The 56,322-nt window shown below is 64.7% G+C and carries 57 protein-coding genes, 1 tRNA gene and 1 other RNA gene (2 of these 59 running past the window's edge); 38 read left to right on the top strand and 21 right to left on the bottom strand.

Going from position 1 to position 56,322, the window contains the following annotated elements:
• The 3 genes in view from IPM60_02640 to IPM60_02630 are tightly spaced (at most 49 nt apart) and all read left to right on the top strand, a layout consistent with a single transcriptional unit that may run on beyond the window.
• Positions 1-695 carry the final stretch of an amidophosphoribosyltransferase gene (locus IPM60_02640; protein ID MBK8906819.1) on the top strand. The gene continues 778 nt to the left of window position 1, outside the view, so only the last 695 of its 1,473 coding nucleotides appear in the window; the start codon falls outside the window, past its left edge; the stop codon is at positions 693-695.
• Complete coding sequence (locus tag IPM60_02635; protein MBK8906818.1) at positions 695-1,408, top strand: SDR family NAD(P)-dependent oxidoreductase; 714 nt, start codon at positions 695-697, stop codon at positions 1,406-1,408. Before IPM60_02640 ends, IPM60_02635 begins: the two co-directional genes overlap by 1 nt.
• A 49-nt stretch (positions 1,409-1,457) precedes the next feature.
• Entirely contained in the window at positions 1,458-2,555 is a 1,098-nt protein-coding gene (locus IPM60_02630; GenBank protein ID MBK8906817.1) for an ABC transporter ATP-binding protein, read from the top strand.
• 133 nt (positions 2,556-2,688) lie between these two features.
• Here IPM60_02630 and IPM60_02625 read toward each other — a convergent pair whose 3' ends face one another.
• From IPM60_02625 to groES, 6 genes are all read right to left on the bottom strand, one after another.
• On the bottom strand, positions 2,689-3,516 hold the full coding sequence (locus tag IPM60_02625) for an ABC transporter permease (protein MBK8906816.1): 828 nt from the start codon (positions 3,514-3,516) through the stop codon (positions 2,689-2,691).
• Between the two features lie 5 nt (positions 3,517-3,521).
• The gene (locus IPM60_02620; GenBank protein MBK8906815.1) at positions 3,522-4,793 is read right to left on the bottom strand and encodes an ABC transporter permease; all 1,272 of its coding nucleotides are present in this window, start codon (positions 4,791-4,793) and stop codon (positions 3,522-3,524) included.
• A 448-nt stretch (positions 4,794-5,241) separates the two neighbouring features.
• A complete protein-coding gene (locus IPM60_02615; protein MBK8906814.1) occupies positions 5,242-5,463 on the bottom strand; it encodes a hypothetical protein in 222 nt (73 codons plus the stop codon).
• Positions 5,464-5,512: 49 nt separating this feature from the next.
• Complete coding sequence (locus IPM60_02610) at positions 5,513-5,713, bottom strand: CsbD family protein (protein MBK8906813.1); 201 nt, start codon at positions 5,711-5,713, stop codon at positions 5,513-5,515.
• Positions 5,714-5,933: 220 nt separating this feature from the next.
• On the bottom strand, positions 5,934-7,559 hold the full coding sequence (groL, locus tag IPM60_02605; GenBank protein MBK8906812.1) for a chaperonin GroEL: 1,626 nt from the start codon (positions 7,557-7,559) through the stop codon (positions 5,934-5,936).
• A 15-nt stretch (positions 7,560-7,574) separates the two neighbouring features.
• Positions 7,575-7,889: a co-chaperone GroES gene (gene groES, locus IPM60_02600; GenBank protein ID MBK8906811.1), complete on the bottom strand. Its 315-nt coding sequence runs from the start codon at positions 7,887-7,889 to the stop codon at positions 7,575-7,577.
• Positions 7,890-8,196: 307 nt separating this feature from the next.
• Between groES and IPM60_02595 the strand changes: the two genes are divergently transcribed.
• The 7 genes from IPM60_02595 to IPM60_02565 all read left to right on the top strand — a co-directional run bounded on the left by IPM60_02595 (position 8,197) and on the right by IPM60_02565 (position 14,659).
• The gene (locus IPM60_02595; GenBank protein MBK8906810.1) at positions 8,197-9,234 is read left to right on the top strand and encodes a PstS family phosphate ABC transporter substrate-binding protein; all 1,038 of its coding nucleotides are present in this window, start codon (positions 8,197-8,199) and stop codon (positions 9,232-9,234) included.
• 89 nt (positions 9,235-9,323) lie between these two features.
• A complete protein-coding gene (gene pstC, locus IPM60_02590) occupies positions 9,324-10,709 on the top strand; it encodes a phosphate ABC transporter permease subunit PstC (protein ID MBK8906809.1) in 1,386 nt (461 codons plus the stop codon).
• Positions 10,702-12,042, top strand: a complete 1,341-nt coding sequence (gene pstA / locus IPM60_02585; GenBank protein ID MBK8906808.1) for a phosphate ABC transporter permease PstA — start codon at positions 10,702-10,704, stop codon at positions 12,040-12,042. Before pstC ends, pstA begins: the two co-directional genes overlap by 8 nt.
• 75 nt (positions 12,043-12,117) lie before the next feature.
• Positions 12,118-12,891, top strand: coding sequence for a phosphate ABC transporter ATP-binding protein (locus tag IPM60_02580; GenBank protein ID MBK8906807.1), 774 nt, complete (start codon positions 12,118-12,120; stop codon positions 12,889-12,891).
• 10 nt (positions 12,892-12,901) lie between these two features.
• Complete coding sequence (gene phoU, locus IPM60_02575) at positions 12,902-13,612, top strand: phosphate signaling complex protein PhoU (protein MBK8906806.1); 711 nt, start codon at positions 12,902-12,904, stop codon at positions 13,610-13,612.
• Between the two features lie 31 nt (positions 13,613-13,643).
• Positions 13,644-14,345, top strand: a complete 702-nt coding sequence (gene phoB, locus IPM60_02570) for a phosphate regulon transcriptional regulator PhoB (GenBank protein ID MBK8906805.1) — start codon at positions 13,644-13,646, stop codon at positions 14,343-14,345.
• Positions 14,346-14,488: 143 nt separating this feature from the next.
• The gene (locus tag IPM60_02565; protein ID MBK8906804.1) at positions 14,489-14,659 is read left to right on the top strand and encodes a hypothetical protein; all 171 of its coding nucleotides are present in this window, start codon (positions 14,489-14,491) and stop codon (positions 14,657-14,659) included.
• 533 nt (positions 14,660-15,192) lie between these two features.
• Here the strand turns inward: IPM60_02565 and IPM60_02560 are convergent.
• Both IPM60_02560 and IPM60_02555 read right to left on the bottom strand, forming a co-directional pair.
• A tRNA-Ala gene (locus tag IPM60_02560) sits at positions 15,193-15,268 on the bottom strand.
• 128 nt (positions 15,269-15,396) lie between these two features.
• Positions 15,397-15,789, bottom strand: coding sequence for a TIGR02300 family protein (locus IPM60_02555; GenBank protein ID MBK8906803.1), 393 nt, complete (start codon positions 15,787-15,789; stop codon positions 15,397-15,399).
• 180 nt (positions 15,790-15,969) lie between these two features.
• On the opposite strand from IPM60_02555, the gene aroA reads away from it, so the two are divergent.
• The 7 genes from aroA to typA all read left to right on the top strand — a co-directional run bounded on the left by aroA (position 15,970) and on the right by typA (position 23,763).
• Complete coding sequence (gene aroA / locus IPM60_02550) at positions 15,970-17,316, top strand: 3-phosphoshikimate 1-carboxyvinyltransferase (protein MBK8906802.1); 1,347 nt, start codon at positions 15,970-15,972, stop codon at positions 17,314-17,316.
• Entirely contained in the window at positions 17,313-18,059 is a 747-nt protein-coding gene (locus IPM60_02545; protein MBK8906801.1) for a (d)CMP kinase, read from the top strand. Before aroA ends, IPM60_02545 begins: the two co-directional genes overlap by 4 nt.
• A gap of 113 nt (positions 18,060-18,172) precedes the next feature.
• Complete coding sequence (gene rpsA / locus IPM60_02540; protein MBK8906800.1) at positions 18,173-19,999, top strand: 30S ribosomal protein S1; 1,827 nt, start codon at positions 18,173-18,175, stop codon at positions 19,997-19,999.
• Positions 20,000-20,062: 63 nt separating this feature from the next.
• The gene (gene sppA, locus IPM60_02535) at positions 20,063-20,968 is read left to right on the top strand and encodes a signal peptide peptidase SppA (protein ID MBK8906799.1); all 906 of its coding nucleotides are present in this window, start codon (positions 20,063-20,065) and stop codon (positions 20,966-20,968) included.
• A gap of 92 nt (positions 20,969-21,060) precedes the next feature.
• Entirely contained in the window at positions 21,061-21,345 is a 285-nt protein-coding gene (gene ihfB, locus IPM60_02530; GenBank protein MBK8906798.1) for an integration host factor subunit beta, read from the top strand.
• Between the two features lie 77 nt (positions 21,346-21,422).
• A complete protein-coding gene (locus tag IPM60_02525) occupies positions 21,423-21,782 on the top strand; it encodes a DUF1049 domain-containing protein (GenBank protein MBK8906797.1) in 360 nt (119 codons plus the stop codon).
• A gap of 157 nt (positions 21,783-21,939) precedes the next feature.
• Positions 21,940-23,763 carry a translational GTPase TypA gene (gene typA / locus IPM60_02520; protein ID MBK8906796.1) on the top strand — a complete coding sequence of 608 codons (1,824 nt, stop codon included), beginning with the start codon at positions 21,940-21,942 and terminating at the stop codon, positions 23,761-23,763.
• A 41-nt stretch (positions 23,764-23,804) separates the two neighbouring features.
• Here typA and IPM60_02515 read toward each other — a convergent pair whose 3' ends face one another.
• The gene (locus IPM60_02515) at positions 23,805-24,590 is read right to left on the bottom strand and encodes a response regulator (protein MBK8906795.1); all 786 of its coding nucleotides are present in this window, start codon (positions 24,588-24,590) and stop codon (positions 23,805-23,807) included.
• Positions 24,591-24,892: 302 nt separating this feature from the next.
• Between IPM60_02515 and IPM60_02510 the strand changes: the two genes are divergently transcribed.
• From IPM60_02510 to IPM60_02495, 4 genes are all read left to right on the top strand, one after another.
• The gene (locus IPM60_02510; GenBank protein MBK8906794.1) at positions 24,893-25,033 is read left to right on the top strand and encodes a hypothetical protein; all 141 of its coding nucleotides are present in this window, start codon (positions 24,893-24,895) and stop codon (positions 25,031-25,033) included.
• Positions 25,030-25,593, top strand: a complete 564-nt coding sequence (locus IPM60_02505) for a sigma-70 family RNA polymerase sigma factor (protein ID MBK8906793.1) — start codon at positions 25,030-25,032, stop codon at positions 25,591-25,593. Before IPM60_02510 ends, IPM60_02505 begins: the two co-directional genes overlap by 4 nt.
• Before the next feature lie 70 nt (positions 25,594-25,663).
• Positions 25,664-26,437 (top strand): cache domain-containing protein, encoded by a 774-nt coding sequence (locus tag IPM60_02500; protein ID MBK8906792.1) that lies wholly within the window; start codon positions 25,664-25,666, stop codon positions 26,435-26,437.
• Entirely contained in the window at positions 26,434-27,312 is an 879-nt protein-coding gene (locus tag IPM60_02495; GenBank protein MBK8906791.1) for a HAMP domain-containing protein, read from the top strand. The genes IPM60_02500 and IPM60_02495 overlap by 4 nt, the downstream gene beginning before the upstream one ends.
• 145 nt (positions 27,313-27,457) lie before the next feature.
• On the opposite strand, the gene IPM60_02490 is transcribed toward IPM60_02495, so the two are convergent.
• Positions 27,458-29,470 (bottom strand): PAS domain S-box protein, encoded by a 2,013-nt coding sequence (locus IPM60_02490; GenBank protein ID MBK8906790.1) that lies wholly within the window; start codon positions 29,468-29,470, stop codon positions 27,458-27,460.
• 56 nt (positions 29,471-29,526) lie between these two features.
• Between IPM60_02490 and IPM60_02485 the strand changes: the two genes are divergently transcribed.
• The 7 genes from IPM60_02485 (at position 29,527) to IPM60_02455 (ending at position 35,302) form a co-directional block, all read left to right on the top strand.
• The gene (locus IPM60_02485; protein MBK8906789.1) at positions 29,527-30,153 is read left to right on the top strand and encodes a hypothetical protein; all 627 of its coding nucleotides are present in this window, start codon (positions 29,527-29,529) and stop codon (positions 30,151-30,153) included.
• Between the two features lie 135 nt (positions 30,154-30,288).
• Positions 30,289-30,647, top strand: a transfer-messenger RNA (tmRNA) gene (ssrA, locus tag IPM60_02480).
• A gap of 120 nt (positions 30,648-30,767) precedes the next feature.
• Positions 30,768-31,292 (top strand): hypothetical protein, encoded by a 525-nt coding sequence (locus IPM60_02475; GenBank protein ID MBK8906788.1) that lies wholly within the window; start codon positions 30,768-30,770, stop codon positions 31,290-31,292.
• Between the two features lie 179 nt (positions 31,293-31,471).
• Positions 31,472-33,094: a fumarate hydratase gene (locus tag IPM60_02470; protein ID MBK8906787.1), complete on the top strand. Its 1,623-nt coding sequence runs from the start codon at positions 31,472-31,474 to the stop codon at positions 33,092-33,094.
• A 7-nt stretch (positions 33,095-33,101) separates the two neighbouring features.
• A complete protein-coding gene (locus IPM60_02465; protein ID MBK8906786.1) occupies positions 33,102-33,740 on the top strand; it encodes an alpha/beta fold hydrolase in 639 nt (212 codons plus the stop codon).
• Positions 33,741-33,743: 3 nt separating this feature from the next.
• Complete coding sequence (locus tag IPM60_02460; protein MBK8906785.1) at positions 33,744-34,376, top strand: LysE family translocator; 633 nt, start codon at positions 33,744-33,746, stop codon at positions 34,374-34,376.
• Positions 34,377-34,423: 47 nt separating this feature from the next.
• Positions 34,424-35,302, top strand: a complete 879-nt coding sequence (locus IPM60_02455; GenBank protein ID MBK8906784.1) for a metal-dependent phosphohydrolase — start codon at positions 34,424-34,426, stop codon at positions 35,300-35,302.
• 36 nt (positions 35,303-35,338) lie between these two features.
• Here IPM60_02455 and IPM60_02450 read toward each other — a convergent pair whose 3' ends face one another.
• Positions 35,339-35,827 carry a DUF2141 domain-containing protein gene (locus tag IPM60_02450; GenBank protein ID MBK8906783.1) on the bottom strand — a complete coding sequence of 163 codons (489 nt, stop codon included), beginning with the start codon at positions 35,825-35,827 and terminating at the stop codon, positions 35,339-35,341.
• A gap of 78 nt (positions 35,828-35,905) precedes the next feature.
• On the opposite strand from IPM60_02450, the gene IPM60_02445 reads away from it, so the two are divergent.
• Positions 35,906-36,256: a PilZ domain-containing protein gene (locus tag IPM60_02445; protein ID MBK8906782.1), complete on the top strand. Its 351-nt coding sequence runs from the start codon at positions 35,906-35,908 to the stop codon at positions 36,254-36,256.
• Here IPM60_02445 and IPM60_02440 read toward each other — a convergent pair.
• Complete coding sequence (locus IPM60_02440) at positions 36,245-36,433, bottom strand: PLDc N-terminal domain-containing protein (GenBank protein ID MBK8906781.1); 189 nt, start codon at positions 36,431-36,433, stop codon at positions 36,245-36,247. The two genes, IPM60_02445 and IPM60_02440, sit on opposite strands and share 12 nt — an antisense overlap.
• A gap of 473 nt (positions 36,434-36,906) precedes the next feature.
• Between IPM60_02440 and IPM60_02435 the strand changes: the two genes are divergently transcribed.
• Both IPM60_02435 and IPM60_02430 read left to right on the top strand, forming a co-directional pair.
• A complete protein-coding gene (locus IPM60_02435; GenBank protein MBK8906780.1) occupies positions 36,907-37,560 on the top strand; it encodes an OmpW family protein in 654 nt (217 codons plus the stop codon).
• A gap of 201 nt (positions 37,561-37,761) precedes the next feature.
• Positions 37,762-38,730 carry an esterase-like activity of phytase family protein gene (locus IPM60_02430; GenBank protein ID MBK8906779.1) on the top strand — a complete coding sequence of 323 codons (969 nt, stop codon included), beginning with the start codon at positions 37,762-37,764 and terminating at the stop codon, positions 38,728-38,730.
• A gap of 68 nt (positions 38,731-38,798) precedes the next feature.
• Here IPM60_02430 and glmS read toward each other — a convergent pair whose 3' ends face one another.
• Both glmS and glmU read right to left on the bottom strand, forming a co-directional pair.
• Positions 38,799-40,622: a glutamine--fructose-6-phosphate transaminase (isomerizing) gene (gene glmS, locus IPM60_02425; protein MBK8906778.1), complete on the bottom strand. Its 1,824-nt coding sequence runs from the start codon at positions 40,620-40,622 to the stop codon at positions 38,799-38,801.
• A gap of 26 nt (positions 40,623-40,648) precedes the next feature.
• Positions 40,649-42,007 (bottom strand): bifunctional UDP-N-acetylglucosamine diphosphorylase/glucosamine-1-phosphate N-acetyltransferase GlmU, encoded by a 1,359-nt coding sequence (gene glmU / locus IPM60_02420; GenBank protein MBK8906777.1) that lies wholly within the window; start codon positions 42,005-42,007, stop codon positions 40,649-40,651.
• A gap of 122 nt (positions 42,008-42,129) precedes the next feature.
• Between glmU and gph the strand changes: the two genes are divergently transcribed.
• On the top strand, positions 42,130-42,810 hold the full coding sequence (gene gph / locus IPM60_02415) for a phosphoglycolate phosphatase (protein ID MBK8906776.1): 681 nt from the start codon (positions 42,130-42,132) through the stop codon (positions 42,808-42,810).
• An 86-nt stretch (positions 42,811-42,896) separates the two neighbouring features.
• On the opposite strand, the gene IPM60_02410 is transcribed toward gph, so the two are convergent.
• Positions 42,897-44,207 carry a hypothetical protein gene (locus IPM60_02410; protein ID MBK8906775.1) on the bottom strand — a complete coding sequence of 437 codons (1,311 nt, stop codon included), beginning with the start codon at positions 44,205-44,207 and terminating at the stop codon, positions 42,897-42,899.
• A gap of 187 nt (positions 44,208-44,394) precedes the next feature.
• Here IPM60_02410 and IPM60_02405 point away from each other — a divergent pair, with 187 nt between their 5' ends.
• Both IPM60_02405 and mobB read left to right on the top strand, forming a co-directional pair.
• Positions 44,395-45,276: a formate dehydrogenase accessory sulfurtransferase FdhD gene (locus tag IPM60_02405; protein ID MBK8906774.1), complete on the top strand. Its 882-nt coding sequence runs from the start codon at positions 44,395-44,397 to the stop codon at positions 45,274-45,276.
• Positions 45,277-45,311: 35 nt separating this feature from the next.
• Positions 45,312-45,815 (top strand): molybdopterin-guanine dinucleotide biosynthesis protein B, encoded by a 504-nt coding sequence (gene mobB, locus IPM60_02400; GenBank protein ID MBK8906773.1) that lies wholly within the window; start codon positions 45,312-45,314, stop codon positions 45,813-45,815.
• A 24-nt stretch (positions 45,816-45,839) separates the two neighbouring features.
• Here mobB and guaB read toward each other — a convergent pair whose 3' ends face one another.
• Complete coding sequence (guaB, locus tag IPM60_02395; protein MBK8906772.1) at positions 45,840-47,315, bottom strand: IMP dehydrogenase; 1,476 nt, start codon at positions 47,313-47,315, stop codon at positions 45,840-45,842.
• A gap of 202 nt (positions 47,316-47,517) precedes the next feature.
• Here guaB and IPM60_02390 point away from each other — a divergent pair, with 202 nt between their 5' ends.
• Entirely contained in the window at positions 47,518-48,465 is a 948-nt protein-coding gene (locus IPM60_02390) for an ISNCY family transposase (GenBank protein MBK8906771.1), read from the top strand.
• Positions 48,419-48,661, top strand: a complete 243-nt coding sequence (locus IPM60_02385) for a hypothetical protein (protein MBK8906770.1) — start codon at positions 48,419-48,421, stop codon at positions 48,659-48,661. The genes IPM60_02390 and IPM60_02385 overlap by 47 nt, the downstream gene beginning before the upstream one ends.
• 208 nt (positions 48,662-48,869) lie before the next feature.
• Here the strand turns inward: IPM60_02385 and IPM60_02380 are convergent, their stop codons facing one another.
• The 5 genes from IPM60_02380 to carA all read right to left on the bottom strand — a co-directional run bounded on the left by IPM60_02380 (position 48,870) and on the right by carA (position 55,398).
• Entirely contained in the window at positions 48,870-49,118 is a 249-nt protein-coding gene (locus IPM60_02380) for a hypothetical protein (GenBank protein ID MBK8906769.1), read from the bottom strand.
• Between the two features lie 75 nt (positions 49,119-49,193).
• Entirely contained in the window at positions 49,194-49,778 is a 585-nt protein-coding gene (locus IPM60_02375; protein ID MBK8906768.1) for a DUF882 domain-containing protein, read from the bottom strand.
• A 127-nt stretch (positions 49,779-49,905) separates the two neighbouring features.
• On the bottom strand, positions 49,906-51,549 hold the full coding sequence (locus tag IPM60_02370) for a L,D-transpeptidase family protein (protein MBK8906767.1): 1,644 nt from the start codon (positions 51,547-51,549) through the stop codon (positions 49,906-49,908).
• A 175-nt stretch (positions 51,550-51,724) separates the two neighbouring features.
• Positions 51,725-53,950, bottom strand: a complete 2,226-nt coding sequence (locus IPM60_02365) for a mechanosensitive ion channel family protein (protein MBK8906766.1) — start codon at positions 53,948-53,950, stop codon at positions 51,725-51,727.
• 239 nt (positions 53,951-54,189) lie between these two features.
• The gene (gene carA, locus IPM60_02360) at positions 54,190-55,398 is read right to left on the bottom strand and encodes a glutamine-hydrolyzing carbamoyl-phosphate synthase small subunit (protein MBK8906765.1); all 1,209 of its coding nucleotides are present in this window, start codon (positions 55,396-55,398) and stop codon (positions 54,190-54,192) included.
• Positions 55,399-55,677: 279 nt separating this feature from the next.
• On the opposite strand from carA, the gene IPM60_02355 reads away from it, so the two are divergent.
• Together IPM60_02355 and IPM60_02350 are read left to right on the top strand one after the other, a co-directional pair.
• Positions 55,678-56,139 (top strand): GatB/YqeY domain-containing protein, encoded by a 462-nt coding sequence (locus tag IPM60_02355; GenBank protein ID MBK8906764.1) that lies wholly within the window; start codon positions 55,678-55,680, stop codon positions 56,137-56,139.
• Positions 56,140-56,211: 72 nt separating this feature from the next.
• Positions 56,212-56,322, top strand: the start of a protein-coding gene (locus tag IPM60_02350) for a DNA primase (GenBank protein ID MBK8906763.1). 1,758 nt of this gene lie beyond the right edge of the window; the window shows 111 of its 1,869 coding nt (coding positions 1-111); it begins with the start codon at positions 56,212-56,214; the stop codon falls past the right edge of the window.

The raw sequence follows: 56,322 nt of genomic DNA, 5'->3' as shown, positions 1-56,322 counted from the left end.
TCTTCGAGTACATTTATTTCGCCCGTCCCGACAGCTCCATCGACGGCCGCAATGTCTACGAGGTTCGCAAGAGCATCGGCGCCGAACTGGCGCGGGAAAGCCACCTGCCGGCGGATCTGGTGGTGCCGGTGCCGGACTCCGGGGTTCCGGCGGCTATCGGCTATGCCGAACAGTCGGGTGTGCCGTTCGAACTCGGCATCATCCGCAATCACTACGTCGGACGCACCTTCATCGAGCCCAAGGATCGCATCCGACATCTCGGCGTCAAGCTGAAGCACAACGCCAACGCCGCGCGCCTCAAGAACAAGCGCGTCATTCTGGTGGACGACTCGATCGTCCGCGGCACCACCTCGGTCAAGATCGTCGAAATGGTGCGGAACGCCGGCGCCGCGGAAGTGCATATGCGCATTTCCAGCCCGCCCACCACGCACTCCTGCTTCTACGGCATCGACACGCCGGAGCGCGGCGAGTTGCTGGCGGCGTCCCGCAGCACCAGCGAAATGGCCCGCTACATCGGCGTCGACACCCTTGCCTACATCTCGATGGACGGGCTCTACCGGGCGGTGGGGGAACCGGGGCGGGACCCGGACCGCTCGCCGTACTGCGATGCCTGCTTCAGCGGCAGCTATCCGATCCCTCTCTCCGATTGCGAGGACTACCCGGTCAACGAACAGCTGTCGCTGCTCGAAGAGTGATGGCGCGGTCTTCGGGTCAAGCCCTCGCCGGCCGCGTCGCCCTTGTCACCGGCGCTTCGCGCGGCATCGGCCGCGAAGTGGCGCTGCGCTTCGCCCGCGAGGGCGCGGAGCTGATCCTGGTGGCGCGCAGCCAGCCGGCGCTGGAGGAGGTTGACGACGAGATCCGGGAACTCGGCGCCAATGCCACCCTGGTGCCCGCGGACCTCACCGACGGCGCCGTCATCGACCGCATCGGCGCCGCCATTTATGAGCGCTGGGGCCGGCTCGACGTGCTCGTGGCCAACGCCGGAGTGCTCGGAGCCATGATGCCGCTTGCCCACATCCCGCCCGCGACGTGGGACCACGTCATCGCCGTGAACCTGACCGCCAACTGGCGGCTGATCCGCAGCCTCGACCCGTTGCTGCGCGCCTCCGACGCCGGGCGCGTCATCTTCGTCAGCTCCGGCGTCAGCGCCGGCCGGGCGTACTGGGGCGCCTACGCGGTGAGCAAGGGTGCGCTGGAGACGCTGGCCCGGACGTATGCCGCCGAGGTGCGGAAGACGCCGGTCCGGGTCAACATCATCGATCCCGGCGCGACCCGCACGCGGATGCGGGCGGAAGCCTATCCCGGGGAGAACCCGGAGACCGTCAAGCCAGCGGCGGCGGTGACGGATGCGTTCCTTGCGCTTGCGGTTCCGGGATGCGAGCTTAACGGCGAAGTCGTGACCGCTTGAGCCGGACGTCGCGGACGCGAGGCGCCGACAGGGCAGGGACCACGAGCCGATGGCGATGGGCGCCGATGACGTTCTGGTCGCATTGCGGGGCATCCGGAAAAGCTTCGACGGCGAGGCGCTCGTGGTCAGGGACCTTGACCTCGATATCCGCCGCGGCGAGTTCCTGACCCTGCTCGGGCCCTCCGGCTCGGGAAAGACCACCATTCTGATGATGCTGGCCGGCTTCGAGGCGCCGACCTTTGGCGACATCCGCATCGACGGGCGACCGGTCGCCGGCATCCCGCCGCACAAGCGCGACATCGGCGTGGTGTTTCAGAGCTACGCCCTGTTTCCGCACATGACGGTGGCGGAGAACTTGGCCTTTCCACTCGAGGTGCGGAAAATGCCGCGGGCGGAGATCCGCGAACACGTTGCGCGCACTCTCGGCATCGTGCGGCTCGCAGGTCTCGGCAACCGGCGGCCGCACCAGCTTTCGGGGGGGCAGCAGCAGCGGGTCGCGCTGGCGCGGGCGCTGGTGTTCGAGCCCAAGCTGGTGCTCATGGACGAGCCGCTCGGCGCCCTCGACAAGCAGCTTCGCGAGCACATGCAGTTGGAGATCAGGCACATCCACGAACGCCTCGGGGTCACGGTGGTCTACGTTACCCACGACCAGGGCGAGGCGCTCACCATGTCCGACCGCGTTGCGGTCATGCACGACGGCGTCATTCAGCAGATCGACACTCCCGCTCGGGTCTACGAGGCGCCGAGCAACGCGTTTGTCGCCCACTTCATCGGCGAAAACAACCGGCTGCCGGGTCGGGTGGTGTCGGTCGAGGATGGCGTCTGCGAGGTCGCGTTGGACGGAGGCGGTACCGCGAGAGCCCTGGCGGTGCGCATCGGCGGCGCCGGAAGCGCCACCACTCTCAGCGTGCGACCGGAACGGGTGCGGCTGGCGGAGGCGGCGCAATCGTGCCGCAACTGCTTTCCGTCTCGCGTCTGCGAAGCGATCTACATGGGCGACCACACTCGCCTGCGCCTCGCGGTCTGCGGCCGCGACGACTTCGTCGCCAAGGTGCCGCGGAGCGGCGATCAGCCGGAGGCGGCGGAAGGCGACGAGATCCTGGTCGGGTTCAGCGTGGACGACTGCCGGGCGCTCGATCCGGCTTGAACACCCAGCCACATCGGCCATCATCGCGAACATCGTCGACGACCGGAGGGATGGCTGCAGAATTGGCCGTGAGGGCGAATATGTGCTTCGTCCAGCTTCGCGACCGACGTCGGGTGCGTCTCGAGACGGCCGGTCAGTTCACGCGGCCGCTGAGCCGTTCGCTGCGGCGGCGGAGGGCTTCGATGGTCAGCATCAGGGCGGTCGCGACAATGATCAACAGGGTGGCGACGGCGGTAATTGCCGGGGTGACGTGCTCGCGGAGGCCGTCGAAGATCTCACGCGGCAGGGTGCGCTGCGCCGGTCCGCCCATGAACAGGACGACCACCACCTCATCGAGCGACGTCGCGAAGGCGAACAGCGCGCCTGATGCCACTCCCGGCAGGATCAGCGGCAACGTGACCCGGAAGAACACGACGTGCGCCGGCGCGCCCAAGCTGGCGGCCGCTCGGGAGAGGGTGGGGTCGTAGCCGGCGAGGGTCGCGGACACCGTGACCAGCACGAACGGAGCACCAAGCGCGGCGTGGGCGAGGATCAGCCCCGGGAAGGAGTTGGCGAGGCCGAGCGGCGCAAAGAACAGGTACATCCCGACCGCGGTGATGATCAGCGGCACGATCATCGGCGAGATCAGCACCGCACCGAGGGCGGCCTTGCCCGGAAAGTTCGTGGCATTGAGGCCGATGGCGGCGAGGGTGCCGATGATCATGGCGATCGCCGTTGCCGGCAGGGCCACGATCAGGCTGTTCTGCATCGCCGTCACCCAGCGCGCCGTCGTGAACACCTCCTCATACCAGCGCAGCGACAGGCCATCCAAAGGATAGGTGAGGTAGGAGCCTTCGTTGAACGACAACGGGATGATCGCGATGATCGGCGCCATCAGAAATACGAACACCGCCGCGCAGTAAACCAGGAACACGAGGCGCGCGACCCGCGACGCCGGCGTGTGCGCCGTGCGGCCGGTCATCGCGCTCACGGTCGGAGTCCGCCGCCAGCCCGCGACAGCCGCGCGTAAACGATGCAGAGCGCCACCGTCGCCACCAGCAGCACCGAGGCCAGTGCCGAAGCGAGCCCCCAGTTGACCGTGCGATTGGTGTAGAACGCGATGAAATAGCTCACCATTTGGTCGCTGGCGCCGCCGACCAGGGCCGGGGTGATGTAGTAGCCGACGCCGAGGATGAACACGAGCAGACAGCCGGCGGCCACGCCCGGCATGCTCTGCGGCAGGTAGACGCGGAGGAACGCAAGCCACGGCGGCGCGCCCAGGGACGCGGCCGCGCGCATGTGGGCGGGGGAGATGCCGCGCATGACGCTGTAAAGCGGCATCACCATGAACGGCAGCAGCACGTGGGTCATGGCGACCAGCACGCCGAACCGGTTGAAGATCATCTGCACCGGCGCGTCGATGATCCCGAGCCGCAGCAGCAGGCCGTTGACGATGCCCTCGTTCTGCAGGACCACGATCCAGGCGCTCGTGCGCACCAGGAGCGACGTCCAGAACGGCAGCAGCACCAGAATCATCAGAACGTTGCGGAGGCGCGGCGGCAGCGTTGCAAGCAGGTAACTGATGGGATAGCCCAAGACCAGACAGAGGATGGTGACCGCCGAGCCGATCCAAAGCGTCCGCAGCAGGACGTCGACGAACACCGCCTCCCGCTCCGGCACGGGGACGATGTCGCCAGTGGCGTCGCGGTCGAGATCGACGGCCGCCAGGAGGTAAAGATCGGTGAACGGCCCCGCTGCCCGCCGCATCGCTCGCCAGTACTGCGGCTCGCCCCATCGCGCATCGATGCCGACCAAACGCTTCGCCGGGTCGTTGAAGACCCGTGCGCGATCACGAGCGGCGAGGGCCCGGCCGGTCTTCAGCAACAGGCTGCGATACCCGGAGATGTCGTGATTAAGACGCTGGGCGACGGTTGCCAGCGTCCGCGCCTCGTAGGCCTCCGGCGCTTCCCGCAGCAGCGCCGCGTAGACCTCGCGCGGCGGCAGACCGGCGCCGTCCCAGTCCCGCAACCGGTGGGCTGTCGCCGGCATCGCCGCCGTCAGTTCCGGATCCTCGACGCTGCGGTAGAGCATGCGGCCGAGGGGGACGAGGAACACCAGCAGCAGAAACCCGAACATCGGCAGCACCAGAACCAACGCCCTCAGGGTGCGGATCCTGCCCTGCCGCTGGGTGCGCGCCAGAAGCCGGGACCGGTCGTCGGGCTCCGGCCGCGTCACCGTCCCGGTCGCCGTCCCGGTCATCGCTGCGGCTCTATCGCCGCTGGCGGCGACAGGTCGGGCGGCCCTCAGCCATCGCCGCCGTCGTAAGGCGGGTTCATTCCCACCGGGATCTTGTCAAGCTTCATGATACCCCTCCCCGCGCTGGTATCTGGCATGATACCACGCCGGAGGACACCGCCCGCATGGTCTGCGGGGTCTCCTGAAGCCAATGCCGGAAACGGTGGTGCCTCGCGGGGGCGCCGCCGCCGCTTTACGCGAAAGCGCCGCCCACTGGCGGCGCTTTCCCACGGGTTCTGTGCGCGGCGTTTGCAAGACTGGACGCCGGCTTCGCGCGTTCGTGTCAGCGCGTCAGGCGGTCGCCATTCGTGCTCGGATCCATTCGAGCGATCTCAGTCGACCGGGTCACAATGTGCACGAGAAGCAAAACCCTGCGTAGAGCAACGGCGCATGGTTTGGGCGCGCCGTTGCACTACCGATCGCGTTTGACCTGCGGATCTTCCTCGCGAGCCTTATTCTTCGCTTTTTCTTCGGCCGACCTTAACTCGTCCGCCTCGCCGGATTCCAAAGCGTCGCGAGCCTCCTTCGCCTTCCCAGATACGTCTTTGGTCTCCGTGAAGTCTCGAGTGGCTTCGTTGTATTCCTTCGCGGCAGTGCGGTTGCCTTCGCCTTGGTTTTCGGTCGAACTGCTCATTGCGCGTGCTCCTTTCATTGTCTGACCATAGTCCGTGCTCTGCAACAATTCAGATGTTGCGGCGGCCCCAATCATCGACTTGGCGCTCTGCATCCTCCTTGGCAATGCCGTAACGCTCCTGGATACGGCCAACCAGCTTGTCACGGTCGCCGCGCGCCACTTCCATGTCGTCGTCGGTCAGCTTACCCCACTGGCGCCGCGCGTCGCCCTTGATTTGATCCCATTTGCCCTTGATCTGATCCCAGTTCATGGCAATCCCTTTGCTGATGCTCGAACGCGTTGACGCGTAAACACGGCTGCGCGCCTGAAAGTTCCGATGCCGCTGACATCGGAAGCGGGCACGCCGGCGCCCTTGGAGCGCAAAAAACCCGGTTGATCTGGTGTGACCAACCGGGTTGTTCGGCAGCCCTGCGAGACGGCGCGACGACGCTCAGGGCTGCGTCGCCGATCCTTCCCGCACGCTCAAGCTATCAATAATCTTCGTCCGCTCCGGCGGCGCCCGCCTGATCCTTTTTCTCGACCCTCTCTGCGATCATCGCCTCGGTGGTGATCAGCAGCGCGGCGACCGACGCCGCGTCCTGCAGGGCGAGGCGCACGACCTTGGTGGGATCGATGACGCCGCTGGAGACCAGGTTGCAGTACTCGCCGGTCTGCGCGTTGAAGCCCCACTCTGTGTCGGTATTCTCCAGCAGCTTGCCGGTGACGACCGCGCCGTCCTCGCCGGCGTTCTCGGCGATCTGCCGAGTCGGCGCCAGCAACGAGCGACGCACGATGTTGATCCCGACCCGCTGATCCTCGTTGGCCGGGGTCAGGTCGTCCAACACCTTGCCAGCATAGAGTAGCGCCACGCCGCCGCCGGGGACGACGCCTTCCTCGACCGCCGCGCGTGTAGCGTGCATGGCGTCATCGACGCGGTCCTTGCGCTCCTTGACCTCCGTCTCGGTGACGCCGCCGACGCGTATCACCGCGACGCCGCCAGCCAGCTTGGCCAGCCGCTCCTGCAGCTTCTCGCGGTCGTAGTCGGAGGTCGTCTCCTCGATCTGCGCGCGGATCTGCTTGCAGCGCGCTTCGATCTCGTCCCTGGCGCCGGCGCCTTCGACGATGGTGGTATCATCCTTGTTGATGATCACCCGCTTGGCTCGGCCCAGCATCTCCATAGTCACGTTCTCGAGCTTGATGCCGAGATCCTCGGAAATCACCTGACCGGCGGTAAGCGTGGCAATATCGCCGAGCATCGCCTTGCGACGATCGCCGAACCCGGGCGCCTTGACCGCGGCAACCTTGAGGCCGCCGCGGAGCCGGTTGACCACCAGGGTCGCCAGCGCCTCGCCCTCGACGTCTTCCGCGACGATGAAGAGCGGCCGCGCTGATTGCACGACCTTTTCCAGCACCGGCAGCAGCGCCTGGAGGCCCGACAGCTTTTTCTCGAAGATGAGAATGTAGGGGTCTTCCAACTCGACCGTCATCTTTTCTGCGTTGGTCACGAAGTACGGCGAGATGTAGCCGCGGTCGAACTGCATACCCTCGACCACGTCAAGCTCGGTCTGCAGGCTCTTGGCTTCTTCGACGGTGATCACCCCGTCATTGCCGACTTTTTCCATGGCCTGCGCCAGATAGGTGCCGATCTCTTCGTCGCCGTTGGCGGAAATGGTGGCGATCTGCGAAATCTCCGCATTGGTGGAGACAGGCTTTGAGCGCGCTTCGAGGTCCTTGCAGACCGCGATCACGGCCATGTCGATGCCGCGCTTCAGGTCCATGGGGTTCATGCCGGCGGCAACCGCCTTGACGCCTTCGCGGAGGATTGACTGGGCCAGCACGGTCGCGGTTGTGGTGCCGTCGCCAGCCACGTCCGACGTCTTGGACGCAACTTCCCGCAGCATCTGGGCACCCATGTTCTCGAACTTGTCGGAAAGCTCGATGTCCTTGGCGACGGTCACGCCGTCCTTGGTGATGCGGGGGGCGCCGAAGCTCTTGTCGAGGACCACGTTGCGGCCCTTGGGCCCCAGGGTCACCTTGACGGCGTTGGCAAGGATGTCGGCGCCGCGCAGCAAGCGATCACGCGCATCCGACGAAAATTTCACGTCTTTGGCAGCCATGTTAGTCTCTCTCCCTTAGGCGGCGGCGGAAACGCTGGCGGCGCCTTCGATCACGCCCATGATGTCGGACTCTTTCATGATCAGCAGCTCCTCGCCGTCGACCTTGACCTCGGTGCCCGACCATTTGCCGAACAGCACCCTGTCGCCGGCCTTGACGTCGAGGACCACGATCTCGCCCTTTTCGTTGCGAGCGCCAGGGCCGACGGAGATGACCTCGCCCTCCATCGGCTTTTCCTTGGCGGTATCAGGAATGATGATGCCACCCCTGGTTTTTTGCTCCTCTTCGACGCGGCGCACCACGACGCGGTCGTGCAATGGCCTGAATTTCATCGCTCATCCTCCTCGGAATGGATTTGAATGGTCGCCGCGATTGGCACTCTCTTCCGGAGAGTGCTAACGGCTGCACTCGATTTAGGCCGCCGTGACAGCCTCGTCAAGGCCTGCGCAGTCGGCTCCTCTTGCGCCGAGGGCGTTGTTCAACGTCGCTTTGGGTGCGGCGCGGGTTTCACGGAAGTGTCACAAAAGCGTCATTCGGGTTTCGCCGTGGGTCCCTAAGGTCGGCCTCGTTCACATTCCGGTGCGAGGCCTTCGTGCGCCACGTGCCTCTGACGTATCTCCGTAGGGACGGGAGTCACACATGACCAAGCGTATTGCCGCGCTCGCTGCGCTCGCCACGATCGCCGTGGCCGGCGCTGCCGAAGCGCGTGACCAGATCCGCATCGTCGGATCGTCGACGGTGTATCCTTTCACCACCACCGTCGCCGAACGGTTCGGACGAGGCACCGGCTTCAACACGCCGGTGATCGAGAGCACCGGCTCCGGCGGCGGCTTCAAGCTGTTTTGCTCCGGCGTCGGTGTGGAGCATCCAGACATCACCAACTCGTCGCGCGCCATCAAGTCGTCGGAAGTGGAGTCCTGCGCCAAGAACGGCGTCAAGGAGATCACCGAGGTCAAGATCGGCTACGATGGCATCGTTCTGGCCAATGCCTACACGGCGGAACAAATGGACATCTCGCTCAGGAACCTCTACCTGGCGCTTGCCAAGGACGTTCCGAGCGAAACCGAGGGCAAGCTGCAGCCGAACCCGTACAAGAAGTGGAGCGACATCGACCCGTCGCTGCCGGACAAGAAGATCGAGGTGCTCGGTCCGCCGCCGACCTCCGGCACCCGTGACGCTTTTACCGAACTTGCCATGGAAGGCGGCTGCAAGACCTTCGACTGGATCAAGGCTCTCGAGAAGACCGACGGCGACAAATACAAGGCGGTCTGCCATTCGATCCGTGAGGACGGCGCCTACATCGAGGCCGGCGAGAACGACGTGCTGATCGTTCGCAAGCTCGCGGCCGGTCCCGACGCGTTCGGCATCTTCGGGTTCAGCTTCCTCGATCAGAACGCAGACCAGGTGCAGGGCAGTCAGATCGAGGGCTTCGAGCCGACCTTCGAGGCGATCTCATCCGGCGACTATCCCGTGTCGCGCTCGCTTTTCTTCTACGTCAAAAAGGCGCACGTGGGCTCCATTCCCGGCATCCCGGAGTACGTGGCCGAGTTCACCAGCGACGCGGCCATTGGTCCCGACGGATATCTGATCGACAAGGGCCTGATCCCCATGCCGGAGGACGAGCGCGAGAAGGTTCGCAAGGAAGCGACCAGCTTTTCCCACAACGTCTCCATGTAACGGGTGAACCGGCCGTCGGGAGCGCGTGCTCCCGACGGCCACGTAGGTGCGCCGCCTGTTAATGCACAGGCATCGCCGGAAACAGGACAATGTCTCTCTGGATCTTGGTTGCAGCACTGGTGGGGTTGACGGTGCTCGGTTACTACACGGGCCGAACCCGTGCTCTGGGGACAGTTTCGGGCCGTGCGCGCGCCTTGCATTCGCTGCCTGGATACTACGGCTCCTACGTCGCCTTGTGGTGCGGAATTCCGGCGCTGGCAGTGTTCGGCCTTTGGATCGCGCTCGAGCCGACGGTCGTCGAGGCGCTGCTGGTCTCCAGTCTTTCGGAGACATCTCAGGACTTGTCCTCGGGACGGCTCGGCTTGCTCGTCAACGACATCCACAATTTGGCCAGCGGAAACATCGTCAGCGCCGAAGTTGATCCACAACTTCGTGCGGCCGCCGACTACTACAACCACCTCCGTTTTGTCAGCAATCTGGCTCTCGCCGTCGTCGTTCTTGCCGTGGCGATCGCCGGCTTGAGCATGGGCCTCCGCTTCATTTCGCCCCGACTCCGCGCTCGGAACGCAGTTGAGCGCGTGGTCAAGGTCGCGCTCATCGCCAGCTCCATGATCGCCATTCTGACGACCCTTGGCATCGTCCTGTCGCTGCTGTTCGAGGCGGTGCGGTTCTTCACGATGGTGCCGATCGACGAGTTCCTGTTCGGGCTGCAGTGGAGCCCGCAGACGGCGCTGCGCGAGGACCAGGTGGGGGCGACCGGTCTGTTCGGCGTCATCCCGCTGATGGTGGGCACGCTGCTGATCGCCTTCATAGCCATGTGCGTGGCGGCGCCGGTCGGTCTCTTGAGTGCGATCTACATGTCCGAATACGCCAACCCGCGGGTTCGCGCCGTGGTCAAGCCGGTCCTCGAGATCCTTGCCGGCGTGCCGACCGTCGTGTACGGCTTTTTCGCTGCACTCACCGTGGCGCCGTTCTTTCGCAACTTCGGCGAAGGCGTGCTTGGCATCAGCATTTCTTCGGAAAGCGCAATGACTGCCGGCCTGGTGATGGGCGTCATGATCATCCCGTTCGTATCGTCCCTGTCCGACGACGTGATCAGCGCCGTCCCGCAGTCGATGCGCGAGGGCTCGTACGGGCTTGGCGCCACCCGATCGGAGACCATCAAGCGGGTGATTTTGCCGTCCGCGCTGCCGGGAATCGTCGGCGGCCTGCTGCTCGGCGTTTCACGCGCCATTGGTGAGACGATGATCGTCGTCATGGCGGCCGGCCTTGCCGCCAACCTGACCGTCAACCCGCTGGAGGCGGTGACGACGATCACGGTCCAGATTGTAACGTTGCTGGTCGGCGACCAGGAGTTCGACAGCGCCAAGACGCTCGCGGCGTTCGCGCTAGGGCTGGTGCTGTTCTGCGTAACGCTGATCCTCAACGTGATCGCCCTGCATGTGGTCAGGAAGTATCGAGAGCAGTATGAGTAACCCTGCCGTCGCCGAGAACTCTGCTGCGGGCCTGGATCGCGGCGCCCGCCCGATCTCCCGCGTCATTGCCGGGAGCCTGAAACGTCGCTATGCGGCGGAACGGCGCTTCAAGGCGTACGGCATCGCCGCCATAGCTTTTGCAGTCCTGGCTCTCGGGGTCCTTTTCACCGATATCATTAGCAAGGGCCTGCCTGCGTTCACCCGGACGACGGTCGAGCTCGAAGTGACCGTCGATCCGAAGGTCATCGATCCGGACGGAACCCGCGACCCTCAGGTGCTGTCGTCCGCCAACTACCAGAAGCTCATCAAGGACGCCGTGATGCGCCTGTTTCCCGACGTCAGCGGACGGCGGGACGAGCGCGCGTTGATGAATCTTATCAGTCCGGGCGCCACCTACAGGCTTCGCAACGATGTTATTGAAGCGGAGCGCGAGGGCCGCTCGATCATCGGCGAGCGCGTCACGATGCACGTTCCGGTCGCGGACGACATCGACCAGTTCAACAAGGGCCACATCAGCGGTGATCTGGACGAGGCGGTGCGGCGCGTCTCGGATCAGCAGATCGCGTGGTTCCAGAACCTCAAGGAGCGCGGGCTCGTCGAGACGGCATTCAACACCACCCTGTTCACGGCCAGCGACTCGCGCTCGCCGGAGCTCGCCGGCATCAAGGGAGCGCTGATGGGCTCGTTCTGGACGATGCTGGTGACACTGGTGCTGTCCTTTCCGCTGGCGGTCGGCGCCGCGATCTATCTCGAGGAGTTCGCTCCGCAGAACCGCTGGACCGACCTCATAGAGGTCAACATCAACAACCTTGCCGCCGTGCCGTCGATCGTATTCGGCCTGCTCGGATTGGCGGTGTTTCTCAACTTCTTCGGGCTGCCCCGGTCGGCGCCGCTGGTCGGCGGCATGGTCCTGACGCTGATGACGCTGCCGACGATCATCATCGCCAGTCGGGCGGCGTTGAAGTCGGTGCCACCGTCGATCCGCGAAGCGGCCTTCGGCGTCGGCGCCTCGCAGATGCAGATGGTGTTCCACCACGTATTGCCGCTGGCGCTACCCGGCATGTTGACCGGCACCATCATCGGCATGGCCCAGGCCTTGGGCGAAACGGCGCCGCTGTTGATGATCGGCATGGTGGCGTTCATCGTCGATGTTCCGAACGGGCCGCTGGATGCGGCGACGGTGATGCCGGTGCAGATCTTCCTGTGGTCCGACCTGCCGGAGCGCGCCTTTGTGGAGCGGGCCTCGGCGGCGATCATGGTACTGCTCGGTTTCCTGATCCTCATGAATGCGCTGGCGGTGCTGCTGCGCAGACGCTTTGAAGTAAGGTGGTAGAGGCCCATGGACATGTCTGTGATGCAGTCGCGAAACACGGCTAATCAGGCGGCGTTGGACAACAATCCGGCACCGATGCTTACGGCTGCGGCCGGAGCCAAGATCTCGACCAAGGACGTTTCCGTCTGGTACGGCGAGAAGCAGGCGCTGAACAACGTCTCACTCGACATTTGCAAGAACCAGGTCACGTCGCTCATTGGGCCTTCCGGGTGCGGCAAATCCACGTATCTGCGCTGTCTCAACCGGATGAACGACATCATCGACATCTGCCGGGTGCGCGGCAGCATTCTGTTGGACGGAGAAGACATCCATTCGCGGGAAATGGACGTGGTTCATCTCAGGGCGCGGGTCGGGATGGTCTTTCAGAAGCCGAACCCGTTCCCCAAATCCATCTACGAGAACGTGGTCTACGGGCCGCGCATCCACGGCATCGCCCGCGGCAAAGCGGAGCTCGACGCCATCGTCCACACCAGCCTTGAAAAGGCGGGGCTGTTGAACGAGGTCAAGGACCGGCTGCACGAGCCGGGGACCGGGCTGAGCGGCGGTCAGCAGCAGCGGCTCTGCATCGCGCGCGCCATTGCCGTCGAGCCCGAGGTGATCCTGATGGACGAGCCGTGCTCGGCGCTCGACCCCATCGCCACCGCGAAGATCGAGGAGCTGATCGACGAGTTGCGGGAGAACTATACCATCGTCATCGTGACCCACTCGATGCAGCAGGCGGCCCGCGTGTCCCAGCGCACCGGCTTCTTCCATCTCGGCGAACTGGTCGAATGTGGAGACACGGAGCTGATTTTCACCAATCCACGGGATGAACGGACTCAGGGCTACATCACTGGCCGTTTTGGTTGAGGACCAACAGATGCCGTCGGAACACATCGTAAAATCATTCGACGACGAGCTGAACACGCTCGAGAACATCATTGCCGAAATGGGCGGGCTGGCAGAGCATCAGTTGGCGGAAGCGATCGATGCCCTGATCCATCGCGATGTGGAGAGGGCGCGGCGGGTTGCCGCTGCCGACGTGCGCATCGACGCGCTGGAAGCCCGGATCGACCAGCGCGCGGTGGCGTTGCTGGCGCTCCGCCAGCCGATGGCCACGGACCTGCGGTTCATCATCGCGACCCTGAAGATTTCCGGCATCATCGAGCGGATAGGCGATTACGCCAAGAACGTCGCCAAGCGGTGCGGGGCGCTCTCCGAGGTTCCACCGCAACCGCCCGCGGTCACGGTCGCCCGCATGGGACGCCTGGCGCAGCAGATGGTGAAGGATGTGCTGGACGCCTTCCGCGATCGCGACGTCGAAAAGGCGGAGCAGGTGCGGGCCCGCGACGAGGAAGTCGACGCCCTCTACACCAGCATTTTTCGCGAACTCCTGACCTACATGATGGAGGATCCGCGCAACATAACACCTTGCACCCACCTGCTGTTCGTCGCCAAGAACATCGAAAGAGTTGGCGATCACGCCACCAACATCGCGGAGACCGTCCAGTACGTCGTCCGCGGCGAGATGCCGCACGACGATCGGCGGAAGGGCGACGATTCGAGTTTGACCGTCATGGCGCCGAGGTGAGGGCGCCGCGTTAGTCGGAGAGTTTTCGGAGATGCAGCTAGACAAGCCGCGGATTCTGATCGTCGAAGACGAGGAGCCGCAAGCAGAGGTGTTGCGGTACAACTTCGAGCGCGAGGGCTTTGGCGCGGTGGTGGCGCGCGACGGCGAAGAGGCGGTGTTGCTCGTCGAAGAGCAGCAGCCGGATCTGGTGCTCCTCGACTGGATGTTGCCGGGATCCTCGGGTCTGGCGGTGTGCCAGCGCCTTCGCGCCCGCAAGGAAACGCGGAGTCTGCCCATCATCATCGTCACCGCCCGTGGGGAAGAAGCGGATCGGGTGCGCGGGCTGGAATGCGGTGCCGACGACTACGTCACCAAACCTTTTTCGCCGGGCGAGCTGGTCGCGCGGGTCCGCGCCGTGTTGCGTCGCTCGCGTCCGTCGCTGGCGGAGGAGTGCGTCAGCTACGGCGACATCACCATGGATCTCGCCGCCCACCGGGTGACGCGGGACGGGAACTCCGTCCACCTGGGGCCGACGGAATACCGACTGCTGCAGCTCTTCATGGAGCGGCCGGATCGTGTCTTCAGCCGCGAACAGCTTCTCGACAAGGTGTGGGGGCGGGACATCCACGTGGAGCTCCGCACGGTCGATGTTCATATCCGCCGGCTGCGCAAGGCGCTCAACGAGTCAGGCGGCGCCGATGTCATACGCACCGTTCGCGGCGCAGGCTACGCTCTCGACGCCACATCCACCTGACCTCGACCGCCGGTCGTCCAGCGTTCGCGCCTGACTTGGCGCGTCCAGTATTTTATCCTAATGTATGGGTCTTTGGTCCTTGACGCGCTGACACCGTGCGTTTATGTTCCCTTCACGTTCTCATAATCACGTGAGCAAACAGCATGACCGCAGCGAAACGCAATCAACTCCATCGCACCCTCTATCGGCACGACTGGTCGACCCTGGACGAGTGGGTCTCGACGCTGGACGAGCTTGCCGAACTGGACGACGGCGAAATCGAGTCTCTGGTCAACCTCGCCGCCAACGACGCGGAAGACGACCCGGACGCCTGAGCCGAAACGGCACAGGCGGCGCTTAGTCCAGGGGGTGGTGGTGGAGCCGCGTAGGGAACTCCCCTCGATGTGATGCTTGGCGCCATGAACACTGGGCGTTATCAGCGAAGGGGCTGGAATACCGTCCAGGCGCCCCAGTGCACGGTTGGCTCGCTCCAGCTTTGAGAGCAGGTGGACGCCCAAAATCAACTCACCCGGCGTCGGCACGGGCGCTGGCACGAACGCCATGTAACTGTCACCCGAGAGCGAGCAGCGAACCGACTCTCCGGAACGACGTATCGTTTTCACTGCGTGTAGCTGTGAAAGCTTCCTTTAACAAGAATGCCCGAACCCCATTCTTGTTAAAGGATAGCACCCTTGCCTTTTAATCGCCACGCCAGAAAGTTCGGCACCGCCCATCCTCATTCCGCCCGTCATCGGCAATCCCTGTTGGTAGCCAGTGCTTCTTGCTGCGCACAGAACCTGCGACGGTACTGCCCGATCAGCAGGTCGGTTTCGAATCCGATGTCGACGGGCGCTTAGTCCAGGGGTGGTGGTGGAGCCGAGGGGAATCGAACCCCTGACCTCTACAATGCCATTGTAGCGCTCTCCCAACTGAGCTACGGCCCCATGGCGACGCGGGCGTGGTCGAGGAGCGCCCGGCTATCGCAACGCAGACATTAGCGACGCGGCGGCGGTTTAGGCAAGGCGAAACGGCGACCAGAGGCGACCGGCGAGCCTTCCCCGGATCGGCCCGCTCAAGAGCGATCCTCGGCGTCGTCGTCGAAGTGCTCGATCACCTCTCCAATGTCGTCGTCATCCTCGCCGAGTTCGGACGTATCCTCGATCAGATCCTGGTTTTCATCGTCCAGCTTCTCGGCGTCATCGTCGCCAGTCTCGGCGCTATCTTCTCCAACGTCGTCAGCCACATCGTCATGGACCGCAGCGGGCGCCGGCTTCTTGGCGACGACGACGGGCGCCAACGCGCCGGCGGCCGCTTTCAGGCTCCCACTCCGACGGGTCCGCGGCTGGCGCTCCGGGTCGTGAGGGGTGTGGCAGACCGGGCAGGCGATTTCGTCGCGCCGCAGATCGTAGAACCGCGCGCCGCAATTATGGCAGGTCCGTTTCGTTCCCCACTCGGGCTTGGCCACGGTGTTCCTCCTGGTTGCGGCGTCTCGACCGTTTCCACCGACGGCGCCAATTGCCATGTTTGAGCGCACGGTGTCAAAACCAAATGTGGTCAAACGAGCGGTCTTTTCGCCTCGGGAATCGCGGCGGCGGCGGCGCGCGCCTCCTGTTCGGCGATCCGTGTGTGTGCTACAGACCGCCGCATGCAAGAACGACCCGCAATCGTGCCGGCGCTCGTCGCGCATCGGGCCTCTGCCCTCGGCGGAGCCACCGCCGTTCCGGGAGACAAGTCCATCTCCCACCGCGCGGTCATCCTGGCGGCGGCCGCCGTTGGGGAGAGCCTGATTTGCGGATTGCTGGAGGCGGACGACGTTCTTGCGACGGTCGCGGCGGTTCGCCAACTGGGGGCGCCGGTCGAGGCGCTCGGCTCGGACTATCGTGTTCTGGGACCCGGGATCGGGGCGCTGGCGGAACCGGCGACGGTGCTCGACATGGGCAACTCCGGCACCGGCGCCCGCCTGCTCGCCGGGCTCGTCGCCACTCACCCGTTCATCACGTTCTTCAGCGGTGATGAATCCCTGTCGGCGCGGCCGATGAAACGGGTGACCGATCCGCTCACTGCCATGGGAGCGACGATCTGGACCCGGAGCGGCGGACGCCTGCCGATGGCGGTGCGCGGCGCCACAGATCCATTGCCCATCACCTATGAGATGCCGGTGGCGTCGGCACAGGTCAAATCGGCGGTTCTCCTTGCGGCCCTCAACACGCCGGGGAGAACGGTGGTCATCGAACCGGCACCGAGCCGCGATCATACTGAACGGCTGCTGAGGCACTTCGGCGTGGACATCGTGGTCGAGCCGCTGGGATCGAGCGGCCGGCGGATCAGCCTGACGGGTCAGCCGGAACTAAGCGGACGGGAGATCGTCGTGCCGGGCGACCTGTCGTCGGCGGCGTTTCCGCTCGTCGCCGCGATCGTCGTTCCGGGCTCGCGGATCCGGCTGCAAGGGGTCGGCATCAATCCGCTCCGTGCGGGCCTGATCGAAACGTTGCTGGAGATGGGGGCGCGCATCGGCGTCGTCGATCAGCGGTCGGCGGGATGCGAGGCCGTGGCGGATCTGGTCGTTGAAGCCGGCCCGCTGCGCGGCGTCCAGGTGCCGGCCGAACGGGCGCCGGCGATGATCGACGAATTTCCGATTCTGGCGGTTGCGGCGGCCTGCGCCACCGGAATGACGTTGATGACGGGCATTGGAGAGCTCAGGGTCAAGGAGAGCGACCGCCTGTCGGCGATGGCGAAGGGCCTGACATCGTGCGGCGTCGAGGTGGAGGAGGGCGAGGACTGGCTCCGGGTGATCGGTGCGGGCGGACCGCCGCTCGGCGGGGCTATGGTTCCCACGGGCCTGGATCATCGCATCGCCATGGCTTTCCTGGTGCTCGGCACCGCCAGCCAACGTCGTGTGACCATCGACGATGCGGGTCCGATCCGCACCAGTTTTCCGGACTTCGCGGCGCTGATGAACGCGCTCGGCGCCAGGATCGAGCCGGCCGCATGACAACGTTGACGCACCCCCGCGATCCTGCCGTCAAGCGGCCGCTGGTCATAGCGGTCGACGGACCCGCCGCGGCCGGGAAGGGAACCTTGGCGCGCCGCCTCGCGGAGGCTCTCGGGCTCGCCTATCTGGACACCGGCCTGCTCTACCGGGCCGTCGGGATGAACGCGCTCGAGCAGAACGTGGCGCCCGGCACATCGAGCAGCACTTCCTCAATTGCGCCCGATGCCGCAATCGCCGCGGCGCGCGCGCTGACCGTCGCGGATCTGCAGCGGGCGGATCTGCGCAGCGACGCCGCCGCCAACGCCGCCTCCCACGTCGCTGCGATCCCGGCTGTGCGGGAAGCCCTGTTGAGCTTTCAGCGGCAATTCGCCGCTGCACCGCCCGAGGGCAGCGCCGGCGCGGTTCTGGATGGTCGCGATATCGGCTCCGTGGTATGTCCGGATGCGCGCGTCAAGGTGTTCGTCACCGCTTCCGAAACCGTGCGCGCCGCACGGCGGTATAGGGAGTTGCGACAGCGCGGGCTCGCGGCTATACATAGCCGCGTTTTGACGGATATGCGGGAGCGGGACGCACGCGATCGAGCGCGCGTCGTTGCGCCGTTGAAACCGGCGGAAGACGCCATCGTCATCGACACGAGCGAATTGGATCCGGATATCGTTCTCGGCGTGGTGTTGAAGGTTATGGTCTCCAGCCTCGGGGCGCTGCCGACGGCCCGCGGGAACTTGCGTCCGCGACCAGATTAAGCGGGTCTGGCAGACTGAACGCGCCTGGGCCTCCGCGAAGTCCGGCCGGCTTTTGCGTTGCGGCAGACGTCCAATCGCCTGACATGGAAAAACGTTATGGGAACACACGACTAATGGCATCAACCTCAACTGACACAGCCCTGCACGAGGCTCCGCCTCCCGCCATGGAGAGCTTCGCGGAGCTTCTCGAAGAATCGATCGGCGAAAACGAGAGCTTCGAGGGCCAGGTCGTCACCGGTACCGTCGTCCGCGTCGAGAACGATATGGCGATCATTGACGTCGGCTTGAAATCGGAAGGGCGCGTCCCGTTGAAGGAGTTCGCTGCTCCGGGTCAGCCGAGCGCGATGAAGGTGGGCGACAAGGTCGATGTCTTTGTCGAGCGCTACGAAGACAAGGACGGGATGGTCAGCCTCAGCCGCGAGAAGGCGCGGCGGGAAGAAGCGTGGACCCAGCTCGAGCGTGCCTTCACCAATGCCGAAAGGGTGACAGGCACCATCTTCGGGCGTGTCAAAGGCGGCTTCATCGTGGATCTTTCGGGCGCAGTGGCGTTTCTCCCGGGAAGTCAGGTGGATATTCGCCCGGTGCGCGACGTAAGTCCGCTGATGAATACGCCGCAGCCGTTCCAGATCCTGAAGATGGACCGCAGCCGCAACAACATCGTCGTCTCACGGCGGGCGGTTTTGGAAGAGACCCGCGCCGAGGCGCGCTCCGAGTTGATCTCCAATCTCAAGGAGGGCCAGGTCCTCGAGGGCATGGTCAAGAACATCACCGACTACGGCGCCTTCGTCGATCTTGGCGGTGTGGACGGTCTCTTGCACGTGACCGACATTTCCTGGAAGCGCATCAATCATCCTACCGAGGCGCTGCAGATCGGCCAGACCATCCATGTCCAGGTGATCCGGTTTAATCCCGAAACGCAGCGCATCTCCCTCGGCATGAAACAGCTGGAGGCCGATCCCTGGGATGGCGTGGCGCTCAAGTACCCGGTGTCGACCAAGTTCACCGGCCGTGTCACCAACATCACCGACTATGGCGCCTTCGTCGAGCTGGAGCCGGGGGTCGAGGGCCTGGTGCACGTATCCGAGATGAGCTGGACCAAAAAGAACGTTCATCCGGGCAAGATCGTCTCCACCAGCCAGGAAGTGGACGTGGTCGTGCTCGATGTCGATCCGGACAAGCGCCGGATCAGCCTCGGGCTGAAGCAGACCCTCTCCAATCCGTGGGTGGACTTCCTGGAGGCGCATCCGGTCGGCTCCGAGGTGGAAGGCGAAGTCAAGAACATCACCGAATTCGGGCTGTTCCTCGGGTTTGCCGGCGACATCGACGGCATGGTGCATCTGTCCGACCTGTCGTGGGGACGCTCGGGCGAAGAGGCGCTTGCCGAATTCGAGAAGGGCTCCATGGTTCGCGCCAAGGTGCTGGACGTGGACGTGGAAAAGGAGCGTATCAGCCTCGGCATCAAGCAGCTCGCCGAGGATCCGTTCGAGACCAGCGTCGCCACGCTCAAGCGGGGCCAGGTCGTCACCTGCACGATCTCCGAAGTGACCGACAGCGGCATCGAGGTCAACGTCGTCGGCGGCATGACCGGCTTCATCCGCAAGAGCGAACTGTCGCGCGAGCGCAGCGAGCAGCGGCCGGATCGCTTCGCCCGCGGCGAAAAGGTGGACGCCAAGATCACCCAGATCGACCGCTCTGGGCGCAAGCTGGTGCTGTCCATCAAGGCGCGCGAGGTCGATGAAGAAAAGCGCGCCGTCGCCGAGTATGGCTCGACGGACGCCGGCGCCAGCCTCGGGGACATCCTCGGCGCCGCTTTCAGGGAGAAGCGCGCGGCGGCGGCGCGCGCGGCGGAGCGTGAGGCCGAAGCCGAAACGGACGAGGACGCCGATGCCGACGCGTCCGACGACGATGACAGCGACAGCGGCCGGGACGGCACGGCTTGAGCCGCTTCCCGCGATAGCCCGAGGCGCGAGATAGCCTGAGGCGCACGGGGGGCGCGAGGCGGCATGCATTTGCAAGGCGACTACGCGCTGGATCGTCGTCGGCTCAAGCGCCGACTGACCACGTGGCGCGTCCTTGCGGTCGTCGCGGCGGTCATCGCGGTCGTCGCCGCTCTTGCGCCGATGGGATACTTGATCTCCAGGCCGCACCTCGCCCGGGTGGCCATCGAAGGAGTGATCACCGAGGATCGGGAGCGGGACCGGGCGCTCGCCGACCTTGCGGACGACTCCTCCGTCGAAGCGCTGGTGGTGCATATCGACAGTCCCGGAGGAACCGTCGTCGGCGGCGAAACCCTCTACCTTCGGCTTCGCTCGATTGCCGACCGCAAACCTGTCGTCGCGGTCCTGGGCGGGCTCGGGACCTCCGCTGCCTACATGACCGCCCTCGGCAGCGACCACATCATCGCGCGCGCCGGCACCATCACTGGCTCCATCGGCGTGATCCTGCAAACGGCGGAGGTCACCGACCTCCTGAACGACGTGGGAATCAAGGCTGAAACGATCAAGAGCGGGCCGCTCAAGGCGCAGCCCAACCCTCTGGAACCGTTGACGCCGGCCGCTCGCGAGGCTGTCGAAGCTTCGGTCATGGACATCTACGAGATGTTCGTCGCCATGGTTGGAGAACGCCGCTCGCTGGACCGCTCCGCCGTCATGAGCCTGGCCGACGGGCGCGTGTACACCGGCAGACAAGCGCTCGACAACGGTCTTATCGACGAGATCGGCGGCGAGGAGGAGGCGCGAGCGTGGCTGCAGCGCACCCACGATGTCGGGACGTTCCTTCCGATCCGCGACGTCGATCTGGAGGGAGCCGATCGGACGCTGTTTGACATGCTCCGCACCTCGGTTCGAAAACTGTTTTTGTCTGAGATACTTAGTCTTGACGGGCTGGTGTCCGTTTGGCACCCTAAGTGACGGAGCGGCGAAGCACTGGGCGTGGGCTCGCGAGAGCCGCGGCGCGCGCGTTCGGTCAATTGCCGGACGTTGTTTGGGGAGGGGACGAAGCGATGACGCGATCGGAGCTTATTGCCCGGCTTGCCGCGGCCAATCCTCACCTCTATCAGCGGGACATCGAGCGCATCGTCACCACCATCTTCGACGAAATCGGCAGCGCGCTGGCCCGTGGCGACCGGGTCGAACTCCGGGGGTTCGGCGCCTTCTCGGTGAAGGAGCGGGGAGCGCGCCTCGGCCGCAACCCCAGGACGGGCGAAGCGGTCGACGTTTCCGCGAAGTACGTTCCCTACTTCAAGACCGGCAAGCTTCTTCGAGAACGTTTGAACCTTGAGGAATAACCTCCGGCAACACCATGGCAGCAACGCCGTGACAGGACCGCCGGCGGGCGGCTGAACCCGGCAGTGGGAGACAGTAGGTGAAGTTTTTTTTCTGGATCATCGCCATTCCTCTGGCCCTGGCGATCATCATTTTCGCCGTCAATAACGGCGCGATGGTCGATCTCGACACGTGGCCGCTTCCGTACACGCCGCAAGTGCCGGTGTTCGCGATCGGGCTGATCGGTCTCTTCATCGGCTTTCTGTTCGGCGGCATCGTCGCCTGGCTTCGCGCCGGCAAGACGCGGCGGCGCTCACGGGATCTCTATCGGCGGGTCGAATCCGATCAGCGGGATAAGGCGATCCTGGCGCAGAAAATCAAGAAGATGGAGGACGCCGAGCGGCGCGCGTCGATCCCGCCCGCTCCGACATCGACGTCGATGACCACCACCGCCGCCTGACAACCGCACTACCGGGCCGCAGCCGCCGCCGGCCAAGACCGCCGCGCGAGCTACTATAGTGTTCGCCACGGGGGGGCGCCCGCCCCCTACCCGGCGGTGAATCCCTTTCATCGACGTGCTATAACCGCTCGCTTCCAGAGCCCGAACCGGAGCCTTCATGAACGAAGCCATTCGTTCCCTTCGCAACATTGCCATCGTTGCCCACGTCGACCATGGCAAGACCACCCTCGTCGATCAGCTTCTGAGACAATCCGGAACCCTCGCGTCCCACAAGGATAGCCCCGATCGGGTCATGGATTCCAACGACCTGGAGCGCGAGCGCGGCATTACCATCCTGTCCAAGAACACCTCCATCAAGTGGCGCGACTGGCGCATCAACATCGTCGACACACCCGGCCACGCCGACTTCGGCGGAGAAGTCGAGCGCGTGCTGTCGATGGTGGACTCGGTGCTGCTCCTGGTCGATGCCGCAGACGGGCCGATGCCGCAGACCACCTTCGTTACCCGCAAGGCGCTGGCGCAAAGGCTCAATCCGATCGTCGTGGTCAACAAGGTGGATCGTCTCTCCGCGCGCCCCGACTGGGTCGTGGATCAGACCTTCGATCTGTTCGACCGCCTTGGCGCCACCGACGCGCAGCTCGACTTTCCGGTGCTGTTCACCTCGGCGACGCAAGGATGGGCCTCTTCCGAGTCGCGGCTGCGTGGCGAAGACATGACGCCGTTGTTTCAGTGCATCATCGACAGGGTGCCGCCGCCCTGCGTGGATCCCGATGGGCCGTTCCAGCTCCAGGTCAGTTCCCTCGATTATTCCAGCTACGTCGGCGTGATCGGGATCGGCCGCATTCGCCGCGGCAATATTCGGCGCAACTCGGCGGTTGCGATTGCCGATGTCGACGGCAAGGCACGGCGCGGCCGCCTCCTGCAGATCCTCGGTTTTCATGGTCTGGAACGGGTCGAGCGGGACGTGGCGACGGCCGGCGACATCATCGCCTTCACCGGCATCGACAACCTCAAGATTTCGGAGACTTTGTGCGACCCGGCGGCGATCGAACCATTGCCGCCACTGGTCGTCGACGAGCCGACGATCAGCATGACCTTTCAGGTCAACGACTCGCCGCTTGGCGGGCGCGAAGGCAAGTATGTGACCAGCCGCAATCTCCGCGAGCGACTGGATCAGGAACTCCTGCACAATGTGGCGCTCCGCGTCGATGCCACATCCGACGCCGACAAGTTCAAGGTCTCCGGCCGCGGCGAGTTGCATCTCGCGATCCTCATCGAGACCATTCGGCGGGAAGGCTACGAGCTGGCGATCTCGCGGCCGGAAGTGATCCTCAAGACCATCGACGGAGAGGTCCGCGAGCCATGGGAGACGCTCGCCATCGACATCGAGGACGTCCACCAGGGCCCGGTGATGGAGCGCCTTGGCGAGCGTCGCGGCGAGATGAAGGACATGGTGCCGGACGGCCAGGGGCGGGTGCGGCTCGATTACATGATCCCGAGCCGCGGCCTGATAGGCTTCCGTTCCGAGTTTCTAACCGTCACCTCCGGAACGGGCTTGATTTACCACGCGTTCGAGCGCTACGGGCCGCAGGTGCCCGCTGAAATCGGCGGGCGCGCCAATGGGGTACTGGTGTCGATGGCGTCCGGCAAGGCGCTCGCCTATGCGTTGTTCGGCCTCCAGGATCGCGGCAGGCTGTTCATCGCGCCGGGCACGGAAGTCTACGAGGGCATGGTGATAGGCATACATTCCCGCGGCAACGACCTGGCGGTCAACCCCCTCAAGGCCAAGCAGCTCACCAACATCCGCGCCGCCGGCAGCGACGAAAACGTCATCCTGGTGCCGCCCATCGCCACTACTCTCGAATTCGCGCTCGAGTTCATCAACGACGACGAACTGGTGGAGGTCACCCCCCAGTCGATCCGCATCCGGAAGAAGCACTTGAAGGAACACGAGCGCAAGAAGGCGATGCGCGCCGCGTAATCCGCGCTACTGCAGGAGGCGTCGCGGCAAGGCCGTCCAGATCAGGCGGTCGATTCGAAGAACAGCGCCTGGCTGATCGCTGCGCGGACGGTTTCGGCTTGAAACGGCTTGGTGATCAGAAAGGTCGGCTCGGGGCGCTCGCCGGTCAGCAGACGCTCGGGATAGGCGGTGACGAAGATGACCGGAACCTCGAACGCGTCGATGATTTCACGGACGGCGTCGATGCCGGACGACCCGTCGGCAAGCTGGATATCCGCCAGCACCAAGCCGGGCCTGTGCTCCTTTGCCGCCTTGACGGCGCTGTCCCGCGTATCCGCGACGGCTGCGACGGAGTGTCCGAGTTCCTCGACAATGCTTTCGAGATCCATGGCGATGAGGGGCTCGTCCTCGATGATCAGCACGCTGGAGGTCGTTTGACGACCGATTTCCTCCATTGCCGACTTCACCAGCCCCGGGATTTCCTCGGGATCGAGCTGCATGATCCGTGCCGCCTGATGATCGGAGAAGCCCTCCATGGCGGTCAGCAGCAGCGCCTGCCGCGACGTCGGCGTCAGCGTCGCCAAACGCTTCTTGACGATCTCTTCGCGGTCGCCGAGCGACGCTGGCGGTTCCGGCACATCGACCGTTACCGATGTCCAGACCGCGTGGAAAACCGCATAGAGCGCGATCCGCGGTGCGACGTCGGTCGGAAACTCATCGGGCGCAGCGACAATCGCTTCCAGGGCAGCGGCGACGAAGGCGTCGCCACTTTCCTGATTTCCGGTCAACGCACGCGCGTAGCGGCGAAGAAGCGGGATATGTACGGCGATCTCCTCGGCGCGCGACATCGGTCGTCATGCTCCTTAAGCACAGTCTCAAAGAGGAGAGCCACGCCTCCCACAGCGTCATCTGACCCCCCTGTATCCGCCGCAGGCCGTCATCTCAACGAAAAAAGCGAGACGCGATGCGATGGAACCATTCATTATGCGTCACGTTGTGTCTACATGAAAGCTTCAAGCTCAGCATTGCAGTCGCCGTGAGGGGATCGATCATGGCGAAGGACGAAGACCCGATGCGGGATCCGTCGGCGGAACGAGTGAAACGCGAAACGTATCAACAGCAGAGATCCGACGACTGTCGAAGTGGGGCGATGGAGCCAAGGGAGATCAAGGAAGAGTGGATCGGGCATCAGCTCCGCAAGGTTTACAATAAGGCTCTCAGCGAGCCGGTTCCGGATCGGTTGCTTGATCTCCTGAAAAAGCTCAAGAACGAGGATCCGGACGCCCGATGACCGGCGCCGAAGTGGAGCAGCTGCGCGATGACATCGTGGAGCGCCTGCCGAACTTGCGGGCGTTCGCCCGGTCGATTGCCGGCGATCCGTCAAAGGCCGACGATCTTGTACAGGACACTATCGTCAAGGCTCTGGCAAATCTTCACAGTTTCGAATTTGGCACGAACCTGACGGCGTGGCTGTTCACCATCCTGCGCAATCATTACTATTCGGAAGTGCGGCGGATGTGGCGAGAGGTAGAAGACGCAGACGGGGTTCACGCCGCGCGACTGGTCAGTCGCCCACGCCAGCTGGATCAGGTCGAACTCAACGATTTTCAAGCGGCTTTGGCGCGACTGCCTGTGGAACAGCGCGAGGCTCTGATATTGGTTGGCGCCTCCGGGTTCGCATACGAGGACGCTGCCCGGATCTGCGGGTGCGCTGTCGGAACCATCAAGAGCAGGGTTAACCGCGCCAGGGTCCGCTTGACGGAAATGCTCGACCCGGACGGCAGCGGGCGGCCGGAAATCGGGCCCGAGAACTTTCGGGCTGCGGGAACGGGAACACGTTCGGTCGTCTGAGACGTTCATGCCAAACAGATCCAGTAAGCGGGGCAATTGGCAACCATTTCGGTCGCTGCGAGCGCGACTGGTGCTGATCCTGGCGGTGACGCTGCTTCCGGCCGGCGTCCTGGCCTGCGTCCAGGCGCTCTCGAACTTTCAGCGGCTGACCGCCATCGCTGAAGACTCCGTTCTGCAGGCCGCCATCCTGTCGGCTCGGGAAGAGGAGAAATTCATCGTTGGCGCGCGGCGGCTGCTGAAGACGCTGAGCGTTCTTCCTGACGTCATCGACCTCCAACCCGAGCAGTGCGGCGAGGTGCTGCGCTCGGTACTGATGATTTCGGAGCTGTACCGGTCGCTGGTGCTGACCAACCGCAGCGGCGATATCATCTGCAGCTCGACCCCCCTCGCCCAGCCGCTCAACATCTCCCACGAGGATTGGTATCGGGAGGTGGTGGCGCGGCAGGAATTGACGGTGACAGGGCGCACGCCCGGCATCATGTCGGAGAGCGGCCTCAACGCTGTTGGCTTGCCGATCTTCGACCGCCAGGGCGCCCTCACCTCGGCCCTTTTTCTTACGCTCGAAGCACGATGGCTGCAGGATCTGTTGGTCCAGGCGGATACCCCGGTCGTCGCCCACGTGGCGATGGTCGACGGCCGCGGCAACACCATCGCGGCCGCATCGGCGGCAGCCCATGACCGGAGGTGGCTGCCGCGGCCCGAACAACTTCGGGAGTCGCTTGCGGCAAAGCCGAGCGCCGTGCGCCTGACCGGGAGCGACGGCCGCCTCCGCATTTTGGGTTCGCTCCACTGTTGCGGGATGAAATCCACCTTGTCCTGGGAAGTGTCGACGATCTGGCCTTGACCGCGTGGAACTGGCGGTTGCTGAGCGCAGTCGGCGCCCCGCTTCTGATGTGGCTGATCGCGCTGGTGGTCGCCTGGGTGGCGATCGACCGATTGGTTCTGCGTCCGACAGTGACCCTGCAGCGCGTCGCCGCGGCATTCGCGGCGGGCCGGCACGACGTGCGGGTGCCGGATGATGACGACTCTCCGAAAGAGATCAGTGAGCTGGGGCGGACCGTCAACATGATGGCGGACAACCTCGTGGCGCGAGAAAGCGAATTGGAACAGGCTGTCGACGACCAGCGCGGACTGCTGAAGGAACTGCACCACAGGGTCAAAAACAACCTGCAGGTCATCGCCAGCCTTTTGAACCTGCAGGTACGCAACGCAGCCCACGAGCGGGAGCGGCGAGCGCTGAGCACCACCCGGGACCGGGTTTATGCCCTCGCCAGGATTCACGAACAGCTTTATCGCGGCCATAAGATCCAATGGGTGCCCCTCGACCAGCTTCTGCCCGATATCGCCGGTTATTTGAAGCGATCGCGCCCCCAGCTCAGTTCGAGCTTGAGCGTGCACTGCGACATCGATTCCCTGAATGCGAATACGCGACGGGTTGTGCCGATTGCGCTGCTGGTGACGGAGGTGGTTTCGAGCGCTCTTGATCAGGAGGTGGAGGATGACGGCCCCCGCAACCTCTTGATCGCGCTTAAACGCTCCGGAGAGAGCGGCGCCACGCTCACCGTCAGAAGCGATTCACGCTTCGGAGCGCTTGGGCCCGACTGCAGTGGACTGAGCTTCGCCCTGATGAAGGGCTTCGTGCGCCAACTCGGCGGCCGCTCACATCTGCATACCGACGAAGGCTACCGTCTCACCGTCCACATCCCCAGTCTTGACTGATTCTCAAGCGAGGGTCTTTTCGAAAACATTGCGCGATGGGCCCTAGGCGCAATAGCCGAAGCCGTGTTCCGCCGTGTATCAGAGGCGGCGGAGGCGGCGGAGGCGGCGGAGGCGGCGGAAAAAAGAGGAATGACCCCCTTTTTTGCTACGGGCGCGGCGCGGCCTGCCGGTTGGCGAGGAGCGTCGCGAGGGTTGTCAGGATCAACCGGTCGCTGAACGGTTTCTCCAACACGATGACGTCGTGGAACTCCTGCACTTCGATGGATGCGCCGTCAAAACCGGTCAAGAACGCGAACGGCACTCCCATGTCTTTGAGCCTGATTGCCACCGGCGTCACAAGTTCGCCTTCCACATCGACGTCGAGGAAGGCGGCGTCTAGAGTATCCCCGTCGACGAGCGCCATGGCTTCCGACACGGACGACGCCGGCCCAATCACTTTGTAGCCGGCGCTCGTCAGGAAGGATTCGAGATCCATCGCGATCATCGCCGAATCCTCGACCACGAGCACCCGTTGCGCCCCGTCACCGGCGGGCGCTCTGGCGCTTCGGCGGCGCTCCGCATTCCGCGCCAGCTCCTCGCCCGTGGCCATCCGCTGCAGCGGCGCCTCCATGGTGAGGCGGACTCCCTCCGGGAGGAACTCCAGTGTCGAAACCCCGTCCAGTTCCCTGGGTGCGATGTCTTCGATGATTTCGGAGCCGAAGCCGCGGGCCGAAGGCGGTGTGACGGCGGGACCACCGTGCTCTTCCCAGACGAACCGGAACGTCTCGCCCTCGCCGGTGTCCGTCACTGTCCAGCGGACGTCAACGCGACCCGTCTCGCCGGAGAGCGCACCGTACTTGGCCGCATTGGTCGCCAGCTCATGCATCAGGAGACAGAACGCGAGCGCAGCTTTCGGTGTCAGCCACAGCGCCGAGCCCTCGGTGTGGACCCGCTGCGCGCCGTACGGGCGGACTTCCTCCGCCACCAACTCGGAGATTTCAGCGCCCTGCCACTGGCTCTTGATCAGAATGTCGTGGGTATTGGCGAGAGCTCGGGTACGTGTCGTCACCGACTGAACGAGCTGCTCCTTGGACTCCGCGCGACGGGCGGCATGGGTGACGACGGTCTGCATCGTCGCGAGCAGGTTCTTGACGCGATGGCTGAGCTCACTCATCACCGTGGCCAGCCGCTGCTCGGCCGCCTTGCGGGCATCGATGTCTTCAACGACGACGATGACGTGATCCGGCTCCCCCACGGCGTCCCGCTGCACGGAGACTGTGGAGTTGACCCAGGTCAGCGATCCGCTTGGCCCAACGCAGCGCTTCTCCATGCTGTAAGAGTCGATCTCGCCGGCGATCAGTCGCCGCATGTTGTCAACCTCTGCATCGACATCCTGCGGGCAGGTGATTTCCTGGAACGTCCTGTTCTGCAGGTCGTCGCCGGTGAACCCGAAGATCTCGCTCAGCCGGTCGTTGACCCGCAGCCACCGCCCGTCCAGGCTGATGTGCGCCATGCCGACGGCGGTCTGCTCGAACGTTTCGCGGAAAAGCGCCTCGCTCGTAGCGAGCGCCGCCTCGGCGGCCTTGCGCTCGGTGACGTCGACCGCCGACGGCATCAGATTGATCACCCTTCCGTCGTCGTCGCGAAGCGGCGTCAGCTGGAAATCGATGGTGATGAACTGCCCGTCGCGGACGCGCACCAGGACATCGTACCGCACCGATTCGCCCAGTCGCGCGCGCTCGATCGCGTCTCGCAATTGCGCCTGTACGGTGTGCGAATACGACCACCAGTAGGTTTGCTCGAACGGCTTGCCGAGCACGTCCTCCGGAGCCAATCCGGCAATGCCGAGCGCCGTCTGGTTGGCTTCCAGCAACGTGCCGCTCGTATCGAGGACGCCGACGAGGGAGCCGATGCCGTCGAGGAGACGCCGCAGCCGCTTGGCGTTCTGCCGCTCAACGAACTCCATCTTGCGCGCGGCGGTGACTTCCTGGACCACGGCGGCCACATAGTCGGTGCGGCCGCCCGCGTCGGAAACAGGAAAGTAGCTGCCCATCCACACGCGGTCGACGCCGGGCTCTTTGGGCGTTTGCCCGATGATTTCGTAGTCCAGCACCGGCTCGCCGGTCGCAAAAACACCCTTGTAGAGCGGCACCAGGATCGGCGCGAGATCGGGCAGCACTTCCTCGATGGTCTTGCCGATATGTTCCCCATCGATTTGCCGTTCATACTTGCGAGATGGTGGTTGATCCGCCGAAAGCGCAGCTCGCGGTCGACGATGGACAGTCCGACCGGCGCGGATTCGTAAATCAGGTCGAGCTCGCGAGCGCCTTCCAGCCGCTGGTTGGTGGCCGTTTCCAGTTCGCGGTTGAGGCGCCAGCACTCCATCTCGCTCATCGCGCACGCTGCCAAGTCGGTAAGCGTGCTGCGGGTGGAAAGATCAGCGAGGATGCGGGGTTCCGGATCCATTACGCAAAGGACCCCAATCGGGAACCCGTCAGTCGTCCTCAAGGGGGCACCGGCGAAGAACTGGATGTTCGGCGGCTCCGCCACCAGAACACAGCGTCGGGTTGGTTCGATCGCCCGCGCGTCGGCGATCCACACGATCTGATCCTGCTCGATAGTCTCGTTGAAGAACGAGTCGCGGCGCGGGCAGCGGATCGGCGGCAGGCCGTGGCGGGCGATGGAGCGGACGTGATCCGCCTCGACGAACACCAGCGCCGCGTAGGCAGCGTCGAACATCTGCGCAGCGAGGCGGGCGAAACGATCGAGGATGTCGCCCGGCTCCGGTTCGAAGAAATCGAAACGCGCCAGCGCCGCGAGGCGGGCCGCCTCGCACTCCCGACGCTCGTCCTGGTTGTTTAGATTCTGCGGTTCAACCACCGAGCCAAGCTCCACCCGCTCTCATGATGTTTGTAGAACGACTCTGAACCTGTCCGCATCTTAACGATACCACAGATTTTCGGTGTGTGTGGCCATTCGCGCGGCGGCCGCGCGCGGCGCTTGCTCGGCAGGGGGATGCAGCACTATATTATGAGTGTCGGTTAGCCGACTATGGCGATAAACGCTGCACGGAATAGGCGTAGCGGACCCGGGGGCAGTGCCCGGCGCCTCCACCAATCCCGCCGAGGCGGGCGCCACCTGCACAAGGGTGGCGGGACTTGGCCCTGCAACGGCGCAGGCCGACTTAAGGGGGCGAAACAGGATCGACGTGCGTAGTAAAGGTGTGGTTTTCGCTCGGCATGGTACCACCGTTATCGGGCCGAAACTATAGATGCCAATGACAATGAGGCATTTGCTGTCGCCGCTTAAGGCGTAGGCGGGGTTCGGGAGGCACCTGGCACCAGAAGCCTCCCACCTTGCCCCACCTGCGGCCATGAGCTTCAGGCCAAGGAGTTCGGGCCGGGGGGAACTTCGCCGGAGCCTGGTCGTTCAACCGGCATCGATTCAGGGGTATGGAGCGAGGGTTTCGTGACGAGATGACGGATGGCGCGCAGAAGGGTTCGCTTCCTTATGATCAGTGGATCGAGGACGCGCTTCGCGGGGTAGTTCGGCGCGCGCTGCTGCATGCCGGGGAAGTCGGCTTGCCAGACGAACATCATTTCTACGTGACGTTCCGGACCGACGTGGGCGGAGTGGATATTCCTGCTTACCTCCGCGCTTTGCACCCGGAGGAAATGACCATCGTGCTTCAGCACCAGTTCTGGGACCTCGATGTTGACGACGAGTGTTTCGCAGTGACCTTGAAGTTCAGGGGCAAGCGGGAGCGGCTTGTGGTTCCGTTGGCGGCTATCAGTCAGTTCGCCGATCCGTCGGTGAATTTCGGTCTGCAACTGAAGCAGGCGGTCGGCAAGTCCGGTGAGGCGCCGGGAGCCCTGCCTACTCCGAGCGCCGAGCGTGAGACGCCCAAGAGCAGCGACCCGGGCGAGACCGGCAAACCCGCTGCCGACGCTGCCGACGACGACGACCGGGTCATCGCCCTCGACAGGTTCCGGAAAAAGTAAGAGGCCTTGTTTTCATCCTTTTATCGTCCTTGTGGGGCCGCGAAGTCGACGCAGTGATCCAAATAGCGCCGGACGGCGGATATTCCGCGCACCTGTTGCGCACCCCACTCGCAATCGGCCTTCTGGGGACGTAAAAGAGGGCTGGGATCATCACCATTGACGCTGACGAGGGCGAGAGCATGAGCGATTACATCCATCACACCCTGTTCCCATTGGGCGAAGACACAACGCCCTATCGGAAGTTGTCCTCGGACTTCGTTGGCTCCGTCCCCGTCAACGGCCGCCATGTTCTGGAGGTCGAGCCCGAGGCACTGATCTTGCTTGCCGACCAGGCGATGCGCAGTTGCCAGCATCTATTGCGGCCCGGCCATCTGGCGCAGCTCCGCAAGATCCTCGACGACCCGGAGTCCTCGGGCAACGACCGCTTCGTCGCCCTCGAGCTGCTCAAGAACGCCAACATCTCCGCCGGCGGCGTGCTGCCCATGTGCCAGGACACCGGCACCGCCATCATCATGGGCAAGAAGGGCCAGGACGTGTGGACCCGCGGCAACGACGAGGCGGCGCTCTCCGAGGGCATCCTCAAGGCCTACACCGAGACCAACCTTCGCTACAGCCAGGTCGCACCGTTGTCGATGTTCGATGAGAAGAATACCGGCAGTAACCTTCCTGCCCAGATCGACCTCTACGCCGAGCCCGGCGGCGCCTACAAGTTCATGTTCATGGCCAAGGGCGGCGGCTCGGCCAACAAGACGTTCCTCTATCAGGAGACAAAGGCGCTGCTGAACCCGGAACGGCTGCGCGCCTTCCTCGACGAGAAGATCCGCAAGCTGGGCACGGCGGCCTGCCCCCCCTACCACCTCGCCATCGTCATCGGCGGCACCTCTGCCGAGATGACCCTGAAGACCGTGAAGCTTGCCTCAGCACGCTATCTCGACAGCCTGCCCACCGAGGGCAACGAGTACGGCCAGGCTTTTCGCGATGTGGCGCTGGAAAACGAAGTGCACCGCATGACGCAGCAGATGGGCATCGGCGCCCAGTTCGGCGGCAAGTACTTCTGCCACGACGTGCGCGTCATTCGTTTGCCGCGCCACGGCGCCTCGTGTCCGGTCGGCATCGGCGTCTCCTGCTCAGCTGATCGCCAGATCCTCGGCAAGATCACCAAGGACGGGATATTTATGGAGGAATTGGAGCGGGATCCGGCCAAGTACCTGCCGGAGATCGAGGCGGCGGATCTCGCCGGCGATGTTGTGCAGATCGACCTCAACCGACCGATGGATGAGATCCGCGCAACCCTTTCCCGTCACCCGATCCGTACCCGGTTGTCGCTCACCGGCCCGCTGGTCGTCGCCCGCGACATCGCCCATGCGAAGCTCAAGGAGCGGCTCGACGCCGGCGAGGGGTTGCCACAGTACTTCAAGGACATGGCCGTCTACTACGCCGGCCCGGCCAAGACCCCGGCCGGATACGCCTCGGGCTCGTTCGGGCCGACCACCGCCGGGCGCATGGATTCCTACGTCGACACCTTCCAGGCGGCTGGCGGCAGCATGGTGATGCTGGCCAAGGGCAACCGCTCGCCGCAGGTGACGGCGGCGTGCAAAGCACACGGCGGCTTCTACCTCGGCTCCATCGGCGGCCCGGCGGCGCGCCTCGCCCAGGACTGCATCCGCAAGGTCGAGTGCATCGAATATCCGGAGCTCGGCATGGAGGCGATCTGGCGGATCGAGGTCGAGGACTTCCCGGCCTTCATCGTGGTCGACGACAAGGGCAACGACTTCTTCGCCGAGTTCGCCAGGGCTCATTGACGCACCGATGGACGGGCCGGAACTCCGGCTGGACGGCCCGGCAAACGCGGCCCTGACGATAGCACTGGCCCACGGCGCCGGCGCGCCGATGGACAGCCCGTTCATGGCATCCTTCGCGGGATCGCTGGCGGAGGAAGGGTTTCGCGTCGCCCGCTTCGAATTTCCGTACATGGCGCAGCGGCGGAAAACGGGAAGGCGCAGCGGGCCCGATCGGCCTCCGGTGTTGCTGGCGACGTGGCGCGCCGTCATCGACGCACTCGGGCCCGAGCGGCTGGTCATTGGTGGCAAGTCTCTGGGCGGGCGGATTGCCTCGATGGTGGCCGACGATGCGGGCGTGCGGGGTCTTCTTTGTCTTGGCTACCCGTTCCATCCGCCGGACAAGGCGGACGACCAGCGCCGCATCCAGCACCTGCGGGAGCTTCGCGCCCCGTGTCTGATCGTACAGGGCGAACGCGATCCGTTCGGCAGCCGCGCGGAGGTTGCGAACTACCCGCTGTCTTCCGCCATCAACGTCCATTGGCTTGGCGACGGCGACCACGGCTTCAAGCCGCGCAAGGCGTCCGGGCGCACCGAGGACCAGAACCTGAAGGAGGCGCTGGACGCGATCCTCGCCTTTCTTGCGCGGCTGTCGCGGTCGTTGCCGTAGCCAATGCCCGTCGATCCGGCCACGCTCACCGCATTCGCACTTACCGTGGCCGCAATCGTGGTGTCGCCCGGTCCCGATACGATGCTGATCCTCCGCTACGGCCTGACCTCGGGGCACCGCACGGCGTTCGCGGCGGTCGCCGGCGTGCAATTGGGATTGCTGGTGCATACGGCGCTGGCCGCGGCCGGGGTGTCGGTGCTCATCGCCGCGTCGCCGGTCCTGTTCCGCATGGTCGCCGTGGCGGGCGCCGGATATCTCGCATGGCTCGGTATTCAGGGAGTCCGCGGCACCGGCGCCATCGGCATCGCGGGATCAGACGTTACGACTTCTCCGGCCAAGGCCTGTCGCGACGCCCTTGTCACCAACGTCCTCAATCCCAAAGTGATCATCCTGTTCCTGGCCCTGTACCCCAACTTCGTGGTAGCGGGACGGCAGGACGTGACGGCGCAGCTCATCACCCTGACGGCGACCTTGATCGTCATCAACGTCGCATGGCAGGCGCCGCTGGCGTGGCTGGCCAAGGAAGCCCGGCGCTTCCTCACTCAGCCCCGAGTCCAGCGTGCTGTCTCGGCGGGCACCGGCGCGATCCTTCTGGTTTTCGCGGCGCTCATGTTGTACGAGCACCTGTTGGCGTGACCCGCGGGGCGGTGAGTGGCCAGGACGTGCTCGGGAGGGTATAGGCCTTGCTCAACCCTACGACTGTCGTCGTCGATCGCTTCTGCGACGCGCTGAACTGCTACTATCAAACGATGTTCGGCGCCGAGGAGCCGATGGTTCCGGTCAGGATCGCCTTCGGCGCGCGGCTGATCCTGGAGCAGGTCGCCAACAGCGACGCGCTCTACCACAACCTCCAACACACCATCCTCGTCACCTGCGTCGGCCAGGAGATCTTTCGCGGGCGATTTCTCAGGCAGCGGCTGTTTCCGAGCGATTGGCTGCACTACACCGCCGCGCTCCTGTGCCACGACATCGGCTACGTGCGCGGTGTCTGCGCCGGTGACACGCTGCACACCTTCGTCATCGACACCGACGGCAACAGGGTCGCCGCCCCCCGCGGCGCATCCGACGCATTCCTGACCCCCTATCACGTGGATAGGGGCAAGATCTTCGTCCGCGATCGGCTCAAAGATGTGCCGGAGATTGACGAGGAGCGCGTCGCCAAGGGGATCGAGCTCACGCGGTTTCCGGTGCCAGAGTCCAGCGATCACCAGGAGACCGGCACCGAAGCCGGCCTGGTGCGCGCGGCGGACTTGATCGGCCAGCTCGCCGATCCCAACTACCCGCAGAGATTGACGGCGCTGTACTACGAATTCGTCGAGACCGGCGTTGCCGAACGCCTCGGCTACCGGTCCGCCGCGGATCTGGCGGACGCTTACCCGCGTTTCTTCTGGGACAGCGTGCGCCCCTACATCACCGAAGCCCTTGGCTATCTACAGCTCACCCAGGAAGGCAAGCAATGGATCGCCAATCTCTATGCCCATGTGTTCGCAATGGAGCACGGGCAGTATCGTTTCGGCCCCGTGACCGGCACCGCGACCGATGAAACCGGGTTGCGGCCCTGACTTTCGCGAAGACGGTGAGGGTCGCTCGACATCCTGTTACTTCCTCGGTCTTGCGACAGGTGAGTCCGAAGCGGAACTTGACCCGTTCCAATAACGCATGCGGACGACGATGGTCGCGCCCTCAGCCGGAACGAATATGGCGGCGTCAGCAAACGACGGCGGGCCAAGCAGCACCCGGGCGTCGTTGCTGAAGCCGAAGCCTTCCGACGGCAGCCCCAGCAGCCCGGTATCGAACGCTCCATTGCCGTTCTCGTCATGATACGTGGCGACGGCGTAAGTGCCGGACGGAAGCTGCGGAAACACGACCTCGACACCGCCGGCCTCGGCCTCGCGATCGGCGCCGGCGCGGGCGCCACCGCTCTGCAGAAACTGCTCGTCGCTGTCGTAGAGCGCCAGACGGATGATGCCGTCGGCGGAGCGAAGGTTTTCGATGCGGACGACGAGATCCGCGGCCACCGCCGGACCGGGATACGCGGCGACGCTGGACAGGATCAGCATCAGCGTGCCGAGGGAGCGCGCCATCATGGCTCGTTGAGCGCGCCTGTGAAACAGCGTAGCCTGCACGGCATTACCCAAACGCAACAATCGCCGGAAGCAGATCTGATGATGACGACATCGAAGACGGCGGAACGGCGAGGACAACGGCGCTACCCTGTGCTCTGGTCGGCCAGCCTGAGCGCGGAGAGCGCCCTTGCGCCTCACGTTCTCACCTGCCGTATTCAGAATGTCTCCATCAGCGGACTACACGTACTCGCCGAGACGAGACTGGCGCCGGACACGCCAGTCACGCTGCGCATCGACCGAGTCGGCGTCTTCCATGGCCGCGTGGCCTGGTCCAACGACGAGGGCATCGGCATCGCCTTCGACGGGAACCCGCATCGAATCGCAGAGTTGATCCGCGATCGCCTCTCGACGGCCACGGAGGACAGGCCGCCAGAGCCGTCAAGTCTCTGAGCGGGGGCCGAACAGCAGCCAGGCCAGGAACCCCAGCAACGGGAAGATCAGGATACCGAGCACCCACAGCACCTTGGCGGTGGTCGACGCGCTGCTCTGCACCGTCTTGACGATGGCGTAGATGTCGGCGATCAGGATGATCAATCCAAAAAAGCCAACTGGCTTCATCTCGAACATCGCTTCTCCGCTCCTCTTCAGCGATCGTCTTGTGGGACCGTCCGCACGCGAAAACAACACCAATCTCGGATGCGACGCCAGAGCCTTGTGGCGCTCGCATCAACTTCCATCGTGAGCGTGGCAAGAGGCATTCGGTTGCGGATCGTTTCCATGCCTGACGCGCCGAGCCGCCGACACGCAATGATGCGGGTCATGGTCGGCGTTCTGCTTGTAAGCCTTCTGCCGAACTGCGCCGCGATCGGCGCGATCGGGTCGCGGATTCGACAAGGGACCGCGTCTGACCGTGTGTTGCCGTTTTGTCACTAGCTGCCAAAACAACAGCCTGCCGCCGCTGCTGTCCTGCCCCGCGATTGACTTATAACCCCAGCATCCGTAAGGGCATCGGGTCGGGTTCGCCTGCGGGCCACTGGCTGAAGCCAACGGGAGTCGAAGAACCTGATGTGGTTGCAACGTGGATCAGTCAGGAGATGGTCATGAAAGGCTTCGCCAAGACTATTGTGGTGCTAGGGGCCGTGGGTATGGCGTTCACAACAGGTGCGCCGGCGAAAGCGAAGGACGCCGGTGATCTGCTGATCCGGTTGCGTGCGGTCGGCATCGTCCCGGATGTGGACGGCACTACGGACTTGGTCGGCGGCGACGTCGACCTCAACGAACCGTTCGTCCCCGAACTCGACTTTTCCTATTTCTTCACCGAGAACATCGCCGCCGAGTTGATCCTGGCCACGGCACGCTTCAAGCCGATCGTCAATGGTTCGGCGCTTGGCCGCGTTGATCTCGGCGAGGTGTGGATCCTGCCGCCGGTTTTGACGGCGCAGTACCATTTCTTCCCCAAGCACACGTTCAGTCCATACATCGGGGCCGGCGTCGCATACCACATCTTCTACGGGCAGAACGAGGACGGCGCGCCCGGCATCATCAACGACGTGGACTACGACGACGGGTTCGGCTGGGCGCTTCAGGCCGGAGTCGACGTTGCGATCGGAGAGCGCTGGAGCCTCAACGCCGACGTCAAGAAAGTGTTCTTCAACACCGACGTCACGGTCCAGAGCGCCGCCGGACAGATCAACGCCAACGACGTGGACATCGACCACTGGATCATCGGCGTCGGCGTCGGGGTGCGCTTCTAGCGGGCCGCGCGCCGTCCGCGATCGAACGGCGGACGCTGGAAACGAGAGAGGCAGCACGTCTGCCGCTCTCGCTCAGGCATCCACAGTGACCGGTGACGCCATGGCTGCGGCACCGTGAGCCGGGCGCTCCCTGTTGGCGCCGTCCGCCATAGCTGCTGGTAACCGGCAATGTCCAGCCAATGGCCCACCATGCTGTCCTGTATGCTCCGGCTCCTGTTGCTGTTCGCCGCCATCATCGGGATGGTCGGCGATGCCGATGCCGCGCATCCAAGCGTGCCGGCGCTGTTTTCTGATGGCGCCGCAATCAAGGTGACCACGGTCGGCGTGCCTCTCGATGTGGACGATCCGCAGCGCACGGCGGTGGGGGAACTGCGCTATCGCGGCGGACTGGAGTTGCGCTCGGAGGATGCGCGATTCGGCGGGCTGTCCGGCCTGACCATCGACGCGGATGGCGGCTCGCTGACTGCCATCTCGGACCGCGGCTACTGGCTGCTCTTGCGCCTCGTCCATGTGAACGGCGATCTGGCTGGGATCGCGGAAGCCGTCATCGGCGAGTTGCCGTTCGTGCGCGCGACACCGGACTCCGCCGATGCGGAAGCAATGGCGCCGATGTTCGACGGAAGCGTGATCGTCGCGTTCGAACGCGAACATCGCCTGATGCGCTACTTCATGGACGGGCAGCCGCCGTTGCCGGTCGCCCCGCCGCCCGGCCTCTCCGACATGCCGTCCAACGGCGGCATCGAGTCCCTGGCGCGGCTGCCCGACGGCCGTCTCCTGATGCTTGCCGAGCAGGACACCACCGATGACGGCGTTCTCGGCTGGGTGCGGAACGTCAGCGGATCCTGGTTTCAGTTCGAATACTTGATCGATGGCGGCTTTCGCCCCACGGACGCTGCGACGTTGCCCGGCGGTGATGTCCTGGTCGTTGAGCGGCGATTCCCGCCGCTGGATGTGCGCCTCCGCCGTATTGCCGCCGATACCTTGGAACCCGGAGCCGCCGTTTCGGCCGAGGCGGTCGCCCACCTCGGCGGCGGCGTCACAGTCGACAACATGGAAGGCATCGCCGTTTGCCGCGACAGCGACGGCCGCACGCTCGTCTACATCGTCTCCGACGACAACTACTCGGTCTTCCAGCGCACTCTGCTGCTGATGTTCGAACTGGTGGACTGACGGTCATCCCAGTTCAAGAGACCCTGGCATCGCGCACTAATCGGGTCGCCAGCGTTGATCTCGTTCCGCTACTCCACCGTGACGCTCTTCGCCAGGTTCCTGGGCTGGTCGACGTCGGTGCCTTTGGCGACGGCAACGTGGTAGGCGAGCAGCTGCACGGGGATGGTGTAGAGGATCGGCGCAACGAACGGGTCCACCTCCGGAAGCTCGATTGTGGCCGCCGCCGTCATACCCAACCGCTCGATGCCGGAGCGGTCCGACAGGAAGATCACCCGGCCGCCGCGGGCCACCACCTCCTGCATGTTCGACGCGGTCTTGTCGAACAGCTCGTCCGACGGCGCGATGACGATGATCGGCATGTTCTCGTCGATCAGCGCAATGGGTCCGTGCTTCATCTCCCCGGCGGCATAGCCTTCGGCGTGTATGTAGCTGATCTCCTTGAGCTTGAGCGCTCCTTCAAGTGCGATGGGATAGCCGGTGCCACGCCCCAGGTAGAGCACGTCGCGGGCCTCGGCCACCTTGTGGGCCAGCTCCGCCAGCCGTTCGTCGTGGATGAGCACGTCGTTGGCGCGGCCCGGCACCTCGGTCAGCGCCCGGCACAGGCGCTCCTCGGTCGCGCGGTCGATGGCGCCGCGCTTGGCGGCGACGTGCAGCACCAGGCAGGCAAGCACGGTGAGCTGGGTGGTGAACGCCTTGGTCGAGGCGACGCCGATTTCCGGTCCGGCATGAGTCAGCAGCACCATCTCCGATTCCCGCGCCATGCTGCTCTCGGCGACATTGACGATGCTGATGGTGTGCTGGCCCTGCTGCTTCGCATAGCGCAGCGCCGCCAGGGTGTCGGCGGTCTCTCCCGACTGGGAGATGAAGATGGCGAGCCCGCCCTGCGGCAGGTCGGCGCCGCGGTAGCGGAACTCCGAGGCGATGTCGATCTCCACCGGCACCCGGGCGATGCGCTCGAACCAGTACTTGGCGACGAGGCCGGCGTGGAACGAGGTGCCGCAGGCGACGATGGTGATCCGCGACACCTTGGTGGGATCGAAGCTCAGCTTCGGCATGGTGACCAGGAAATTCCACGGGTTGAGCAGCGCGTGCAGCGCATCGCCGATCACCGCCGGCTGCTCGTAGATCTCCTTCAGCATGAAGTGGGCGAAGTTGCCCTTGCCTATCATCGCGCCGGAGGTGGAGGTGAGGCTGACCGGCCGCTCCACGATCGTGCCGGAGGCGTCGTGCATGACGACGCCGCTCGCCGTCACCTCCGCCCAATCGCCTTCCTCGAGGTAGCAGATGCGGTTGGTGAGGGGCGCCAGCGCCAAGGCATCGGATCCGAGGTACATCTCGCCGTCGCCGAAGCCGACCGCCAGCGGGCTGCCGCGCCGGGCGCCGATCATCAGGTCCTTGCGTCCGGCGAACAAGATGGCCAAGGCGAATGCGCCGTCGAGCCGTTGCAGCGACTCCTGTACCGCCTCCTGCGGGGAGAGGCCTTTGGCGAGGTGGCTCGAGATCAAATGCACGACCACTTCCGTATCGGTCTCGGTCGAGAACGTGCAGCCTTCGGCGGTCAGTTCGGTGCGTAGCTGGTGGAAGTTCTCGATGATGCCGTTGTGGACCAGGGCGACGCGGCTGTCGGCGTGGGGATGGGCGTTGTTTTCGGTCGGCGCGCCGTGCGTCGCCCAGCGGGTGTGGCCGATGCCGATCACCCCCTCGACCGGGTTGGCCTTCAGCACGTTTTCGAGATTGACGATCTTGCCGGAAGCCCTGCGGCGCTCGATGGTGCCGTCGACCAAGGTAGCGATGCCGGCGGAGTCATAGCCTCTGTACTCCAGCCGCTTCAGTCCGTCGATCAGCAGCGGCCCGACCGCCGCCTTCCCGATAATGCCGATAATGCCGCACATTTGGCTCTGTCCTTACGTCTCGCGGTTCATGTCTTGGCTTTGGCCGCCTTCTGCGCCGCCCGACGCTCGCGAAAGCGCCGCGCCCAGTCCTCGCGGACGACGTGCGGCCCGCGGGTGACGGCCAGCGCGTCTGCGGGCACGTCCTTGGCGATGGCGCTCGACGCCCCGACGATGGCGCCGTCGCCGATCTTGACCGGCGCCACCAGGCAGGTGTTGGAGCCGATGAAGGCGCCGGCGCCGATGTCGGTGTGGCTCTTGAAGAATCCATCGTAGTTGCAGGTGATGGTGCCGGCGCCGATGTTGGCGCGGGCGCCGATGCGGGCGTCGCCGATATAGGTCAAGTGGTTGACCTTGGCGCCGGTCTCGATGCTGGCGTTCTTGATCTCGACGAAGTTGCCGATGTGGGCGTCGTTGCCGACATGCGCTCCGGGGCGGAGCCGCGCGAACGGCCCGATGGAAGCGCCGCTCTCAATGGTGACGCCTTCAAGATGGCAGAACGGGCGGATCTCCACATTGTCGCCGACGGTAACGCCGGGCGCGAAAACGACATTGGGCCCGACCACCACATCGCGTCCGAGCCGGGTGTCGTGGCTGAAAAAGATGGTCTCGGGCCCGATCAAGGTGGCGCCGCCGGCCATTGCCGCGGTCCTGAGCCGCTCCTGTACGATCGCCTCGACGTGCGCCAGGTCGCCTCGGGAATTGACGCCGATGAACTCGTCCTCGTCGCCCTCGACCACGGCGGCGGCGAGCCCGTCGCCGCGGGCGATGCCGACGATGTCGGTGAGATAGAATTCGCCTTTGGCGTTGTCGTTGCCGACCCGTTCGATGAGCCCGAAGAGGCGCTTGCCGTCGATGGCCATGACCCCGGAGTTGCAGAGATCTATGGCGCGTTGCCCGGCGCTGGCGTCCTTGGCCTCCACGATTGCCTGCAGGGCCCCGCCCGTGTCGACGATCAGCCGTCCGTAGCCACCTGGATCGCGGGCGCGGAACCCGAGCACGACCACCGCCGGGTCCGACGCTGCTCGGCGCGCCGCCAGCATGCGCTGAAGCGTGTCGGCCGCCACCAGCGGCGTGTCGCCGTACATCACCAGCACGTCGCCGTCGAAATCTCCGAGTTCGGCGCGGGCGGCAGCGACCGCGTGGCCGGTGCCGAGCCTCGGGCTCTGGATCACCGTCGGATGCGGCGCCACCGCCTTCGCCACGTCCGCCATCTCGTCGCCGATGACCACCACCACCCGGTCCGCATCCAGCGCCGCCGCCGTCGCCAGCACGTGGCCGATCAGCGGCCGTCCGGCGACAGCATGCATGACTTTGGGTCGCGCGGAGTTCATGCGGGTCCCCAACCCGGCAGCCAGCACGACGACGGCCGTTTTTCGATTTGACATGGACTGACCTGTGGCTGAAAGACAACAAGCAAAGGTGCGCAAGATCGGCGGGACGTTGCCATAGACGCCGCGACCCGCCAAGTGAAACATTGTTGCCGAATGTTTCTAAAGATTGGGTTAATATGCGAACTCTTCGCAGCGTTGTTTTTGACCTGGACGGCACGTTGATCGACAGCGCTCCGGATCTGCGCCGCGCCGTCAACCGTCTGTTGGCCGCAGAAGGCCGCAGCATCCTGGATCTTTATGCGGTTGTCGGGATGATCGGCGATGGCGCCCAGAAGCTGGTCGAGCGTGCCTTCGAAGCGACGGGCGGCCTTGATGACGCCAACGGCCTTGACGACCTGACCGCGCGCTTCCTGGGGTTCTACGAGGGGCGAGCGACGGAGCTGACTCACCCGTATGCCGGCGTGGTCGAGACACTCCAGTGGCTGCAGTCGGAAGGCTTTTCCCTCGGCATCTGCACCAATAAGCCGGAGGCGCCGACGCGGGAGATCCTGCACGACCTGGGCCTCGACGCTTATTTTTCCGCGGTGTTCGGGGGCGACACCTTGGACGGCGTCAAGAAGCCCGATCCACGCCTGCTTCAGGCCGTCCTAAACGACCTCCATTGCGACGCCGGCGCGGCGGTCATGGTCGGCGATAACGCCAACGATGTCGCCGTCGCCCGCGCCGCCGGCGTCCCGATCATCCTCCGCGCCGGCGGCTACACCCGCATCCCTGCCGCCGACCTCGGCGCCGACCAGATCATCGCCACCTTCGCCGACCTCCCCGCCGCATTGGCTCGGCTCCGCCAAGATGCGTAGACGCGTGGACGCGTAGGGCGGGTTAGCGTAGCGTAACTCAACATATCACCGCGCCGGCGCGCTGGATTGCGCCGCGCACATCCGCGCTACGGTGTTTTTCCGCTGCGGGGCGCCGTCAGTTCTTCCAGGTAGTCGACCAGCGCCGACAGGTCCTCAGGGTTGGAGACTCGCTGAAGGGGCATCTTGGAGTCGGGGACGTAGGCGTGGGGGCCTTCGGCAAACAGTGCGGTGAGAGTCTCTCGGTTCCAGGTGAAGGTGGCGCGGCGGAGGGTCGGCGAGTAGTCGTAGCCCGGCACCGAGCCCACGCGGCGGCCGAACAGGCCGGCCAGGTGCGGGCCCGATCGGGAGATGCCATCCGGCGACAGCGTGTGGCAACGGGCGCAGGCGCGATAGAGCCGGGCGCCCGGATGGGTGCTCGTTTCCCACGGCCGCGGCTCCGTGTCATCCGCGATCTCGAGGCCAACGCGGGCGCCGCTCTCCAGATGCCAGACCCGCACGCTGCCGTCGGATCCGGCAGAGACCCCGAAGCGCCCGTCGGGCGTGAACGCGACCGACCACACCGGCTCGTCGTGGGCGGCGAGCGACCGCTTCGGCAGACCGGATGCCAGCGACCAGACGATGACCTGCCCGTCCCGGCCGGCGGTGAGCGCCGCGGCCCCGTCCGCCGACACTGCCGCCGCCAGGACCGGGCCGTCGTGGCCGCGCAACGCCACGATCTCGAGGCCGGTATCCAGGTCCCAGAGGCGCGCGGCGCCGTCGATGCCGGTCGACAGCAGGGAGCGCCCGCCGGGATTGTCGACAAGGTCGGTTACCGCCATCGTGTGGCCCGCCAGTTCCGCGATCTTCCGCCACTCCCCTGCGCCCGACGCTTCCCAGATCCGGATGACACCGGCCTTGTCGCCGGTGGCGAAGGCGGTGCCGTTGCGGACGGATGCCACCGCGTTGATCCCTTGATCATGGTGGATGCTCGCGATCTCCGCCCCGTCGTCGAGGTTCCAGAGCCGCACCAGTCCGTCCCAGCCGACCGTCGCCGCGACCGCGCCATCGGGCGCCACGGCGATATCCGACAGCTTGGCCTCGAGATCGGCCGTGCGCCACCGCGGCGCCCCGGTTTCCACATCCCAGTGGATCAGCGTGCCGTCGTCGCCGGCGCTCAACGCGGTGCGCCCGTCCGCCACGAATGCAACGGCGTTGACCGGCGCGGTGTGGCCGGACATGGTGCGCACGAGGTCCTGGTCGGAGAACGCCCACAGCTTGACGGAGTAGTCGAAGCTGGCGGTGAGGACGCGGGCGCCGTCCGGAGACACCGCGACGCTTCGCACCATGCCGCCATGACCGATGAAATCGGCGACCGCTGGCGGGGAGGCAACCGAGGCAACCACAGCCGAAAGCAGCATCACGCCCGCGACCCTGATGCAGAGACGCAAGCGGCGCCATGGTCCGCGAACGCCACAACGTCGCATAAGGCATCTCCCGCACTCATCCCGAACCCGTCGCGGCAGACACCGGCCGCCGCAGCGATTACTCTATCCACAAATTGCTGTTGAACGGAAGCCGGCCAGGACGGCTTGGGGAGGACGATCCATGGCGTCGCCGCTGTTGTTGCCTGATCCAGCCGACGCGCGCCTCACTGCCCGCCTGGAGGGCGTCGATCAGGACGGGCGTCCGGCCGAAGCGCAGGTGATCGTCGAGCGGCCGCTGACGTTGTTCCTCAACGGCAGGGAGATCGTCACGATGATGACCATCGGCGATCATCCCGACTATCTGGCGGTCGGCTATCTGCTCAACCAGAACATGCTGCTGCCGGACGATGAGATCACCGCTATCGATTACGACGGCGAGATCGACACCGTCGTCGTCCGCACATCCCGCACAACCGATTACGAGGCCAAGCTCAGCCGGAAGGTGCTGACGTCCGGCTGCGCCCAAGGCACGATCTTCGGCGACGTCATGGAGAAGTTCGAGACCATAACCCTCGACGCCGCTGCCCGCCTGCAAACGTCGTGGCTCTACGCTCTGACCCGGGCGATCAACACGACGCCGAGCCTCTATCTGAAGGCCGGCGCCATCCACGGCTGCGTGCTGTGCGAGGGCGACCGGCCGCTGATCTACATGGAGGACGTCGGCCGCCACAACGCGGTGGACAAGATCGCCGGCTACATGCATCTCAACCGCATCGCCGCCGAGGGCAAGATCTTCTATACCACCGGGCGGCTGACCAGCGAGATGGTGATCAAGACCGTGCAGATGCAGATCCCTATCCTGATCTCCCGCTCCGGCTTCACCGCCTGGGGGGTCGAGCTGGCGCGGCGCGCCGACTTGACCCTGATCGGGCGCGCGCGCGGCAGGCGCTTCATCGCGCTCTCAGGCACCCACCGCATCCACTTCGACGCCGATGCCGGCCGCGATGAGGAGGAGCCGAGGCATCTGCGCCGCAAGGGCAGCCTCGCGGATGACGCGGTCTAGTGGCGCTTCGGGATGGCGGCATCAAGGACCGCGGCATGGAAGTCTTCGGGCTGATGGGGTGGAGCGGCAGCGGCAAGACGACCTTGCTGGAGGCTCTGCTGCCGGTCATCATCGGGCGCGGGTTCAGCGTCTCGACGGTCAAGCACACCTCCCATGCCGTCGATCTCGACCGCCCGGGAAAGGACAGCTACCGCCACCGGGCGGCTGGCGCCACCGATGTGGTGCTGCTGTCGTCCGCCAGGTTGACGCTGATCCACGAGCTGCGCGGCGCGCCGGAGCCGACTTTTTCCGAACTGATGCCGAGGCTGACTCCGGTCGACCTGCTGCTTATCGAGGGCTTCAAGGCGCTCCCCCATCCCAGGCTGGAAGTTCACCGGCCGGCGCTCGGCAAGCCGCTGCTCTGCGGGTCCGACCCCAAGATCGTCGCCGTGGCGTCCGACGCGCCGCTCCCCAGACTCGACCGTCCCGTGCTGGATCTCAACGACGTGCCGGCGATCGCCCGGTTCATCATCGCCCACTGCGGCCTCTCATCAGCCTGAACGGTGAACCTTTGAACCTCTGCCTCACTCCGGCAACTGGTAGTTCGGGGCCTCTCGGGTGATGGTGACGTCGTGAACGTGGCTCTCGCGCACACCGGCCGCGGTCACCCGCCGGAACGCGCAGCGCCGCTGCATCTCGGCGATGTTGGGGTTGCCGGTGTAGCCCATGGCCGAACTCAGCCCGCCGATCAACTGGCGGATGATTTGTGCCGCCGGCCCCTTGTACGGAACTCGTCCCTCGACGCCTTCCGGAACCATTTTCAGGCGGTCCCTCACCTCTTGCTGAAAGTAGCGGTCGGCGGATCCCTCCGCCATGGCGCCGATCGAACCCATGCCGCGATAGGACTTGTAGGACCGGCCCTGGTAGAGGAACACGTCGCCGGGGCTTTCGTCGGTGCCGGCGAAGAGCGAGCCGATCATGGCGCAATCCGCGCCGGCGGCGATCGCCTTGGCGAGATCGCCGGAGTAGCGGATGCCGCCATCGGCTATCAACGGCACGTCCTTGTCGCGGCAGACCTCCGCCACCTCGCGGATAGCCGAGAATTGCGGCACACCCACTCCCGCCACCACCCGGGTCGTGCAGATGGAGCCGGGGCCGATGCCCACCTTGACGCCATCGGCCCCGGCATCGATCAGGGCGCGCGCCCCGTCGGATGTCGCTATGTTGCCGGCGATGACCTGGGCGTAGTTGCTCAAGCGCTTGATGCTTTCGACCGCCTTTAGCACGCCGCGAGAATGGCCGTGGGCAGTGTCGACGACGACGACGTCCACCTCGGCTTCGAGCAGCGCCTCGGCCCGCGCCATCCCGTCCGCGCCGACCCCGGTCGCGGCGCCGACGCGAAGCCGCCCCTGCCCGTCCTTGCAGGCATTGGGGAAGCGCGCCGCCTTCTCGATGTCCTTGACCGTGATCAGCCCGATGCAGCGCTCGGCGTCATCGACGACCAGCAGTTTTTCGATCCGGTGCTTGTGGAGGAGGCGCTTCGCCTCGTCGCGGGTAACCCCATCCCGCACGGTGATCAGCGGCTTGTCGGGCGCGTGCTCGGTCATCAATTCGCGGACCGGCTGAAGCGGGTCGGCGGCAAATCGAACATCCCGGTTGGTGAGAATACCGACCAGCCGCCCGGTTTCCTTCTCGACCACCGGCACGCCGGAGAACTTGTGGGCGCTCATCAGGCAGAGCGCGTCCGCCAGCGTCGCCTCCGGATGGATGGTCATGGGGTCGACCACCATTCCGGACTCGAACTTCTTGACCTTGCGCACCTCGCCGGCCTGTTGTTTCACGTCCATGTTCTTGTGAATGACGCCGATGCCGCCGGCTTCGGCCATGGCAATGGCCAACCCGCTCTCGGTCACCGTATCCATCGCCGCCGAGACCAGCGGAATGCCGATGGTGATGGAGCGGGTCAGCCGGGTGCGGGTGTCTGCGTCCTGGGGAATGATCTGCGACGCTGCGGGCACCAGCAACACGTCGTCGAACGCCAGTGCCTCGGGTATGGTCATCGTCGCCTCCGCTAGGCCGCGCGGCCTCAGGTGGCCGGGGATCATACACGACGTCCAATGATTGCCAAGCCGCATCGCGTCCGGCTGTCGCTAACACGAGGTATGTCCGGCGTAGGGAACACATGATCTGTCCGGGATTAGAACTGCTCCAGACGGAGGGAGCGGGATGCGACGGACAGAGTGTTTGCAAGGGCTACGTCTGATGAAGTTCGAGGAGGTTTACGGCAAGGTCTGCCGGGGTCGGCTGAGCGTGTCGGAGGCGGCTGAGGTGTTGGGGATGCCGGAGCGGACGTTTCGGCGCTGGCGGGGCCGGTACGAGGAGTCTGGCGCGGAGGGTCTCTACGACCGGCGTCTGGGCCGGGCCTCGGCGCGGCGGGCGGCGGTGGACGAGGTGGCGCGGGTTCTGGAGCTGTTCGACACGCGGTACTTCGATTTCACGCCGAAGCACTTCCACGAGAAGCTGGTCTCGGAGCACGGCTGCCGACGGAGCTACAACTGGGTGCGACTGACCCTGCAGCGATGCGGGCGGATCACGCCGGCGCCACGTCGCGGGGCCCACCGGCGAAAGCGGCCGCGGCGGCCGATGGCGGGAATGATGCTGCACCAGGACGGCTCCCGCCACGAGTGGGTGCCGGGCGAGCGCTGGGATCTGATCGTCACCATGGACGACGCCACGTCGGAGATCTACTCGGCGTTCTTCGTCGCCGAGGAGGGGACGATGTCGAGCTTCCGGGCGCTCGACGAGGTGATCTCGGAGCGGGGAGTGTTCTGCGCGCTCTATGCGGATCGCGGGTCGCACTACTGGCATACCCCGGAAGCCGGCGGCAAGGTCGACAAGGACAACCCGACCCAGGTCGGCCGGGCACTCGCCGCGCTCCGCATCGAGCTGATCGCGGCGTACTCGCCGGAAGCCCGCGGCCGCTCGGAGCGCATGTTTGGGACCCTGCAGGGCCGCCTGCCGCAGGCGTTGCGGGAAGCCGGGATCACCACCATGGAGGAGGCCAACCGGGACCGCGCGGGAGGTCTACATCCCCGAGCACAACGCCCGCTTCGGGCGGCCGCCGGCCGAACCGGGCTCGGCGTTCACCGCCTGCCCCGCCGGCATTCTCGAGGACGTCCTCTGCATCCAGGAAAAGCGCGTCGTCGGTAATGATAACACGGTGCGCTACCGCAACCGGATCCTGCAGATCCCGGCGGATCGTCACCGCCACCACTACGTCAAGGCGCGTGTCCGGGTTCACGAGTACCCCGACGATACGCTGGCCGTGTTCCACGGGCCGCGGCGCCTGGCGCGCTATGCGCCCGACGGAAATCCGATCGACGACGCCGATCAACAGGCGGCGTGACCTGCTTCGACGCCCGCCAGCCCCGTGGATTTGTGGACAAGGCTACGCCTTCCCCACAACCCCACAGGGCCATCAGCCACAACAGAAGCGGTCAATTCATGTGGTACCTAAAGCGGCCAACTCAGTTTGTTATCGACACTCTCGCCCTGGTACCCTGCCTCATGCCGCCTCCACGCCGATCAGTAAAATCATCAAGCTACTCGAAGCGTCAGCGACGATTGATCAAACGGAACACGAGCATGGCGAGCCATATGGGGATCACCACGGCGGCGCCAATCACGATGTACTCGAACGCCCACCCCAATGACTTGCGCCCCCATGCGAGTGAGTCACGGGCAGCGTCGAACAGACTTCGGAAAAAATCGGCAGGTGACAGGCCAAGCAGGGACAGGATCAACCCCACAACCAGACAGGCCAGGGCCAGCTTGATGACGGTCGACAAGATCTTGCTGGGCATGCCCCCCTCAGTTCCGCGCAGTGCGGCCGGCCGTCCCAGTGGGCGGCAAACCCCATCTCTGGAGTTCGGGCGGTATCAACCGCGCCAGCTTCGCACCGGCCCGACGTCGACGTGAACGAAGCCCGAGCGCGGGTAGTACCCGACGCCGCCGACGTTCAGGCTCTTGGCGAGCCCGGCGACTTGCGAGGTGGTGTATCCCGGTATCTTGATGTCCACCGCCATGCCGGAAATGTGGTAGCTGTTCTTCGCGACGCCGCGACTACTACGCCGCAGCATCGCATTGGTCTCCGGGGAGCGGTAGCCGCTGACGATGTTGATCGCTTTGGATGCGCCGATCCGCCGCTGCATTGCGTAAAGCAGATCTACAAGCCGAACTTTGATCGGCGCGGTTTCGCCGGTGCGGAAATCGCGCAGGATGTGGTTGATCTCACGCAGGGACTCCGGAACATAGCGGCCGCCCTCCCAGTAGACGAGCTTGAGCGCCTCGTCAGTTCGAACATTGCGCAGCGCCACACTGCGATGCGCGCCGCGCACCGTCCCGGCTATAGCGGAGATCGGGCAAATGCTGATCAGCGCACCGGCGCCCATGCCCAACAAGTCCCGTCGCGAAAACTCCGGCTTAATATCATCAGCCCACACGTCGACCCACTCCTTTCCCATCGCTTGTTGTATTGTCGCATCGAAATGTCCCGCGGCGTTCACCGTCGGCGCGGAATTGACATCGGAATTGTGTCGAAACGAAGAAGCTCCCATCCCGTGACACTACCCACGCATGGCTAACGCAACCTTAAGGGTCGTCGCCAAACAAGGCTGCGGCCAACTTTTTGTCGCGGCCATAGATGTCATGCCGAAACTGAACGGTGCCCTCTTCACCGGCCCAGGCAGTGAGATACACCAGATGCACCGCCACCGGTTTCTGTAGCCTCACCGAGGTTGTCTCGCCGCTGGCGATGGCTCGCCGGATCGCCGCCAAGGTCCAGCCCTGGCTTCCGTTCAGGAGCCGCTCTGCCAGTGCCAGCGGCTCCTCGACGCGAATGCAGCCGGAACTGAGGGTGCGCACGCTTTTGAGGAACAGTGCCCGCGACGGCGTGTCGTGCAGGTAGACGGCATGATCGTTTGGAAACATGAACTTGATGCGCCCGAGTGCGTTTTTCGGACCTGGATCCTGGCGCAAGCGGTAGGAGAAAGACGCGTCGGAGAGCGACCACCAGTCGATCATCAGCGGATCCACTTCTACGCCGTTCTGCCAGCCGTCGTAGACACGTAGTCCCTGATCGACGAGATAGAACGGATCATCCTGCACCTTGGGCAGAATGTCCTTGACGGCGATGCTCCGAGGAACGTTCCAGTAGGGATTCAACACGAGATAGGTGACGTGGCTGCTAAGGTCCGGGGTTTGCCGATACGGGCGCCCCACCACCACGCGCATCTTGAGCGCGACTTTGTCGTTTTCGATCAGGTCGAGCTCGAACCCGGCCATGTTGACGAGTATGTGCGGATCACCAAGGCCATCCGGCATCCACCGCCAGCGTTCCATGTTCACGATGATCTGATGGACCCGTGCCTCTGCGCTCACCCTGAGCGCAGCAAGCGTTTGTCTGCCGACAACTCCATCAGGTTCAAGGCCATGCCGCTTCTGAAACGCTTTGACTCCGGCCTCCAATCCCGCGTCGAAGTGGTTCGGATCGGCCGGATCAATGACGGTGAGATCGCCGGTCACCCTGAGACGCTGGCGCAACACTGCGACGCGCGTGTCGGTCGCCCCGAGCTCCAGCTTCGGTCCATCCGGCACCAGCGGCCAGCCGCCCGCTGCCTCCAGCTGACGATACTGCCAAAGAACCCGGCGCAGGTCGCTATAGACGATGTGGCTCGGCGCCAGATGATCCAGATAGACCGACAGGTCCGGAGCTGCTGCCGCTCCTGTCAGCACTGCCACCGGATCGATGGCGGCCTTGGCATTCGTCCGCAGCGGATCCACCATCCGCGGCGCCACGCGACCGTTTCGAATATCGAGAGCGTAACGGGTGAGGGCAGCGCTCATCAGAAGCTCTCGCCTCGCCATCTCGGCCGCCGAACGTGACAGCAGCGCCGGTACCTCGAGGATGTAGTTTTCGGGCGCCAGTCCATCCCGAACGGAGCCCCGGAACGCAGCGACGATGAGCTTGGCGCGGTCGTTGAAGCCGGACGGGCCGATCCACAGCGGAGCAAGGCTTCTTTGGCTGTAAAAGTCCTTCATTCTGTCCGTCGGGATCGAGCGGCCGTTGATGTCGATGCGGTCGCCGACATCATCCAACGCTCGACCGAGAGCGTCGCGCAGCACGTCTTGACGATCCGCCTGAACCGGCAGCGCGCACAGCGGCGGCATGACGGCGAGCGCCAGTGCCAGTCCCAGCAGCAGCGGCCGATGATTCCTGTTCCTATCGTTACGCATCGACACGACTGCAGGCCACCCCGAATGGGTCTAAAACAAGAACTGGTGCTTTTTGGCTAGCAGGTCCCAGAAATCGATGCCAGTAGAAATTTAACCAGGGTTGCTGCGCCTCCGGAAGAGCGTCGCCGAAGCCGGCGCGATCTTCCTCGCGCAGCCCCCACATCGGGAGAAAATGTCAGACGCCGGCGGCCGCCTTGCCGTCGGGCTCGCCGGCGGGCTCCGATAGTGCGGCGGCTGCGGCAGCCGCGGAGGCGCTCGGTATTCCCCCTGCGCTGTCCACAATTACGCGCCTTGGGGCGAATCGGATGCCGTTTTCGGCGAACGCTTCCTGGACACGATGGAAGACTTCGCGGCGCAGAGTGAATTGTTCTCCGGGTTTGGCCATGAACTTGACCCGCATGATGAATCCGGAATCGTCCATTCGGTTTACACCCTGGGATTTCAGCGGCTGAAGGAACTGGGGACCGAGAACCGGGTCGTCGGCGAGTTGCTGGCCGACCTTCTTGATGAGCTTCCGCACCTTTTCGAGATCGGTTTCGAACGGGAGCCGCAACTCCAGCTTCATGATTGACCAGTCGCGACTGAAGTTCGTGAGGTGGGCAATCTCTCCAAAAGGGATGGTGTTCACCGGTCCGTTTTGGTGACGGAGCCGGAGGGAGCGGATGGAGATGTGCTCGACGGTGCCCTTGACGCTACCCGTATCGATGTACTCCCCAATGCGGAACGCATCGTCAGCGAGGAAAAAGGCCCCGCTAATAATGTCCTTGACCAGGGTTTGGGCGCCGAAGCCGATCGCAAGCCCTACGACCCCAGCGCCGGCGATCAACGGCCCGATGTTGACGCCCAGCTCCGACAAGATGACGAGGGCGACCAGAAGGATCAGGGCGATCATCATGAACTTGCCGAGAAGGGGCACCAGGGTCTGTAGCCGGCCGCCCCCGGTACCTCCCGCTTCGCCATCAAAGGCGTTGCCCGCAGCACCGACGTCCGGAGCCGCGTACTTGACAGCGGTGCGGATGATCCCCCACAACGCGGAAGCGAGTATGAGGGTGACCACGATGTGCAGACCTGCGCCCAACACATGCTGATCGATGCCCGCAGCAGAGAGAACTCGACCATCCAGACCCCAAAGACGCACCAGGATGACGGCCGTCACCACCGCCAAGACCATCCGCAAATTGTGCGTGACAACATCACGATATTCGCGTCTGGCGTGATCTTTCCGCTGGTCAACTTCCGGAGCACTCTCATCTGCGGCCACCCCTTCGCCACCGGCTGTAGCGTCGATAGAGCCTGCAGGACCATCCCAACGCGACGCCGCCGGCACCTTGAGAAGGGCGGTCAAAGTCGCGCGTATCATCCAGTCGACCACCGGTATGGCGACGATGATACAAAGGCTGCCGATGATCGGCCCCGCGACCCTCTGGCCGGTCAGCAGCATGTGTAAGCCGCCGGCTACCCAAATCAACGCGATCGCGGCGGTCACCAGCACGTGCCAGTTTGCGGCGAGCAGTTGGCGAACTCGGGATGGCTGCGCGCCGGCGTCGGAGCCGCCCCGCAGGATCAACGCCGTGACCGAAGCTCGATCCGCCCACACTACAGCCACGATCGTCGCGAGGACGATCGTCGTCAGCAAGGTCGCGATGAGCACGCGGAGGTCTTCCTCCACTCCGAGCGCGGCGGCCGCGCTTCCAAGGAAATAGGCAGTGACGATCAGCACCGTAACCAGGGCGAGGCGTCCATGAATGCGTCGCGCTGCATCCTCGTTCAGGGGGGGAATGCGCAGCCATGAATGTTGTGGCGCGATGGTGCACCGCAGCACCGCCAACACGATACGGATCCAAAACACCGCCCAAAAAACCGCGGTGATCACTTGGCGGGTCGGTTCGTGCCCTTGATAGAAGACAAAGAAGACGCCGATGCTGACCACCGCGAACACCGCGATCCCCAACAGGTCTGCGAGCAGACGTAGCGCCAGGATGGCGAGCTTGGAGGGGGCCGAGAGCTCGGCTTCGGCGGCGGCCGGCTCCCGTAAGCGCGTGATGAGGCGACGGAAGCCCCACTCTGCGGTAGCGCCTGCGCCGAAGATGATCACCATGAACAATGCGACCACGGCAATGTGGAACGGGCCGCGGTCCTGCGTCAGGGTCGTCACCACGAACGTTGCGACCGAAGGCAACTCCGGGACGGCCGAGACCATCTGTGCCATGCGGCCGCGGAGAGTGTGCATGGAATCCTGGAACGATGCGACCGCACTCTCCTCTGGCTCGGTCGTTTGCAGGGACTGGGTCGCTACCTTGTCCAACTGCTGAATGAGAATGGCGCGGGCGTCTTCATCCGATAGGCGTGAAACGAGATCCCGCACCGCCTCAGGCGTCAGTGCGTCGGACAGGGTCGGCACCGTCTCGCCATACCCGGGTGCGGGCGATGGTGGTCCGGATGAGGCGGCGTCAACGGCCAATGACGGCTTAACGGCGGGCAGGAGGGCCGCAAAACACAAGGCTAAGGCTAAACCGGCTGCCGCGCGGCGAATGCTGCCTCTGACAGGAGTTTTGGCCATCCGTCCTCCTCTGTTCTCAGCCGGGGACGCCCGCCGACGTGTTTGGCCTCTATACTGTCATAGCGGCGAACACCGAGCGATTAGCGGCGATGGCGCTCCATGATGTCCACGAAGCGGCGAAACAAATGATGGCTGTCCTGTGGTCCCGGTGACGCTTCCGGATGGTACTGCACGGAGAACACCGGAAGCCCCTCCACGCGAAGTCCCTCGTTGCAACCGTCGAACAGAGAGACATGGGTCTCGACAACATGAGCGGGCAGACTGTCACTATCAACGGCGAATCCGTGATTCTGGCTGGTGATTTCCACGGTCCCGGTTTCGAGGTCCTTGACCGGGTGATTTGCGCCGCGATGCCCTTGATGCATCTTGTATGTCTTTGCACCCAGCGCCAACGCCAGCAACTGGTGCCCGAGGCAAATTCCGAAGATGGGAACGCCGTTTTCCATCAAGCTGCGGATCATGGGCACCGCATAAGCACCGGTTGCGGCCGGATCTCCCGGCCCATTGGCCAAAAAAACGCCATCCGGCTTGCGGTCGAGAATGTCTTCCGCGCTGGTTGTGCCTGGGACCACGGACACCCGGCATCCTGCTGCAGCAAGACACCGTAAGATGTTCAGCTTGGCGCCATAGTCGACTGCGACGACGTGGTACCGGGCGTTCACCTGGCGGCCGTATCCTTCCGTAAGGTCCCACTGTGTCTGATCCCACCCATACGATTGCCGGCACATGACCTCCTTCGTGAGGTCCATCCCCTTCAGGCCGGGCCAAGTCTCGGCCATGAAGCGCAGCGCATGCACGTCGAGCGCTTCGCCCGGCGCATGAATCAAGGCGCCGTTCGGTGCGCCGCCGTCGCGGATGCGTCGGGTAAGCCGGCGCGTGTCGACGCCGGTGACGGCGACAAGATTGTGGGACTTGAGCCAGCCATCCAGATGCTGGGCAGCGCGCCAGTTGGCGGGTTCAGTGATCAGCGAACGGAAAATGCAGCCGCGGACGGCGGGCGTCGTCGCCTCGATGTCGTCCGGGTTGGTCCCGACGTTGCCGATATGAGGAAACGTGAACGCGATGATCTGACCGGCGTACGAGGGATCCGTCAAAATTTCCTGATAGCCGGACATCGCAGTGTTGAAGCACACTTCGCCGACCGCAACCCCGGTCGCGCCAGCGCCCCGCCCCCACAAGACGCTGCCGTCGGCCAGGACCACCGCGGCATCGGCACCCGGCGGCTGAGCACCCGGATTTAGCGACGTCCCGGAATTGGCGCCTGTTTCTGCCTCCATGAGTTCCGACATGCAGGACACTCTCCCTGATTGAGCCAAGACCATCTGATTGAGCTAAGAAGAAGATCGGCGTCGCACCTTCAATCCGGCCCAACGCGTCTGCCGGCGCCCAGCGCTACGCTCTTACGGAAACGAAGAGCTCGCGTCAACATAGCACCCGCACCCGCGATTCCTGCGCCGGTATAAAGCTTGCCGTTACGCCGCCGCTTGAAAGTCGTGACCTTCCTGTCGACTTCCACCATATTTCGGCATCCTGTGGTTCAGGTCGCGACGATCAACAGAGGCGCAAGGATGACAGCATTACGAGATCGGCTGAATGAATCGTTGAAGGCAGCGCTGCTCCAACAGGATGAAATCGCCATCTCGACGATCCGTCTGGTTCTGGCTGCACTCAAGGATCGCGACATCGCTGAGCGCGGAAAAGGGAACGTCAGCGGACTCCCCGATGACGACATCGGCGCCTTGCTGCAGTCCATGGTCAAACAGCGTCGCGATAGCATCACGGCCTATCAACAGACAGGTCGGAACGATCTGGCTGAACGTGAGGCGCACGAAATCGATGTCATCGAGCGGTTTCTTCCGCCGCAGATCCGGGGCGACCATATGACCCAGGCGATCGCAGCGGTTGTCGAAGAAATCGGGGCGACGTCGCTCAAGGAAATGGGGCAGGTGATGAGCATATTAAAGCAGCGGTATCGTGGTCGCATGGACTTCACGAGAGCCAGTGCGGCAGTGAGGCGACGCTTGAGCTGAGATCCTGCGACCGCACACAGTGCGGGCATCCTCATGATATGCGGCGGGGACGAAGGACGGCCAGCTTAGAAAATGGCAATTCCGGCTGAGTTTCTTGAAGAACTGCGCGCTCGATCCACTATGGCAGAGGTCGCCGGGAAACGCGTGCGTCTGACGCGGAAAGGGCGAGACCTTGTTGGCCTT

This window comes from Rhodospirillales bacterium, assembly GCA_016710335.1.
Lineage (GTDB): Bacteria > Pseudomonadota > Alphaproteobacteria > Rhodospirillales > Defluviicoccaceae > JADJXQ01.
Note: the sequence above shows the minus strand (reverse complement) of the source record. Positions and strands in the feature narration are given on the sequence as shown.

Bases quoted from the DNA above. Each gene is read 5' to 3' on its own strand.
- ihfB (MBK8906798.1), top strand. From the start codon at position 21,061: ATGACGCGATCGGAGCTTATTGCCCGGCTTGCCGCGGCCAATCCTCAC.
- IPM60_02630 (MBK8906817.1), top strand. From the start codon at position 1,458: ATGGCGATGGGCGCCGATGACGTTCTGGTCGCATTGCGGGGCATCCGG.
- aroA (MBK8906802.1), top strand. From the start codon at position 15,970: ATGCAAGAACGACCCGCAATCGTGCCGGCGCTCGTCGCGCATCGGGCC.
- IPM60_02565 (MBK8906804.1), top strand. From the start codon at position 14,489: ATGACCGCAGCGAAACGCAATCAACTCCATCGCACCCTCTATCGGCAC.
- sppA (MBK8906799.1), top strand. From the start codon at position 20,063: ATGCATTTGCAAGGCGACTACGCGCTGGATCGTCGTCGGCTCAAGCGC.
- phoU (MBK8906806.1), top strand. From the start codon at position 12,902: ATGCCGTCGGAACACATCGTAAAATCATTCGACGACGAGCTGAACACG.
- guaB (MBK8906772.1), bottom strand. From the start codon at position 47,315: ATGACCATACCCGAGGCACTGGCGTTCGACGACGTGTTGCTGGTGCCC.
- IPM60_02515 (MBK8906795.1), bottom strand. From the start codon at position 24,590: ATGTCGCGCGCCGAGGAGATCGCCGTACATATCCCGCTTCTTCGCCGC.
- IPM60_02390 (MBK8906771.1), top strand. From the start codon at position 47,518: ATGAAGTTCGAGGAGGTTTACGGCAAGGTCTGCCGGGGTCGGCTGAGC.
- pstC (MBK8906809.1), top strand. From the start codon at position 9,324: ATGTCTCTCTGGATCTTGGTTGCAGCACTGGTGGGGTTGACGGTGCTC.
- IPM60_02625 (MBK8906816.1), bottom strand. From the start codon at position 3,516: ATGACCGGCCGCACGGCGCACACGCCGGCGTCGCGGGTCGCGCGCCTC.
- groL (MBK8906812.1), bottom strand. From the start codon at position 7,559: ATGGCTGCCAAAGACGTGAAATTTTCGTCGGATGCGCGTGATCGCTTG.
- IPM60_02370 (MBK8906767.1), bottom strand. From the start codon at position 51,549: ATGCGTAACGATAGGAACAGGAATCATCGGCCGCTGCTGCTGGGACTG.
- pstA (MBK8906808.1), top strand. From the start codon at position 10,702: ATGAGTAACCCTGCCGTCGCCGAGAACTCTGCTGCGGGCCTGGATCGC.
- IPM60_02580 (MBK8906807.1), top strand. From the start codon at position 12,118: ATGCTTACGGCTGCGGCCGGAGCCAAGATCTCGACCAAGGACGTTTCC.
- mobB (MBK8906773.1), top strand. From the start codon at position 45,312: ATGGAAGTCTTCGGGCTGATGGGGTGGAGCGGCAGCGGCAAGACGACC.
- glmS (MBK8906778.1), bottom strand. From the start codon at position 40,622: ATGTGCGGCATTATCGGCATTATCGGGAAGGCGGCGGTCGGGCCGCTG.
- gph (MBK8906776.1), top strand. From the start codon at position 42,130: ATGCGAACTCTTCGCAGCGTTGTTTTTGACCTGGACGGCACGTTGATC.
- IPM60_02465 (MBK8906786.1), top strand. From the start codon at position 33,102: ATGGACGGGCCGGAACTCCGGCTGGACGGCCCGGCAAACGCGGCCCTG.
- IPM60_02440 (MBK8906781.1), bottom strand. From the start codon at position 36,433: ATGTTCGAGATGAAGCCAGTTGGCTTTTTTGGATTGATCATCCTGATC.
- IPM60_02545 (MBK8906801.1), top strand. From the start codon at position 17,313: ATGACAACGTTGACGCACCCCCGCGATCCTGCCGTCAAGCGGCCGCTG.
- IPM60_02405 (MBK8906774.1), top strand. From the start codon at position 44,395: ATGGCGTCGCCGCTGTTGTTGCCTGATCCAGCCGACGCGCGCCTCACT.
- IPM60_02470 (MBK8906787.1), top strand. From the start codon at position 31,472: ATGAGCGATTACATCCATCACACCCTGTTCCCATTGGGCGAAGACACA.
- IPM60_02450 (MBK8906783.1), bottom strand. From the start codon at position 35,827: ATGATGGCGCGCTCCCTCGGCACGCTGATGCTGATCCTGTCCAGCGTC.
- typA (MBK8906796.1), top strand. From the start codon at position 21,940: ATGAACGAAGCCATTCGTTCCCTTCGCAACATTGCCATCGTTGCCCAC.
- groES (MBK8906811.1), bottom strand. From the start codon at position 7,889: ATGAAATTCAGGCCATTGCACGACCGCGTCGTGGTGCGCCGCGTCGAA.
- IPM60_02430 (MBK8906779.1), top strand. From the start codon at position 37,762: ATGCTCCGGCTCCTGTTGCTGTTCGCCGCCATCATCGGGATGGTCGGC.
- IPM60_02410 (MBK8906775.1), bottom strand. From the start codon at position 44,207: ATGCTGCTTTCGGCTGTGGTTGCCTCGGTTGCCTCCCCGCCAGCGGTC.
- IPM60_02355 (MBK8906764.1), top strand. From the start codon at position 55,678: ATGACAGCATTACGAGATCGGCTGAATGAATCGTTGAAGGCAGCGCTG.
- IPM60_02380 (MBK8906769.1), bottom strand. From the start codon at position 49,118: ATGCCCAGCAAGATCTTGTCGACCGTCATCAAGCTGGCCCTGGCCTGT.
- glmU (MBK8906777.1), bottom strand. From the start codon at position 42,007: ATGTCAAATCGAAAAACGGCCGTCGTCGTGCTGGCTGCCGGGTTGGGG.
- rpsA (MBK8906800.1), top strand. From the start codon at position 18,173: ATGGCATCAACCTCAACTGACACAGCCCTGCACGAGGCTCCGCCTCCC.
- IPM60_02510 (MBK8906794.1), top strand. From the start codon at position 24,893: ATGGAGCCAAGGGAGATCAAGGAAGAGTGGATCGGGCATCAGCTCCGC.
- IPM60_02445 (MBK8906782.1), top strand. From the start codon at position 35,906: ATGATGACGACATCGAAGACGGCGGAACGGCGAGGACAACGGCGCTAC.
- IPM60_02610 (MBK8906813.1), bottom strand. From the start codon at position 5,713: ATGAACTGGGATCAGATCAAGGGCAAATGGGATCAAATCAAGGGCGAC.
- IPM60_02620 (MBK8906815.1), bottom strand. From the start codon at position 4,793: ATGACCGGGACGGCGACCGGGACGGTGACGCGGCCGGAGCCCGACGAC.
- IPM60_02460 (MBK8906785.1), top strand. From the start codon at position 33,744: ATGCCCGTCGATCCGGCCACGCTCACCGCATTCGCACTTACCGTGGCC.
- IPM60_02375 (MBK8906768.1), bottom strand. From the start codon at position 49,778: ATGGGAAAGGAGTGGGTCGACGTGTGGGCTGATGATATTAAGCCGGAG.
- IPM60_02615 (MBK8906814.1), bottom strand. From the start codon at position 5,463: ATGAGCAGTTCGACCGAAAACCAAGGCGAAGGCAACCGCACTGCCGCG.
- IPM60_02475 (MBK8906788.1), top strand. From the start codon at position 30,768: ATGACGGATGGCGCGCAGAAGGGTTCGCTTCCTTATGATCAGTGGATC.
- IPM60_02505 (MBK8906793.1), top strand. From the start codon at position 25,030: ATGACCGGCGCCGAAGTGGAGCAGCTGCGCGATGACATCGTGGAGCGC.
- IPM60_02435 (MBK8906780.1), top strand. From the start codon at position 36,907: ATGAAAGGCTTCGCCAAGACTATTGTGGTGCTAGGGGCCGTGGGTATG.
- carA (MBK8906765.1), bottom strand. From the start codon at position 55,398: ATGTCGGAACTCATGGAGGCAGAAACAGGCGCCAATTCCGGGACGTCG.
- IPM60_02635 (MBK8906818.1), top strand. From the start codon at position 695: ATGGCGCGGTCTTCGGGTCAAGCCCTCGCCGGCCGCGTCGCCCTTGTC.
- IPM60_02485 (MBK8906789.1), top strand. From the start codon at position 29,527: ATGGTGGTTGATCCGCCGAAAGCGCAGCTCGCGGTCGACGATGGACAG.
- phoB (MBK8906805.1), top strand. From the start codon at position 13,644: ATGCAGCTAGACAAGCCGCGGATTCTGATCGTCGAAGACGAGGAGCCG.
- IPM60_02595 (MBK8906810.1), top strand. From the start codon at position 8,197: ATGACCAAGCGTATTGCCGCGCTCGCTGCGCTCGCCACGATCGCCGTG.